Annotated in this window: 46 protein-coding genes, 1 tRNA gene and 1 pseudogene (1 of these 48 running past the window's edge); 29 read left to right on the top strand and 19 right to left on the bottom strand. The window is 59.7% G+C overall.

The genetic code is table 11. The features are described 5' to 3' along the window. Positions 1–34: 34 nt before the first annotated feature. A complete protein-coding gene (uvrB, locus tag NTD86_RS03565) occupies positions 35–2,050 on the bottom strand; it encodes an excinuclease ABC subunit UvrB (RefSeq protein ID WP_262200783.1) in 2,016 nt (671 codons plus the stop codon). Between the two features lie 335 nt (positions 2,051–2,385). Between uvrB and NTD86_RS03570 the strand changes: the two genes are divergently transcribed. Together NTD86_RS03570 and NTD86_RS03575 are read left to right on the top strand one after the other, a co-directional pair. Further along, positions 2,386–3,582: an amino acid aminotransferase gene (locus NTD86_RS03570; protein ID WP_262200784.1), complete on the top strand. Its 1,197-nt coding sequence runs from the start codon at positions 2,386–2,388 to the stop codon at positions 3,580–3,582. 66 nt (positions 3,583–3,648) lie between these two features. Beyond that, positions 3,649–3,724, top strand: a tRNA-Asn gene (locus NTD86_RS03575). A 214-nt stretch (positions 3,725–3,938) separates the two neighbouring features. Here the strand turns inward: NTD86_RS03575 and NTD86_RS03580 are convergent. The 4 genes from NTD86_RS03580 to NTD86_RS03595 form a co-directional block, all read right to left on the bottom strand. Further along, on the bottom strand, positions 3,939–6,350 hold the full coding sequence (locus tag NTD86_RS03580) for a TonB-dependent siderophore receptor (RefSeq protein WP_262200785.1): 2,412 nt from the start codon (positions 6,348–6,350) through the stop codon (positions 3,939–3,941). Positions 6,351–6,438: 88 nt separating this feature from the next. After that, positions 6,439–7,404, bottom strand: a complete 966-nt coding sequence (locus tag NTD86_RS03585) for a FecR domain-containing protein (RefSeq protein WP_262200786.1) — start codon at positions 7,402–7,404, stop codon at positions 6,439–6,441. Further along, positions 7,401–7,937, bottom strand: coding sequence for a sigma-70 family RNA polymerase sigma factor (locus tag NTD86_RS03590; RefSeq protein ID WP_262200787.1), 537 nt, complete (start codon positions 7,935–7,937; stop codon positions 7,401–7,403). Before NTD86_RS03590 ends, NTD86_RS03585 begins: the two co-directional genes overlap by 4 nt. 316 nt (positions 7,938–8,253) lie before the next feature. Next, positions 8,254–8,511: a hypothetical protein gene (locus NTD86_RS03595; protein ID WP_262200788.1), complete on the bottom strand. Its 258-nt coding sequence runs from the start codon at positions 8,509–8,511 to the stop codon at positions 8,254–8,256. Between the two features lie 145 nt (positions 8,512–8,656). On the opposite strand from NTD86_RS03595, the gene NTD86_RS03600 reads away from it, so the two are divergent. Together NTD86_RS03600 and NTD86_RS03605 are read left to right on the top strand one after the other, a co-directional pair. Continuing rightward, a complete protein-coding gene (locus NTD86_RS03600; protein WP_262200789.1) occupies positions 8,657–9,367 on the top strand; it encodes a response regulator in 711 nt (236 codons plus the stop codon). After that, positions 9,364–10,725, top strand: coding sequence for a sensor histidine kinase (locus tag NTD86_RS03605; protein WP_262200790.1), 1,362 nt, complete (start codon positions 9,364–9,366; stop codon positions 10,723–10,725). Before NTD86_RS03600 ends, NTD86_RS03605 begins: the two co-directional genes overlap by 4 nt. Here the strand turns inward: NTD86_RS03605 and NTD86_RS03610 are convergent. Next, positions 10,682–11,899, bottom strand: coding sequence for an MFS transporter (locus NTD86_RS03610; protein WP_262200791.1), 1,218 nt, complete (start codon positions 11,897–11,899; stop codon positions 10,682–10,684). The two genes, NTD86_RS03605 and NTD86_RS03610, sit on opposite strands and share 44 nt — an antisense overlap. A 103-nt stretch (positions 11,900–12,002) precedes the next feature. Here NTD86_RS03610 and NTD86_RS03615 point away from each other — a divergent pair, with 103 nt between their 5' ends. Further along, positions 12,003–12,878 (top strand): LysR substrate-binding domain-containing protein, encoded by an 876-nt coding sequence (locus tag NTD86_RS03615; protein ID WP_262200792.1) that lies wholly within the window; start codon positions 12,003–12,005, stop codon positions 12,876–12,878. Positions 12,879–12,893: 15 nt separating this feature from the next. On the opposite strand, the gene NTD86_RS03620 is transcribed toward NTD86_RS03615, so the two are convergent. The 4 genes from NTD86_RS03620 to NTD86_RS03635 all read right to left on the bottom strand — a co-directional run bounded on the left by NTD86_RS03620 (position 12,894) and on the right by NTD86_RS03635 (position 16,230). Continuing rightward, positions 12,894–13,025: a zinc-binding dehydrogenase gene (locus tag NTD86_RS03620; RefSeq protein WP_262200793.1), complete on the bottom strand. Its 132-nt coding sequence runs from the start codon at positions 13,023–13,025 to the stop codon at positions 12,894–12,896. 98 nt (positions 13,026–13,123) lie between these two features. Continuing rightward, entirely contained in the window at positions 13,124–13,960 is an 837-nt protein-coding gene (locus NTD86_RS03625; RefSeq protein ID WP_262200794.1) for a CmcJ/NvfI family oxidoreductase, read from the bottom strand. Between the two features lie 22 nt (positions 13,961–13,982). Beyond that, a complete protein-coding gene (locus NTD86_RS03630) occupies positions 13,983–14,717 on the bottom strand; it encodes an SDR family NAD(P)-dependent oxidoreductase (protein WP_262200795.1) in 735 nt (244 codons plus the stop codon). Positions 14,718–14,814: 97 nt separating this feature from the next. Beyond that, positions 14,815–16,230 carry an MFS transporter gene (locus tag NTD86_RS03635; RefSeq protein WP_262200796.1) on the bottom strand — a complete coding sequence of 472 codons (1,416 nt, stop codon included), beginning with the start codon at positions 16,228–16,230 and terminating at the stop codon, positions 14,815–14,817. Positions 16,231–16,350: 120 nt separating this feature from the next. Between NTD86_RS03635 and NTD86_RS03640 the strand changes: the two genes are divergently transcribed. The 9 genes from NTD86_RS03640 (at position 16,351) to NTD86_RS03680 (ending at position 26,826) form a co-directional block, all read left to right on the top strand. Then, complete coding sequence (locus tag NTD86_RS03640) at positions 16,351–17,265, top strand: LysR family transcriptional regulator (RefSeq protein WP_262200797.1); 915 nt, start codon at positions 16,351–16,353, stop codon at positions 17,263–17,265. A 211-nt stretch (positions 17,266–17,476) separates the two neighbouring features. Beyond that, positions 17,477–18,394 (top strand): ABC transporter substrate-binding protein, encoded by a 918-nt coding sequence (locus NTD86_RS03645; protein ID WP_262200798.1) that lies wholly within the window; start codon positions 17,477–17,479, stop codon positions 18,392–18,394. Next, the gene (locus NTD86_RS03650) at positions 18,394–19,560 is read left to right on the top strand and encodes a phosphotransferase enzyme family protein (RefSeq protein ID WP_262200799.1); all 1,167 of its coding nucleotides are present in this window, start codon (positions 18,394–18,396) and stop codon (positions 19,558–19,560) included. The genes NTD86_RS03645 and NTD86_RS03650 overlap by 1 nt, the downstream gene beginning before the upstream one ends. Beyond that, complete coding sequence (locus tag NTD86_RS03655) at positions 19,557–20,435, top strand: sulfurtransferase (RefSeq protein WP_262200800.1); 879 nt, start codon at positions 19,557–19,559, stop codon at positions 20,433–20,435. The genes NTD86_RS03650 and NTD86_RS03655 overlap by 4 nt, the downstream gene beginning before the upstream one ends. 110 nt (positions 20,436–20,545) lie before the next feature. Next, a complete protein-coding gene (locus NTD86_RS03660; RefSeq protein WP_262200801.1) occupies positions 20,546–22,768 on the top strand; it encodes a TonB-dependent siderophore receptor in 2,223 nt (740 codons plus the stop codon). A 48-nt stretch (positions 22,769–22,816) separates the two neighbouring features. Beyond that, complete coding sequence (gene pnuC, locus NTD86_RS03665; protein WP_262200802.1) at positions 22,817–23,416, top strand: nicotinamide riboside transporter PnuC; 600 nt, start codon at positions 22,817–22,819, stop codon at positions 23,414–23,416. Next, positions 23,406–24,134 (top strand): GntR family transcriptional regulator, encoded by a 729-nt coding sequence (locus NTD86_RS03670; RefSeq protein ID WP_262200803.1) that lies wholly within the window; start codon positions 23,406–23,408, stop codon positions 24,132–24,134. Before pnuC ends, NTD86_RS03670 begins: the two co-directional genes overlap by 11 nt. Positions 24,135–24,407: 273 nt before the next feature. Continuing rightward, a complete protein-coding gene (locus NTD86_RS03675; protein ID WP_262200804.1) occupies positions 24,408–25,238 on the top strand; it encodes a shikimate dehydrogenase family protein in 831 nt (276 codons plus the stop codon). After that, on the top strand, positions 25,225–26,826 hold the full coding sequence (locus tag NTD86_RS03680; RefSeq protein WP_262200805.1) for a GMC family oxidoreductase: 1,602 nt from the start codon (positions 25,225–25,227) through the stop codon (positions 26,824–26,826). The genes NTD86_RS03675 and NTD86_RS03680 overlap by 14 nt, the downstream gene beginning before the upstream one ends. Before the next feature lie 95 nt (positions 26,827–26,921). On the opposite strand, the gene NTD86_RS03685 is transcribed toward NTD86_RS03680, so the two are convergent. The 7 genes from NTD86_RS03685 to NTD86_RS03715 form a co-directional block, all read right to left on the bottom strand. Next, positions 26,922–27,473 carry a sarcosine oxidase subunit gamma gene (locus NTD86_RS03685; RefSeq protein ID WP_262200806.1) on the bottom strand — a complete coding sequence of 184 codons (552 nt, stop codon included), beginning with the start codon at positions 27,471–27,473 and terminating at the stop codon, positions 26,922–26,924. 3 nt (positions 27,474–27,476) lie between these two features. Further along, complete coding sequence (locus tag NTD86_RS03690) at positions 27,477–30,374, bottom strand: 2Fe-2S iron-sulfur cluster-binding protein (protein WP_262200807.1); 2,898 nt, start codon at positions 30,372–30,374, stop codon at positions 27,477–27,479. Next, a complete protein-coding gene (locus tag NTD86_RS03695; RefSeq protein WP_262200809.1) occupies positions 30,371–30,673 on the bottom strand; it encodes a sarcosine oxidase subunit delta in 303 nt (100 codons plus the stop codon). The genes NTD86_RS03690 and NTD86_RS03695 overlap by 4 nt, the downstream gene beginning before the upstream one ends. 13 nt (positions 30,674–30,686) lie before the next feature. Further along, a complete protein-coding gene (locus NTD86_RS03700; protein WP_262200810.1) occupies positions 30,687–31,928 on the bottom strand; it encodes an FAD-dependent oxidoreductase in 1,242 nt (413 codons plus the stop codon). Then, the gene (gene folD / locus NTD86_RS03705) at positions 31,910–32,815 is read right to left on the bottom strand and encodes a bifunctional methylenetetrahydrofolate dehydrogenase/methenyltetrahydrofolate cyclohydrolase FolD (RefSeq protein WP_262200811.1); all 906 of its coding nucleotides are present in this window, start codon (positions 32,813–32,815) and stop codon (positions 31,910–31,912) included. Before folD ends, NTD86_RS03700 begins: the two co-directional genes overlap by 19 nt. Beyond that, complete coding sequence (gene purU / locus NTD86_RS03710) at positions 32,812–33,678, bottom strand: formyltetrahydrofolate deformylase (RefSeq protein ID WP_262200812.1); 867 nt, start codon at positions 33,676–33,678, stop codon at positions 32,812–32,814. Before purU ends, folD begins: the two co-directional genes overlap by 4 nt. 1,796 nt (positions 33,679–35,474) lie before the next feature. Further along, positions 35,475–36,080 (bottom strand): helix-turn-helix domain-containing protein, encoded by a 606-nt coding sequence (locus NTD86_RS03715; protein WP_262200813.1) that lies wholly within the window; start codon positions 36,078–36,080, stop codon positions 35,475–35,477. A gap of 279 nt (positions 36,081–36,359) precedes the next feature. Here NTD86_RS03715 and glnT point away from each other — a divergent pair, with 279 nt between their 5' ends. From glnT to NTD86_RS03740, 5 genes are all read left to right on the top strand, one after another. Then, positions 36,360–37,694, top strand: a complete 1,335-nt coding sequence (glnT, locus tag NTD86_RS03720; protein WP_262200814.1) for a type III glutamate--ammonia ligase — start codon at positions 36,360–36,362, stop codon at positions 37,692–37,694. A 121-nt stretch (positions 37,695–37,815) separates the two neighbouring features. After that, positions 37,816–38,721 (top strand): class II glutamine amidotransferase, encoded by a 906-nt coding sequence (locus NTD86_RS03725; RefSeq protein WP_262200815.1) that lies wholly within the window; start codon positions 37,816–37,818, stop codon positions 38,719–38,721. A gap of 11 nt (positions 38,722–38,732) precedes the next feature. Next, positions 38,733–39,416, top strand: a complete 684-nt coding sequence (locus tag NTD86_RS03730) for a protein glxC (protein WP_262200816.1) — start codon at positions 38,733–38,735, stop codon at positions 39,414–39,416. A gap of 19 nt (positions 39,417–39,435) precedes the next feature. Next, positions 39,436–40,773 carry an FMN-binding glutamate synthase family protein gene (locus tag NTD86_RS03735; protein ID WP_262200817.1) on the top strand — a complete coding sequence of 446 codons (1,338 nt, stop codon included), beginning with the start codon at positions 39,436–39,438 and terminating at the stop codon, positions 40,771–40,773. Between the two features lie 112 nt (positions 40,774–40,885). After that, entirely contained in the window at positions 40,886–42,211 is a 1,326-nt protein-coding gene (locus NTD86_RS03740) for an ammonium transporter (RefSeq protein WP_262200818.1), read from the top strand. Positions 42,212–43,566: 1,355 nt separating this feature from the next. Here the strand turns inward: NTD86_RS03740 and NTD86_RS03745 are convergent. Continuing rightward, on the bottom strand, positions 43,567–45,279 hold the full coding sequence (locus NTD86_RS03745; protein ID WP_262200819.1) for an amidase: 1,713 nt from the start codon (positions 45,277–45,279) through the stop codon (positions 43,567–43,569). Between the two features lie 232 nt (positions 45,280–45,511). Here NTD86_RS03745 and NTD86_RS03750 point away from each other — a divergent pair, with 232 nt between their 5' ends. The 10 genes and pseudogenes from NTD86_RS03750 to NTD86_RS03795 all read left to right on the top strand — a co-directional run bounded on the left by NTD86_RS03750 (position 45,512) and on the right by NTD86_RS03795 (position 55,835). Further along, positions 45,512–45,853, top strand: coding sequence for a hypothetical protein (locus NTD86_RS03750; protein WP_262200820.1), 342 nt, complete (start codon positions 45,512–45,514; stop codon positions 45,851–45,853). A 98-nt stretch (positions 45,854–45,951) separates the two neighbouring features. Continuing rightward, positions 45,952–47,208 (top strand): TolC family protein, encoded by a 1,257-nt coding sequence (locus tag NTD86_RS03755; RefSeq protein ID WP_262200821.1) that lies wholly within the window; start codon positions 45,952–45,954, stop codon positions 47,206–47,208. Then, positions 47,205–48,422, top strand: a pseudogene (locus NTD86_RS03760) (efflux RND transporter periplasmic adaptor subunit); the annotation flags it as partial. The gene NTD86_RS03755 and the pseudogene NTD86_RS03760, both read left to right, overlap by 4 nt. Next, positions 48,422–51,580 (top strand): efflux RND transporter permease subunit, encoded by a 3,159-nt coding sequence (locus NTD86_RS03765; RefSeq protein WP_262200824.1) that lies wholly within the window; start codon positions 48,422–48,424, stop codon positions 51,578–51,580. The pseudogene NTD86_RS03760 and the gene NTD86_RS03765, both read left to right, overlap by 1 nt. Further along, complete coding sequence (locus tag NTD86_RS03770; protein ID WP_262200825.1) at positions 51,577–51,909, top strand: copper-binding protein; 333 nt, start codon at positions 51,577–51,579, stop codon at positions 51,907–51,909. Before NTD86_RS03765 ends, NTD86_RS03770 begins: the two co-directional genes overlap by 4 nt. A gap of 272 nt (positions 51,910–52,181) precedes the next feature. Beyond that, positions 52,182–52,394 (top strand): hypothetical protein, encoded by a 213-nt coding sequence (locus NTD86_RS03775; protein ID WP_262200826.1) that lies wholly within the window; start codon positions 52,182–52,184, stop codon positions 52,392–52,394. A 1-nt stretch (position 52,395) separates the two neighbouring features. Further along, positions 52,396–52,701, top strand: coding sequence for an NIPSNAP family protein (locus NTD86_RS03780; protein ID WP_262200827.1), 306 nt, complete (start codon positions 52,396–52,398; stop codon positions 52,699–52,701). Between the two features lie 129 nt (positions 52,702–52,830). Then, positions 52,831–53,562 (top strand): GntR family transcriptional regulator, encoded by a 732-nt coding sequence (locus NTD86_RS03785; protein WP_262200828.1) that lies wholly within the window; start codon positions 52,831–52,833, stop codon positions 53,560–53,562. A gap of 121 nt (positions 53,563–53,683) precedes the next feature. Beyond that, entirely contained in the window at positions 53,684–54,973 is a 1,290-nt protein-coding gene (locus NTD86_RS03790; protein WP_262200829.1) for an MFS transporter, read from the top strand. A 28-nt stretch (positions 54,974–55,001) separates the two neighbouring features. Further along, positions 55,002–55,835 (top strand): amidohydrolase family protein, encoded by an 834-nt coding sequence (locus tag NTD86_RS03795; RefSeq protein ID WP_262200830.1) that lies wholly within the window; start codon positions 55,002–55,004, stop codon positions 55,833–55,835. Positions 55,836–56,099: 264 nt separating this feature from the next. Here the strand turns inward: NTD86_RS03795 and NTD86_RS03800 are convergent, their stop codons facing one another. Then, a protein-coding gene (locus tag NTD86_RS03800; protein ID WP_262200831.1) for an aldehyde dehydrogenase (NADP(+)) crosses the window boundary here: on the bottom strand, positions 56,100–57,671 show its 3' portion. It continues 12 nt past the right edge of the window; 1,572 of the gene's 1,584 nt are visible here — the last part of the coding sequence; its start codon lies beyond the right edge, outside the window; its stop codon occupies positions 56,100–56,102.

The raw sequence follows: 57,671 nt of genomic DNA on the forward strand, positions 1-57,671 counted from the left end.
AGGCAAGCTCGCTCCTACAGTGTGAATTAGTTAATTAAACCTGCAACAAACGCTCTCGGAGTTTGCCGATTTCGTCGCGCATTTGTGCTGCGGCTTCGAACTCCAGATCGCGGGCCAGGGCGTACATCTTTTCTTCCAGTTGACGAATACGCTTGCTGATCTCGCTCGGTGAACGCAGTTCGTTTTCGTATTTGGCGTTTTCTTCGGCTGCCTTGGCCATGCCTTTGCGCTTCTTGCTGCGCGAGCCCGGTACCACGGCGCCTTCCATGATGTCGGCAACGTCCTTGAACACGCCTTTTGGAGTGATACCGTTGGCTTCGTTGAACGCGATCTGTTTTTCGCGACGACGTTCGGTCTCGCCAATTGCCCGTTCCATCGACCCGGTGATGCGGTCGGCGTACAAAATCGCCTGCCCGTTCAGGTTCCGAGCTGCCCGGCCAATGGTCTGGATCAAGGAGCGTTCGGAGCGCAGGAAGCCTTCTTTGTCCGCATCGAGAATGGCCACCAGCGATACTTCGGGCATGTCCAGGCCCTCACGCAGCAAGTTGATGCCTACCAGCACATCAAATACCCCGAGACGCAGATCGCGGATAATCTCGACCCGCTCCACGGTATCGATGTCCGAGTGCAGGTAGCGCACGCGCACCCCGTGATCGGCCAGGTAGTCGGTCAAGTCTTCGGACATGCGCTTGGTCAGTGTGGTCACCAGAACCCGCTCTTGCTTGGCCACGCGCTTGGTAATTTCAGAGAGCAGGTCGTCGACCTGAGTCAGCGCCGGGCGAATTTCGATTTGCGGATCGACCAGGCCAGTCGGCCGTACCACTTGCTCGATCACTCGGCCCGCGTGTTCGGCTTCGTAGTTGCCCGGGGTCGCCGAGACGAAAATCGTCTGCGGGCTGATGCGTTCCCACTCGTCAAAGCGCATGGGCCGGTTGTCCAGCGCCGAGGGCAAGCGGAAACCGTATTCCACCAAAGTCTCTTTACGCGAGCGGTCGCCTTTATACATAGCCCCGACTTGGGGCACGCTGACGTGGGACTCGTCGATCACCAGCAGTGCATCGGCGGGCAGGTAGTCAAACAGCGTCGGTGGCGGGGCACCCGATTCACGCCCCGAGAGGTAGCGCGAGTAGTTTTCGATGCCGTTGCAGTAGCCCAGCTCCATGATCATTTCCAGATCGAAGCGGGTACGCTGTTCAAGGCGCTGCGCCTCGACCAGTTTGTCGTGGGTACGCAGGTATTCAAGGCGTTCCTTGAGCTCTTCCTTGATCCCGTCCACCGCTTCAAGAAGGGTTTCGCGCGGGGTCACGTAGTGGCTTTTTGGGTAGAACGTGAAGCGCGGCATTTTCCGGATGACTTCACCGGTCAGCGGGTCAAAGGCGCTGATGCTCTCGACTTCGTCATCGAACAGTTCGATGCGGATCGCTTCAAGGTCAGATTCGGCCGGGTAGATATCAATCACATCGCCGCGCACCCGAAAGCTTGCGCGGGCAAAGTCGATGTCATTGCGGGTGTATTGCAGGTCTGCCAGGCGGCGCAACAGTTCGCGCTGGTCGAGTTTGTCTCCGCGGTCGACGTGCAGCACCATCTTCAAATAGGTTTCCGGGCTGCCCAAGCCATAAATGCACGACACCGTGGTCACAATGATGGCGTCTTTGCGCTCCAGCAGCGCTTTGGTGGCCGACAGCCTCATCTGTTCGATGTGGTCGTTGATCGAGGCGTCCTTCTCGATAAAGGTATCGGAGGAGGGCACGTAAGCTTCGGGCTGGTAGTAGTCGTAGTACGAGACAAAATATTCCACTGCGTTGTTGGGGAAGAACGTTTTGAACTCGCCATACAACTGCGCGGCCAGGGTTTTGTTGGGCGCCAGTACCAACGTTGGTCGGTTCACATGGGCGATCACGTTGGCAATGCTGAACGTTTTGCCCGAACCGGTTACCCCGAGCAAGGTCTGGTGCGACAGACCGGCCTCGATGCCTTCGATCATCTGGGCAATGGCCACGGGCTGATCGCCTGCGGGCTGAAAGCGGGTAACAAGCTGGAAATCGGACATAACGGACCTCTGGATGCGCTTCCTTATGCAGGAATGGACCCCGCCAAAGCGTGAAAGACTGCGTGCGACGCATGCCGCCGAGTAAGCAGGATACGTCTAAATATGGAGATCGTGACCGACTGTTTCAAGGTGCGATCACGGCAGGGCTGTTCAGGCGAATATTGCAATTAGACCAGTGGGCAGAAAATAAACCCAAATACTTGCGCAAAACCGGGTTTCGCCTGTTGCCCCAAACGTGATCAGCTTTATACTTGCTCCCCGTTTGTGCACCGCTCTAGTGCAATCGGCTGGAGCGTTGTTACCCCCTCCATCATCCATTCAGAGCCGCCGTAATAATGAGCCTGTTCTCCGCTGTCGAAATGGCACCACGCGATCCTATCCTGGGCCTCAACGAAGCATTCAACGCCGATACTCGTACCACCAAAGTGAATCTGGGGGTCGGTGTTTACTGCAACGAAGAGGGACGAATTCCACTCTTGCGTGCCGTTATCGAAGCCGAAACCATCCGGGCAGCCGAGCACGCTTCGCGCGGCTACTTGCCGATTGATGGCATTCAAGCCTATGACCAGGCAGTACAGAAACTGCTGTTCGGTGCGGATTCGCCACTGCTGGCGGCTGGCCGTGTGATCACCACCCAATCGGTAGGCGGTACAGGCGCGCTGAAAATTGGTGCTGACTTCCTCAAGCAACTGCAGCCAGACGCTGTGGTCGCGATCAGCGATCCAAGCTGGGAAAACCACCGCGCACTGTTTGAAGCTGCCGGTTTTCCGGTGCAGAACTACCGCTACTACGACGCTGCCAGCCATGACGTAAACCGCGCTGGCATGCTCGAGGACCTCAACGCCTTGCCTACCGGCTCGATCGTTGTGCTGCACGCATGCTGCCACAACCCGACCGGCGTCGACCTGACCCCGGCAGACTGGCAGAACGTGCTGGACGTGGTTAAGGCCAAAGGCCTGATTCCATTCCTGGACATGGCTTACCAGGGCTTTGGCGACGGTATCGCTGAAGACGCCGCTGCCGTGCGTCTGTTTGCTGACTCGGGCCTGAGCTTCTTCGTTTCCAGTTCGTTCTCCAAATCGTTCTCGATTTATGGCGAGCGTGTAGGTGCCCTGTCGATCATCACCCAGTCCAAAGACGAGAGCGCCCGCGTTCTGTCCCAGGTCAAGCGTGTGATTCGCACCAACTACTCCAACCCGCCGACGCACGGTGCAAGCATTGTCGCGGCCGTCCTCAACAGCCCGGACCTGCGCGCCAAGTGGGAAGCCGAGCTGGCTGAAATGCGTCAGCGTATCCGCGGCATGCGTCTGCAAATGGTTGAACTGCTGTCGAAAAAGGCACCGGGTCACGACTTCAGCTTTGTAGCGCGCCAGCGCGGCATGTTCTCGTACTCCGGCCTGACTGCTGAGCAAGTAGGGCGCCTGCGCTCCGAGTTTGGCATCTACGCCTTGGACACTGGCCGTATCTGTGTGGCGACCCTGAACCAGCGCAACATTGAAGCGGTCACAGACGCCATTGTGAAGGTCATCTGATTTTTTTTGAAAAGAAGTCAGCGCATGTGTTGACTTCTTTTTATATATCAGTAAGATAGCCCTCATTCCGCGATAGCTCAGTTGGTAGAGCAAATGACTGTTAATCATTGGGTCCCTGGTTCGAGTCCAGGTCGTGGAGCCAGATAAAGATTCAGAGGCAGCTCAAGCGCTTCTGAATCGCTCGAAAAACCCGCCTTATGGCGGGTTTTTTCGTTTTGGCTTTTCGGCGGGTACCGAAGTGATGCCGTACAGCCGATGCAATTGCTCGGTATCGACGTTGCCCCTTTATCTTCCAAGAAAAAAGCGCACCTGATGCAGGTGCGCTTTATGTATGACGTCGTTTCTTTCGATGGGAATCAGAAGTTGTACTTGAGCGACGTCATGAGGTTTCGCGGAGCGCCGTAAACCCCTGCGCTGGTTGTGGAGTAGTACTCCTTGTCGAACACGTTGTTCAGGTTGACCCACGCTGACAAGTTGTTGGTGATGTCGTAACGCGCCATCAGATTGGTGACGGCATAGCTTTTCTGCTCGTAGTAGCTGAGGTCAACGCCGGTTTTGCTCTGCCAGTTGATGCCAGCGCCGACGGTCAGTTTGTCCAGCGGACCGGTTAGTCGGTAAGTGGTGAAGGTCTTGAAGCTGTGGCGCGGGATCTGGGTAGCGATGCGATTGTCATCCTGATCGGTGGAGACGCTGTAGGTGTAACCGCCCGCTGCTTGCCAGCCTTCGCCCAGTTCGCCGTTGAATTCCCATTCCACGCCTTGGGTCGTGGTGCCCTTGCTGGCTTTGTAGGCTTGCCAGCCGGACTGGGTGCGGTTATCGCCATCGGGAATGCCCAAGTTGTCCTGTTCGACCTTGAACAAGGCCAAGCTGGTGTTAAATCGACCTTCGTTAAACGCCGCTTTGACGCCGGCTTCGTAGCCAGTGCCTTCCAGTGGGTCCAGATAGGAATCGGTGGTGGTCTGCAGCGATTGAGGATTGAAAATCTTGGTGTAGCTGGCGTACACGGACCATATCTCACTCAAATCGTAGACAAGGCCGACATAAGGGATGGTGACCCCAGTTTCCCTACGATTGGATTTCGTTACGTCGCCTGAGAAATAGCGCGTCTCGTCATCCTGTTTCCAATCGATCACGCGACCGCCCAGCATCAGCGTAGTGTCATCGTTGAGGTGCAAGCGCGTGGTCAGGTAGGCAGCGTACTGGTTCTCCTTAAAGTCCTGGCGGCCGGTATTGACGAAGTCTGGCTTGTCGACACTGCCGTTCCAGTCACCGATTGCGCCAATGTTGCCGTCATAGTCACCGCCGGGGCGAACCCAGCCGCCGTAATCCGGTGCATTTTCGTTACGGATCTGCGACAGGGTCACGCCAGTGATCAATTCGTGTTCACGGCCAAATAGCTGGAACGGGCCGGTCAGGTAAGCATCTACCGCGTTCTGTATCGGATTGCCCTTGAACTTGTTGGGCATGACGTAGGCGCCCTGACCGGTGGTTTTATCTATATCTCCCGCCAGATAGACGATTTCTGAGTCGTACTTGTTTTCGTTGCGGCTGTATTCGACTTTTCCACTCCAGCCATTGTCGAACTGGTTTTCGAGGGATGTGAAAAAGGTGCTCTGCTCGTGGTCGTAATAATTCCAGTCAGCACTGGTGTTGAACGAACGCTTGAAGTCGGTGAGGCTGCCATCGCTGTATTTGAGCGGGAAGCCACTGCGCGGTGGCTGGTTGGTGTGCTGGGTCTGGTAGCTGAAACCGACGGTCAGCAGCAGAGTGTCCGACAGGTCGAACTCAGTGATGCCGTAGATCAGATTGTTGTCCTGTTTATAACGGTCGATCCAGGCGCCCTGGTTCTTGTAGTCCACGACCAGCCGGCCGCGGATATTGCCAGTCTCAGTCAACGGGCCGGACACGTCGACGCTAGCGCCATAACGATCCCAGCTCCCGGCCTCAGCGCCAATGCTCATTTGGGCCGAGTCAGTGGGGCGCTTGCGGATCATGTTGATAGTGGCCGACGGATCGCCCATGCCGCTAATAATACCGGTTGATCCACGGACCACTTCGATGCGGTCATACATGGCAGTGTTCTGGGTGTAGTTGTCCAGGCGCGAGGAGGTGGGCACACCATCGATTTCATAGTTATTGATGGCGAACCCGCGTGAGTAATAGCTGTCGGTGTCTGCGCCCAGGCCTTCACGTACTACGGTGATGCCGGAAACGGCTTCCAAGGTATCAGTCAGGTTTGTCAGGTGTTGGTCTTGTATACGTTGTTGGGTGATCACTGTGATCGATTGTGGCGTTTCCTTGAGAGGAATATTCAGCCGGGTGGAACTGCTGGAGGAATCAGTGGTGTAAGAGCCCGTGCCTTCGGTCGTTGAGCCAGGCGCCTTGCCGGAAATCGATAGTGCGCCCAGCTCAAGCGCTCCGCCAGTGCCTGGCTGCAACTGATAGCGTCGCTCACCGGTCTGCACCACCGTCACCTCACTGCCTGCCAGCAAGGTGCGCAGTGCCTGTTCCACACTGTAGCTGCCGTGCAGCGCAGGGCCTGTCTTGCCGGCGGTCAGCGCGGCATTGCCCGCCAGGTAGATTCCGGATTGGGCGGCAAGCTGGTTGAGTTGGTCGACAAGGGGGCCGGCGGGCAGATCGAAACGCTGTACGCTTGTCTGTTCAGAGGCTGTCGCAAGTGATGCTACGCTCAGACTGGCTGCTATAGCCAAGGCCAGGCTGGCGGTCAGCGCCAAGGATGGTGGTGAGTTACGCAGGAATGAGGGCATAAATAGTTCCGGTCAAAGGAGGCATTAAGCCGTTGCCTTCTCTAATTCGAATGAAAATTCAAAACCGGAAGCACGGGCGCAAAAAATATCAGCGCGCAAGCACCGTAACCCACCAATCAAATCGTCGCTCGATGCGTATGGGCAGCACCTGCTCGAGCGTGGCCAGTACCTGATCGGTGTCCTCCAGCGGGAAGGTACCCATCACCCGTAAGTTGGCAACTTGCGGGTCTATCCCCAGATGTCCATGGCGATAGCTGGCCAATTCATCGATAAAATCTCCCAGGCGCATATCGTTAGCCATCAACACGCCTTTAATCCACGCTTCGCGCCCGGGCTGGGCACGTTGCATCGCGGACAGGCTTTGGCGGTCGAAGTTAACGCCCTGACCTGCTGGCACGATGAGAGTTTGATGGGTATCGCCACAGCTGGCTTGCACGCTGCCTTCGTACACGTTGAGTAACGTGCGGCCATCATGTTCTCGCACGCTAAAACGCGTGCCGATTGGGCGTAGACGACCCTGCGGTGTGTCCACCACGAACGGCCGTGGGTCGTTGCCTGTATTGATCAGGATTTCACCGCTATAAAGTTTTAACTCACGCTGATCGGCGCTGAAATTCACATCCAGTGCCGTACCGCTGTTAAGCCAAAGGCGTGTGCCATCGGTCAATTGCTGCACGCCCAGTGGGGTGGTAGTGGTGTAAAAATCGGTGGTCCAGTTGCCTGGTAGCCAACGCTGCTTCCAACTTCCCCAGCCCAGTGCTGCGCCGCCCACCAGAAGCGACAAGCCGCGCAATACCTGGCGGCGTGAGCGCCGGGAATGGCGCAAGGTTTCCAGTGTCTGGTTGGCCCCCGCGATATCCTCCTGCAGCGGTGCAAAACGTTGCGCAACGCGTGCGACATAGCTCCAGGCCAGGCGGTTGAGTTCACTATGGGCATGCCATTGGCGCCAGGCCTCATGCAACGGCAAAGCATCGGGTTCAGCGCTCAGGCGGGAATACCAGTCGGCGGCTTGTTGCAAGGTGGCATGGTCAAGCCCACCAGGGGTGGTGGTCATAACAGCGCTCCGTCCAGTTCGGCTTCCAGGACCATGCATTGGAACATGGCCTGTCCGATGTATTTGGTGACGGTGCGCTCGCTCACGCCAATGCGCAGCGCAATCTGGCGATAGCTCAAACCCTCGATCTGGGCCAGGCAAAACGCCTCTGACACCTTGGCCGGCAGGCGATCGAGCATTGCCTGCAAATGCACCAGAGCTTCTAGCACTAAGGCGCGGTGTTCTTCTGACGGCGCGCAGTCTTCAGGCCGACTCGCCAATACCTCCAGCCAAGCTCGTTCCACGTGCTTGCGCCGAAAGAAATCCACACACACGTTGTGCGAGAGCCTGCTTAGATAGGCGCGGGCATGCACTTCGTTGTCGAACTTACGCGGGTGGCCTAACAGACGCACAAACACGTCGTGGGCGAGTTCGGCGGCATCACTGACATTGCCGAGTTTTCTCGCCAGATAGCGCTGTATCCAGCCGTGATGGGCGACATATAAGCTGCCAACGCTATACGAAGGGGCAGAGGACTCGGGGAAATGAGGCATCGAAATGTCTTACGAATAGGAATTATTACCAATAGTAGTAGGGTATGGATGACACCACAATCGAAGAGTGAGTGGTGCTTCGGATCGAAATAGTGTATTCGCTCAAATGAGCAAGGTTCGCACGGCCCGCCGAAGGGCTAAGTGCGATCTAACGCCTGACGTGCAAAAGCTAGGGGTTTAACAGGGGCGGATGCTCTAGCATGCGGCCCGCATCAAGACACTACACGCGCTTGGCGACCAGGGCGTAAAGCCCATTTAGCGGGTCATGCAAAGCAGGGGCATGACGGTGTTGTCAAAGTGACGAACGGTCTTAGCCTCACCCATCGTGCCCGTGCTTGAGTGTCTGCGCTTCTCCCTGGGCAAGCATCCATTGCAGCAGCGCGCTCACCGGCACTCGATGCGTGCTTTCAACCCATTGCACGCCTTCGAGGCTGTATTGCTCGATGTAGCGGCTGAGCACGATTTCATCTCGATCATCGGACAAGCACAGGCTGGTTTCGCTGCACTGCAGGGTAGCGGCGTCAGTTTTTACCAGGCGTTGCTCCAAAAGTATGGGGGTATTTTCAGCAGGCATGGCACACATTCTCGATCGCGGGAAGCTGATGCTCGCATGGCTGTTTTGCCCGTGTGTGTCTGCTTTGTTGCCACGTTGAAATATATGACGGGGCGCGCCGAATAGTTTTAGATATGAATTCTTACAGAACTTAAGTGAAGTGCCGGTGAGCAGTCTGTTGATCGTAGACGACGACCTTGAGGTCCTTGCGCTACTGAAGAAATTTTTTGAGCAGCACGGCTATTCGGTGCAGGTGGCAACCGATGGCGCAGCGCTGTGGGCGGCGTTGGCGATCCAGTCGCCGGACCTGATCATTCTTGACCTGATGCTACCTGGCGAAAACGGCCTGGCGCTGTGTCAACGCTTGCGTCAGCAGCATTCAACGCCCGTCATCATGCTGACCGCCATGGGCGAATTGAGTGATCGGGTCGTCGGCCTGGAAATGGGCGCCGACGATTACCTGAGCAAGCCGTTCGACGCCCGAGAGCTGCTGGCCCGGGTGCGCTCAGTGCTGCGTCGTGCGGTGCAAAGCTCGCCCTCGAGCGGGGAGACGGCACGGCCAATCTTGATGTTTGCCAATTGGCAACTGGACCTGACGCGTCGCGAGTTGCGTTCGCCGGACCAAGTGATGATCCCGCTGTCGGCTGGGGAGTTCGATCTGTTGCTGGTTTTCCTTGAGCACCCCCAGCGCATTCTGACCCGGGAGGTGTTGCTGGATCTGGCGCGCGGCCCGACCCATGAAGCGTACGATCGCAGCATTGATGTGCAGGTCAGTCGTCTGCGCCGCAAGTTGGAGTTCGACAGTAACGGGGTGGAGATGATTCGCACAGTACGCAACGTCGGCTACCTGTTCACGTTAGACGTGGTCCGCAAGTGAAGGGCTGGGTTGCACGCTGGCGCCAGCACTCGCGCAATACCATCACCCGCTGGATTGCCCTGACGACGCTGGCGGCCATGCTCACGGCGCTGGGCTTCAACGCTCTGTTTACCCGGTTGGCGGGCGTCTGGGCCTATCCGTCCATCACCGAAATAGGCTTGCTGGACCGTACTGCGCTGGTCACCAGGATGATCGAGACATCTCCCCGGGAGCTGCGCGAACGTCTGGCGACGGCGGCCAGCACCAGTAACTCGAAGATCAGTTGGCATGCCACCCATCAGGAAATGAATTTGCCGGCGATCCATGAAGACACCCGTCGGATGGTCACGCCGCAGACGCAACACTTGTTAAACAAGCCGCTGGACCGACTGGAGCTCTACGAGCCCGGCGACTGGCCGCAAAAGAACGGCCATTACGCCCTTGTGGTTCACTTGAACGACGACTCCTGGTTGATGTTCAGCGTGGTGTCGCGCAGTTGGGGCCTGGGGGAATGGCAACGCACGCTGATCCTGATCGGGATGGTGCTGCTGTCCACGGTGCTGGTGGCGCTGATTGCCACCCGCCACCTGGCCAGACCGTTGCATCGATTTGCCGAGGGAGCAAGGCGCTTTGGGGTCGACTTCCGGGCGCCACCCATTGAACCGCTGGGCCCCAGGGAAATCCGTCAGGCCATCCTTGCCTTCAATGCCATGCAGGCGCAGTTGCAGCATTTCATCAAGGACCGCACGCAGATGCTCGCGGCCATCTCCCATGACCTGCGCACGCCCTTGACGCGCATGCGCCTGCGCGGTGAGTTCATTGAAGACCCGGAGCAACAACAACGGTTGTTTCGGGATGTCGATGAGATGCAGGCCATGATCAATTCCAGCCTGGAGTTCTTTCGCGACGATGCCCGACTCGAAGAGGCCACACCCTTTAACCTCGCCGAGTTGCTGCAGACACTGATCGACGATTACCGCGATCAATCCATCGAAATTGCCTATAGCGGCCCGCCGCATCTGGTGTATGTCGGCCGCCCGATGGGGCTCAAGCGCGTCATCAGCAACCTGTTGGAAAATGCAATCCGCTACGCCAGTGAGCCGGCCATCGAACTGAGCAACGATGATCGGCAGGTTATTGTCCGGGTTCTGGATCGAGGCCCGGGTATCGCGCCTGAAAGCCAGGAACAGGTTTTTTTGCCTTTCCATCGGCTGGAGGGATCGCGCAATAAAAACACTGGCGGCGTAGGCTTGGGCCTGTCGGCCGCCCGAGCGATCGTGCTGGAGCAGGGCGGAACGCTGACCCTCGAGAATCGCAAAGGGGGCGGGCTGGAAGTCACGGTGTTGCTGCCTGTGTTGAAGGCTGAACGTCGGGGGTAAACAGCGCCGCGGCCGCCATCGCGCACACGGCACATACCACCCAAAGTGCCCCCCAGCCCCAATGGCTCACGATCGTTGAAGCCGCAATAGGTGTGAGAAACAGCCCGAGAAAGGCTCCGCAGTTACCCATGGCAATGGCGGTGCCTGAGCGCCGGGCACCTGCGAGGGTGCCCAGTTCGGCGTATGCCACGCCGTGCCAGATCGAGACCAGCGTACCTGCCAGTATCAGCGCAAACGTCAGTGCAACGCTTGCCACTGTGGAAGGGATTGGCAGCACGCAGGTAGCGATACACAGCGCCCCAAACGCGGCGGCGCTGAACACGGCGCAGCCTTTGAGGTAAGCGCGTCGATTATTGCGCCGGTCGGTCCAGTGGCCGCTCCACAAACGGCCGACAATGGCTCCCGCCTGAATCAGCGCCAGAATCAGCGAAGCCGTGGTCACGCTAAGACCGACGCCATCGTGGAAGAACACCGTTGCATAGGTCAGCAGGGTAAATTGCGGTGCGCACAGCAGGCTGATGGCCAGTGCCGTGCGCCAGACGTTGAGGTCCCGCAACGGGCTTTCACGTTGTTGCGCAGGCTTCATGGCGGTGTTAGCTGGCTCATGAATCCAGCGCCACACCAGACCGCTGCACAACAGGCACAACGCGGCAGCGCTGGTAAAAACAACCCTGAAACCGAAATGCTGTGCGAGCCAGGGCAATAACACGGCGCCCAATGCATAACCCGTTGGCACGGCGGTTTGACGGATGCTCATGGCAAGCCCGCGTTCATGCGCCTCAAACCAAAGCATGATGGCTCTGCCGCTGGCTCCGTTCACGCTGCTGCCCAGAAAACCGGTAGCGAACAGTCCCAGGCACAGTCCGAGCGCGGTCGGGGCATCGCCAGACAATCCTGCCAGCAAGAGCAAGGCGAGCGCTGCGCTTAATAGACCGGTCAGCAGCACAGGGCGGTCACCCCAGCGATCTGTCAGCAACCCCCAGGGGATTTCACTCACGGCAATGCCCAGCCCGAGAATTCCCAGCGCCAGCCCCAGCTCACTGTTCGACAAGTGATAACTGCTGCGCAGATACACCGCCGTGGCCGGCACCCCACCCACCACACTAGAAAAGCTGACATTGGCGGCTACGCCTGCGGCCAGGACCTTCCAGCGATGTTGTTGATTGAACGGCATCGATTCTCTCCCGATGTATGGCTTGTGAGGGCTCAGCGTCCCATGCCATGATCGTGCGGAAAATCAATTAATTTTTAAAATAATCCCAAAAAACAGGATGGTTATGCGTCCGGTCAGTTTCGATATTGATGTGCTGCGCAGCTTCGTCTGTGGGGTCGAGTCAGGCAGCTTTGCCGCGGCGGCAGACAAGCTTGCGCGTTCGACGTCGGCCATCAGCGCGCAGATGAAAAAGCTTGAGGCGCAGGTCGGCGTGCCTTTGCTGCGCAAGGCAGGTCGAGGGCTGGAGCTGACCCATGCAGGCGAGCAACTGCATGACTATGCGCGGCGCTTGCTGAGCCTCAATGATGAGGCGCTGCTCGCCGTCTCTGAGGCGTCTCTGCAAGGTTGGGTACGATTCGGGCTGCAAGAAGACTTGAGCGGATTTTTACCTTCGGTGTTGGGCCAGTTCAGCCGTGCTCATCCGCAGGTCAACGTAGAAGCGCAGATCGCCCGCAATGCCGAGTTGCTCAGCCGGCTGGAGTCCGGCGCGCTGGACATGGCCGTGGTGTGGGGCGAGGGCGGTCGGCGCAGTGAAGTGATCGCCCGTTTGCCGATGCGCTGGATCGGTTCCCAGCAACAGCCGTTGGCCTGGCGAGCCAACGCCGCAGAACCCTTGCCGTTGATCATCTTTGACACACCTTGCCCGTTTCATAACGCAGGCACCGAGGCGTTGAACCGTGAAGGCCTGGATTGGCGTGTCGCTTTTACCAGCTCCAGCCTGCCCGGGTTGGTGGCGGCTACTCAGGCGGGGCTGGGCTACAGCATCAGAACCCGCTTGGGCTTGCAAACGGGGACCTGTGTACTTGACGAGCAGCAGCACGGGTTGCCGGAGCTGCCTTGCATCGCGTTGACCTTGCGCTATCAGCAGGCGGAGAGATCAGCGGCCATCGAGCGCTTGTCGCGTATCGTCTTGCAGGCGATCCGATTGCAGTTGGAATGAAGGGCCCGGCTGAGATTACTGCACTTCGATCACCACCTTGCCAAAGTGGCTGCCGCTCTTGAGATACGCATAGGCTTGGGCAGCCTGCTTGAAAGGGAAGACGCGGTCGATGACTGGCTGTCTGGCCGCAAACGCACTTGCTTCCAAGCAAGACTCGGGCGGCAATCGATGCATTGGTGGCCGAGATGCCAGGCAAGGTCGAGACGTTGTCAATCTAAGCCCAATCGAAACCTGTGCAGCCAGTCCTAATCGTCAAAAAACACCAGCGCCCGCAGTTCGATGCTGCGCCGTGGCGGTGCGTCAGGTGAGGTGTTTGGATCATCAAACGCGGTGTGCGCCCCGGCACGCGCCACTCCGTTGGTGCGCGAGTCGTAGATCTTCAGCAGCAGCGCCTCATCGGGTTGCAGTTGCGGGTAGTAGTACCAGCGATGTTCCGGATTGGCGCGCACCGAGAAGGTTTCGCCCACCTTGTCGCGGTACACCAGATCGCTGGGCAGGAAGTCGGCCGGGTCAATTGTGGTGGCGTCGCACAGCGCCAGCGGAGTGGAATACACCGGGCCGCCGATGGGCCGCCACACATTGATGATTGCAAAACGCTTGAGCAATCGCTGCTCGGCTTCCTCGGCGGGCAAATGGTCGCGCACCCGGCGTATTGCGGAGCGTTCTGTCTGATCGTTGTGCACATAACGGACCGGCTCGCGCAGCCCTACGGCCTCACGGCCAGGCTGATCGATGCGAATGGTGTGATCGAAAATCACCGTCTTCACCGCCCCCGTGTGTGCACGGATCAGTGCATCCGTTTCTGGGTAGTACCATTGGCGAACCAGTTCTTCATTTTCCAGATCCGGCACTTGGCTGGCATGGGCGATGCGTTCAAAACCTTGCACATCCAGCTTCGCGGCTACGGGCAGTTGACGGGCGTTCTCGATGCGCACGCGAGTGGGCTGCAAAATGCCGGTGCGCTGTGGCTGGCCGTCGGGTTGTGCATAGGTGTAATTGATTGGCCGGATACCGTTGTCCAGCAGGTAATTCAGTTCGCCGGTGACGGCCTCGAGGCTGATATTCGATTGCAGACTGCCCATGACGACATCCTCGCGTTGTGGGTTAGAAAGGTTCCTTGAAAGGGCGCAAGTCCAGCTCTTGGGTCCAGGCGCTCCGAGGTTGTGAATGCAGGTACCAGTAGGCTTCGGCGATGTCGTCGAGTTGCAACGTGCCTTCTTCGCCCAACTGTTGAAAATACTGCGGTGCATGCCCGCGCAAACGGTCACCGTCGATCCCGCCATCAATGATCACGTGAGCGACATGCACGTTTTGTGGGCCGAACTCCCGGGCGAAGGTCTGGCTCAATGAGCGCAGCCCGGCCTTGGCTGCTGCGAAAGCTGCGTAGGGTGGTTTGCCGCGCAACGACGCGGTAGCGCCGGTGAACAGCAGGGTTCCGCCGCCGTTGTCCAGCAGCAGGCGGGTCGATTCCCGGGCGAACAAAAAGCCGCCCAGTGTCGAGGATCGCCAAGTGGTTTCAAACAATTCGGCACTCAGCTCCAGGCTGGGGGCGGCAACCGAATTGCCAACATTGAAAATGGCAACGCGCAGCGGCCCCAGGGCCTTGACTTGCTGCACCGCGTCGAGCAGGTTCTTTTCGTTGCCGGTATCCAGCACAACCGCCACAGCCTGACCGCCCGAGGCATGAATATCCTCGACCACTGCGTCGAGCTTGTCTTGACTGCGACCACTCACCGCGACCCTAAACCCGCCCTGCGCAAAACGCCGTGCCAGCGCCGCTCCCAGGCCCTGTACGGCGCCCACGCCAGTGATCCAGGCAACTGCTGCAGAACTCGACATACCGGTATTCCTTGAACAGAGAAGAAAGCACTCTACCCAGAGATCCCCGGTGCCGACCAAGAACATCGCACGCTAACGATATACCCGTACCTGTCGATCAATCGACGGACTGCTCTGCCGCAGACATTACGGGTTGACGGCTCAACACCATGACCGCAATCGCGCCCAGCAGCGAAACCCCCACCAATAACAGCATCGACGCCCGGTAACCCGATAGAAATACCGTCTGCGTCAAGGCACCCGTTGACAAAGTCACCGAGCTATAAAGGGCCGTGGCAATCGTCAAGCCCAGCGCGCCGCCCAGGTTGTGCAACGTCCATGACGTGCCCATCGCCACGCCGCCCAGTGGCTCCGACACCGAAGACAGCGCAGCCATGGTGGAAGGGCCCAACATGCACCCCCAGCCGATGCCCATGCAGGCAAACGCCAGCACCACACCCGCCAGGCCACTGTTCAGGCTAAATGTGGATTGAATCAGTGCCGACAGCGCCAGGAATCCCAGGCCCGCAATCAACACCGGTGTGGTGCCGTGGCGATCCACCAGCCGCCCGGCGAGCGGCGATACGACCGACATCACCAGGGTGGTCGGCAGCAGCATCCAGCCAATGCCCGCGCTGTCTTGGCCGCGTACAAAGCCTAAGTACAACGGCATCAGGAAAAACGCCGCGCAGTAAAAGAACGCCAGGCAAAACGTCGCCACACTGGCCGCCATAAAGCGCGGGTTGCTGAAGATCCCAAGGTGCAACAGCGGTGCTTCGGCCCGGCGTTCAACACGCACAAACAGGGCCAACAGTAGCGCGGTCACCAAGGCCAGCAGCAAGGTTTGAGCAGACGCCCAGCCCCATTCGCCCCCCTGGCTGATCACCAGCAACAGGCCTGGAATGCTCAGCATGAGCAACAGCAGCCCCGGGACGTCCAGTTTTTGCATCGCAAGCGTGCTGCGTGAAGGTCGCAGTTGCCCCAGGCACAGCGCAAAAGCGAGCACAATCAATGGCACATTGAGCAAGAACACTGAGCGCCAACCCAGTGTCGCCACCAGTAACCCACCGGCCACCGGACCGGCGGCCAGGCCTAGACCGTTGGCTGCGAACAGCAGCCCCAGAGCCATGCCGCGTTGCTCCGGCGGAAAGGCATCGGCCACCAGATTGGCCGACGTGGTGTAGAGCACAGCGCACGCCAGCCCCTGCACAAAACGCCAGGCAATCAGCGCGCCGATCGAGGTCGAAAACCCGGCCCCCAGTGATGCGAGGGCAAACACCAGCATCCCTGCATACAGCGCGCCACGACGGCCATACAGGTCCGCCAGTCGCCCGGCGGCTACCATGAATGAACAGAGCGCCATGACAAACATCGTCACCACCCATTGGGTTTGCTCGATGCTCGCGTGCAACTCGGATTGAATCGCCGGTATGGCGGTGTTGACGATGGTGAAGTCGATACAACCCAGAAAACTGGCAATGGCAATACCGCCCAGGGCCAGCCAGCGGCTGTGCGTTGGAATAGCAGAAGGCATGACAGACAACGCTCATGAAGGAGAGAGGAGGGGGCAGTTTACTTGTGATATTTATTCCTCAGTTCAGCTATAAATACGCAAGTCCAATGACTGAAAGTCTTAAATAGAAAAGGTCGACTAATGGTTTCAGTAGAAGGATTGACCGGAATCCAGGCGTTCGTGGCGGCGGTGCAAACCGGCAGCTTCAGTGGCGCTGCCCGACAGTTGGGGCAAACGCCCTCCGGTATTGGCAAAGCCGTTTCGCGACTTGAGCAACGGCTGGACGCGCGGCTGCTGTATCGCACCACCCGCAGCTTGTCGTTGACCGATGAAGGGCTGGGGTTCTATGAAAGTTGCGTGCTGGCGCTGGAAGAGTTGCAGCGCGCGCAATCCTCCCTGAGCGAGCGCCGCAGGGTGCCTTCGGGGCGGTTGCGGGTGGCGGTGCCTGTTCTGCTGGGGCGGCACTGGATTGCGCCGTTACTGCTGCAGCTGGCCGCCGAGTATCCGGCGCTTGAGCTGGAAATGGTTTTTTCAAGCCGCGCCGTGGACTTCGCCGAAGAGGGCTACGACCTGGCGGTGCGCGTCGGCACCCTGGAAGACAGCACCACCCTGGCCGCGAGAAACATTGGTAGCCAGAGTCTGGTGGTGTGCGCGTCACCGAGCTATCTGCATCTACACGGTAAACCGCAGGAGCCCGCGGATCTGGTCAATCATGCGTGCATTGGCACGCTGCGCAACGGTCGGGTTGAGGGTTGGCATTTTTCCGGTTTGCCGGGCAAGGCGACGATGATGGACGTTGAGGCGCGCTTGCGACTGGGCGACATGGAAGCGGTCGCCGCAGCGGCGCTCAACGGGCATGGGCTGGCGCAATTACCTGGTTGGCTGGTTGCGCAACAGATCCAGCAGGGCGCGTTGGTGCCAGTGTTGCAAGCCTGGCGGGCCCCGAGTCTGCAGATCCATGCCGTGTGGCCCGCATCCCCGGCGATGACCGCCCGAGTGCGCATCGTTATAGACCTGCTCCGGGAGTCGCCGCTGCCGGGTCGAGAGCCCATATGAGTACCAGGCGCGCCTCACACCCCCGTAGGAGCGAGCTTGCCTCGCGATCTTTTGATCTCGATCCCGCGCTCATCCATTGAGGCTCAACACCCAAAACAGCTATATCCATAGCAATAAACGGTATTGGTATATACCAGATTTCGCCTTTATAAATCGCCTACTCAAAAAACAGCGCCCTCCACAGTGATGGTGGCAGGGCAGGAGCGCGGTAATGATTGGCGTACGAGTAATGCTCGAATATTTCCACCCCTGGCCGAATTCGGCAGGGCTTTATCTGGCCCGTGAACGAGGCTGGTACAGCGACGCCGGTCTGGATGTCGAGTTGGTGGTGCACGATCCCTGGCGGGGCGACACGCTTGATCATTTGCTCGGTAAAGCCGTGCAGTTTGGTCTGTTCCCCAGCAACCGCTTGTTGGTACGTCGCGCCCTGGGCCAGCCATTGCGTGGTATTGCGGCGATCAACCATTGCGGCCTTGAATCAATTCAAACCCTTACCGACTCCGGTATTACCCGGCCCCGCGATCTGGCCGGGCGTCGTCTGGCGATGAACCCGACACCGCGTGGGCTGGCCATGGTCCGGCACCTGGTGGCAGCCGATGGCGGCGATCCGGATGCGCTCATCATTGTCGACAGCGGTGTACGCGAACTGCGCCCTGAGGAATTGGCAGCCGGTGCCGCCGATGCCAGCTTTGGTGGCTACTGGGCCTGGGAAGCGTTGATAGCCAGTCCCATCGCCGACGAGCGTCGCGTGGTTTGGCCGGTGGATGACATCGGTGCCCCGGCCTACCACAGCTACCTGTTGGGTGCCCACGAAGACACGCTGGCGGCTGACCCGGAACGGGTCCGCACCTTCCTGGCCGTCACCGCACGCGGTTACTTGGCCGCCGCACACGATCCGCTAAGCGCCTTGCAGGCGTATGAGCACGCAACGCCGTACTTTCCAAGTGAGTTGCTCGCGCAGTCCTTGCAGCAGATCGCACCGACCTGGCTGCACCAAGGCCGTTGGGGCGAGCAGCGTGAAAGCCTGCTGCAACCCTATGCCCAGTGGCTGCATGAGCATCAGGTGCTGAACGACGCGGATGCCTGGCGTGGCGCGACCACCAATGCGTACTTGCCGGAGTCGGTCTGATGGCAGAAGCGCGCAGCAGTGCTCATGGTCTGGGACTGGAGCCGGTACAAGCCGACTGGCCAGCGATTTCCGACGCGGCGATTGAGCAATTGCTCAGTCATTACGGCGACGTTGGCAGCTTGCGTGAAGTCAACTGGCACAGCCCGCGTCCTTTCTCTGCGGCCTGCCTGATCACCACCAGCCAGCAGCCGCTGTTCGTCAAACGTCATCACCGCTCGGTGCGCGAGCCTGAGTGGCTGCGTGAAGAACACCGCTTTATGGCGCACTTGCGTGGCAACGGCGCGCCGGTGGCCGAGGTGCTGACCAGCATCGAGGGCGACACGGCGATTGCCCTCGGTGAGTGGACCTATGAGGTGCATCAGATCGCTGCCGGGCAAGACCTCTACCGTGAAGCGCTGTCGTGGACGCCGTTTCAGGCGTATCAACATGCCTGGGCCGCGGGGCAGAGCCTGGCTCGCTTGCACAATGCGGCCAGCGGTTTTACCGCGCCGCCACGTCAAGCGCCGGTGCTGTTGGCCAACATTCGCCTGTTCAGCCAGGCTGATCCCATTGCCGCCATTGAAGCAGCCTGCGCGAGCGATCCGGCGCTGGCGGCTTACCTGAGCCAGCGCGATTGGCGTCACGATCTGCAAACCCTGCATCTGCCTTATCACCGGCAGTTGTATCCGCTGCTCGCGGCGCAACAGCCGTTGTGGACCCACAACGACTGGCATGCGTCCAATTTGCTCTGGAACACCGCTCAGTCCGACAGTCAGGTCAGCAGCGTGCTGGACTTCGGTCTGGCCGATCAGACCTTTGCGCTCTTTGATCTAGCGACCGCCGTGGAGCGCAACAGCATTCCCTGGCTCGAACTGGACATCGGCGGCAGTGCTGCCGCCTCGCTTGAATCGGTGGACGCCATTATCCAGGGCTACCACAGCGTGCGACCGCTATCGGCACAGGACCTGTTGACCCTGGCCGCCTTGCTGCCGCTAGTGCACACCGATTTTGCGTTGTCAGAAGTCGCCTATTACCAGGGCATCGTCGGTTCCGAGGCTAATGCAACGGTGGCTTACGAGGCGTACCTGATCGGCCATACGCGCTGGTTTAACGGCGTAGAAGGTCAACGCCTGTTGGCTCATCTGCACGATTTGGCCGTTCGCGTCGAAGAGGGTAAGCAGCCATGAGCGATACCACGAGCAGCCCATTGATCAGCCCGCAGGCCTTGTACGCGGTGTTGAGCGATCTGAACCTGTTGATTATCGATGCCACCGTTGAGCTGCCCGCGCCACGATTTGACGGGGATTATCAGGTGCGTAGCGGCCGCGATGGCTGGCTGCAAGCGCACATACCCGGCGCGGTGCATGCCGACTTGTATGGCGCCCTGGCCGATCAGCAGGCGTCGTTCAGTTTTGCCTTGCCGGGTATTGAACAATTGGCCAGAGGTTTCGCTGAACTGGGCATCAGCCCGCAGCGGCGCGTGGTGATTTACGACCGCAATGACGGGTTCTGGGCCGCGCGTCTGTGGTGGATGCTGCGCAGCGTCGGGTTGCAGGCCGAAGTGCTGGATGGCGGTTTCAAGGCCTGGCAGCACGCAGGTTTGCCGCAGCAGGGTGGTGACGTTGCGCCACAGGCCAGTCACTGGCAGCCAGCCTATGAACAGGGATTCTGGATCGACCGTGCAGGTGTTGAGGCCATCCTCGCCGGGGAGCGCTCCGCGACCCTGGTCTGCGCCTTGTCTGCCGGTTTGTTCGAGGGCAGCGCCGTCACCCGCTATGCGCGCCGCGGGCATATCCCCGGTAGTTTGAATATCCCGGCCCGCGGTCTGTTTGACGAGCACGGCCGCTACCTGCAACCCCAGGCCTTGCGCACCGTACTGGAACCGCTGCTGCAAACCACCGCGCCTGTGGCTGTGTATTGCGGAGGCGGTATTTCTGCCGCCGCCCAGGCGCTGGCGCTTACATTAGTCGGTCGCGCCAACGTCTTGCTTTATGATGGCTCCCTTCAGGAATGGGCCGCTGATTCTCGCTTGCCATTGACCACCGGAGCAGCTCCGGCCTGACGCCTTCGGGCACTCAATCCAGTAGTACCGGGGCTTGCAGCCCAGGCGTGTTTGCGGCCCCGTGCCCGGCAAACAGCGTTGGCTGCGGTAGTGCCCGATAAGGAGCTTTCATGGTCATGTTGTATCGAACAGCCGAGTTGCCCGTCCCTCGGTTTTCCCCAAATCTGCTGAGAGTCGGCATGTTGATGGCGTGCGGCGTGGGTTCGACCTTGCTGCCAGCCGGCGCATGGGCAGACACCTCAACAGCTTCAACCGGTAGTGTGCAATTGGATGCGGTGACGGTGGTCGGCGAGCACGACACCGGCTACCAGGCCACCTCCGCTTCGGTCGGTGGCTTTGACTCGGCCCCACTGCTCGACACGCCGGCGGCAATCAGCGTGATCACCGATCAGCAAATCAAGGACCAGCAAGCACGCCTGCTCAGTGAAGTGCTGCGCAATGACGCCTCGGTGGGTGAAAGCTACGCGCCGATTGGTTATTACGAAAACTTTGAAGTGCGCGGCTTCTCCCTGAACTCGGCCAGCAGCTACAAGATCAACGGCCGTACCATCACCGGCGAACAGAACGTCGGCCTGGAAAACAAACAGCAGGTCGAGGTGCTCAAGGGGCTGGCCGGCTTGCAAAGCGGTGTGTCCGAGCCGGGCGGGCTGGTCAACTACGTGACCAAGCGCCCGGAGAATGTGCGCTCGGTGACGGCTTCGACCACCGACAATGGCGGCAACTACCTGGCCACCGACCTGGGTGGCTGGTTCGGCAGCGACCAGCAGGTGGGCATCCGCACCAACCTTGCCCATGAAGACATCCATTCCTATGTCGATCATGCCGACGGCAAGCGAGACTTCGCCTCGCTGGCGCTGGACTGGAACATCAACCCCAACAGCACCCTGCAACTGAACGCCGAGTACCAGCGCCGTCAACAGCGTTCGGTGCCGGGCTACCAGTTGCTGGGCGGCACTGAGCTGCCGCATCACGTGAACCCGCGTGACTTGCTGGCTTATCAAAGCTGGTCGAAACCGGTCACCATCAACTCGCTGAACATGGACGGTCTGTACGAATACCGTTTCAACGATGACTGGAAAGCCAGTTTCAGCGCCTCGCGCAGCCGGGTAGTGATTGATGACTACAGCACCTTTGCCTGGGGCTGCTATGGCTCGGCCAGTTGCGCCGGGGCCGCCGTGCCGAACACCTTCAGCCCGGAAGGCAATTACGACATTTATGACTACCGCAACCCCGATGACACGCGGCGCAATGATGAAGCGCAAATGGCCCTCAACGGCCTGTTTGACACCGGCCCGCTCAAGCATGAATTGACCATTGGCAGCAGCGCATTCCGTCGCGTGTTGGACAGTCGCCCGGAGTTCAACCAAATGATCGGTTCCGGCACCATCGGCACCACCCCGCAACCGCTGGATCCCTATGACGGCACGCCAGGTCATAGCTACCGTCACCTCGACAGTCGTCAATATGGGCTGTTTGCTACCGACCGAATCAGCTTCAACGAGCAGTGGCAAACCGTACTGGGCGGGCGGCAGATCCGTCTCGACGAAAAAACCTATGACAGCGACGGCAACACGACTCGCCACACCCAACGTTCTGAGTTCTTGCCGCAAGCGGCGTTGATCTACAAGCCACGTCTGGATACCTCGGTGTACCTCAGCTACAGCAAGGGCTTGTCATTGGGCGGCCAGGCGGCATGGTTCAGTACCAATGCCAGCGAAATCCTCGCGCCGACCACCTCGCGGCAAATCGAACTGGGGGTCAAGCATGACTGGCAAAACCTGAGCCTGACGGCCGCGCTGTTCCAGATTACTCAGGACTACCAGTACAACAAGCCCAACGGTGACGGCACTTTCACCTTCGTGCAGCAGGGCAAGCAGAAAAACACCGGCATTGAGTTATCGGCCACTGGCCACGTGAACACCCAGCTGCAAATCGCAGCCAGCGTTGCCGCCATCCGCGCCCGAGTCACTGACAGCGGTACACAAGCCTATGACGGACATCAAGCCATCAACGTCCCGAACCTGCGCGCCAGCTTGCACGCTGACTACAGCATTCCAGGGGTTCCGGGGCTTGCGTTGCTTGGCGGCGGGCAATACAGCGCCAGCAAATATGCCAATCAGCAGGGCAGTGTCAAAGCCGCCGGTTACTCGGTGTTCGATGTCGGTAGCCGCTACAGCACCACGATCGAAGGCTACGACACGGTATTTCGCCTGACCGTCGACAACTTGTTCGACAAACGCTACTGGCGTGACGTTGGCGCCTACATGGGGGACGACTACGTATTCCAGGGCGCGCCCCGAACCGCGCGATTGTCCGCCACTGTGAACTTCTGATTCGGGCAGCACCCCAACGTGCTGCACCACTTTATTGAGGGCGCAAGAATGTCAAATCTGGAAATCGTCGCCGTGCTGATCAATGTCCTCGGGGTCTGGCTGACCACCCAGCGCATCCGCTGGTGCTGGCCGGTGAGTGTCGTCGCCGTGTTGCTGTATGCGTGGATTTTTTACGACGCCAAGCTCTATTCCGACACGCTGCTGCAAATCATCTTTGCCTTTTTGCAAGGTTACGGCTGGTGGCGCTGGAGCAAGGGCGGGTTGGATAACGGCAAAGTGCACGTGGCGCGACTGCCATTGCGCGATGCCGCAGTGGGCGCGGTTGCCGGTGTCATTGGCACCGTGCTGCTGGGTGGCCTGATGTCCAGCTTCACCGATGCCGCAGTGCCTTGGCTGGACGCTTCATTGACTGCGTTCAGCCTGGTTGCCAGCGTCTGGGCCGCGCGCAAATACGTGGCCAGTTGGGCGCTGTGGATCGCGCTGGATGCCATCTACGTGGGCATGTACCTGAGCAAAGATCTGCAACTGACGGCAGCCTTGTACGCCGGGTTTGTGCTGCTGGCATTCTATGGTTACCGTAGCTGGAAGCGTGACCTGCTGAGCCAGGAAGCGCAAAGCGCAACCCATGGATGTGCCAATGCCATTTGATCCCGTGTCTCCTCATTACCTGCGCATTCGTGACGAAATTGCCGCTGACGTCGCCAGCGGGACGCCCCGGGCCGATCACAAGTTTCCATCTGAGCGTGAGATGGCCGAGCGTTTTGGCTGTACCCGCGTGACGTTGCGCCAAGCGCTGCAGCAACTCGAGGCCGAAGGGGTGGTGTACCGGGAGAACCGTCGGGGCTGGTTCGTCAGCCCCCAGCGTATCCGTTACGACCCGACCCGCATCACCGGCTTTATGGAATACGTTGCCGCCCAAGGGCGTACGCCATTAACTGAATGCCTGCACGCTGAACTGCGTCCGGCGGGCAGTTGGCTGGCACGGCGGATGGGCTTGGCATCGGCGGATGAGCCGGTGTTTTACTTGCAGCGCCGACGCTGGGTAGACCGGCGCCCGGTGTTGCTGGAGTTCAACGCGCTGCTCGCCAGTTGGTGTCCGGGCCTGCTGGACGTCGATCTGAACACCTCACTGACCAGCGTATTGAAGGAGCGTTTTGGCCGGGTCCAATCGCGTTGCGAACTGGCCATGCACACGGGCACTGTTGACGAACACCAGGCCGAACTTTTGCAACTCACCGTGGGCTCCAGCAGTTTGTACCTCGAGCGCCTGAATTTTGGTGAAGCCGGGCAGCCGGTAGAGTTCGATCAGGAGTTCTGGCGACCGGATGCGTTGTCGGTCGTCATGGAAACCCGTTATCCGGGCTAACACCCCGCTTACCGCTCGCTGTGCTGCAACGGCACAGCGGGTGTGAATCCTCGTCACAGCCAATTCATAGACGGTGCCTGGGCATAAGAGTATGTTTTTGCCATCACCTTCATACACAACGATTGACCGGACTCTCCTCGCGATTAACCGCTGAAGCCTGATGCATCCTTCACGGCCACGGCATGCGGCTGCGCATACGGGACGCGAGAGCAGGGCTGTGATGCCTGCACCTACCTACCGGCGTAGACACCGCCGACACCTTGGCCTGGAACTATGACTGACATTACTCAAATCAGCGGCACGACACGGGTGTACGCAATCATTGCCGACCCGATTCACCATGTGCAGACCCCGCAAGCGATGAACCGTCTGTTTTCATCGTTAGGGCTGAACCGGGTACTGGTGCCGTTTCATGTCGCCCCCGCGGACCTTGAGCGAGTAGTCACCGGCTTGCGCGGTATTCAGAGCCTGGATGGTTTCATCGTCACGGTGCCGCACAAGACCGCCATTGCAGAACTGTGCGACAGCATCTCCGAGACGGCGCGCCTGGTCGGTGCGGTAAATGTGGTGACCCGCTCCAGCGACGGTACGTTGCACGGTGAGATTCTGGATGGTGAAGGCTTCGTCACCGGGCTGCGCCACGCGGGTATTGAACTCAAGGGGCGGGCGGTGTACCTGGCCGGTGCCGGTGGCGCGGCCAATGCTATCGCGTTTGCCCTGGCGGCCTCCGGAATCGGCTGGTTGACCATCGCCAACCGCAGTCGCGACAAAGCCACGTCACTGGTTGAACGGCTCGCCAGGGCGTTCCCCGATCTTCAGGTGTCGATCGGCACGTCTGACCCTTCGGGCTACGACCTGGTGGTCAACGGCACCTCCCTTGGCCTCAGAGAAGGCGACCCGTTGCCCTGTGATGTCACGCGCCTGTCGGCCGATCAAGTGGTCGCCGAGATCATCATGCAACCGGCTATCACGCCGTTATTGGCCGCCGCACAGAAAGTCGGCTGCCGGATCCACGAAGGACTGCCCATGCTGCTCAGCCAGATTGAATTGATGGCGGCGGCGATGGCTTCTAATAAAAATGAGTCGAGTCATGAGCGCGTTTGATTACATTATTGTCGGCGGCGGCACCGCAGGTTGCATTCTCGCCAACCGTTTGACCGCTTCAGGCAAGTACCGGGTGTTAGTGCTGGAAGCGGGGGGCGAACCCAAGGGCTTCTGGATCCCGATCCCGGCAGGCTTCAGCAAGTTGCTGGTCAACAAGCGTTACAACTGGCGTTTCAAGACCCAGGCCGAAGACAACACCCGTGGCCGCGAAATCGCCGTGCCGCGTGGCAAGGGCCTCGGCGGCTCGACCCTGATCAACGGCATGATCTACGTGCGCGGTCAGCCCGGTGATTACGACGCCTGGGAGGCCGGCGGCGCCAAAGGCTGGAACTTCAACACCCTCAAACCGTATTTCAAGAAGATCGAAAACTATCCGTTGGGCGATCACCGTCGCGGACATGACGGGCCGATGCACCTTCACCAGGTGTCGGAGCGTTATCCCATTTCAACGGTGTTCTTGCGCGCGGCCAAGCAGGACGGGCAGCCGTCCAACAGCGACTACAACAACGATGAGCCGCAGACCGGTTTTGGCTACTACCAGGTTTTTCAACATCAGGGGCGGCGCTGGAGCGTGGTGGATGGTTACCTGAACCCCGCCCGTCGCCGGCCTAACCTGACCATTGAAACCCATGCGCAGGTCTTGCGCCTGGAACTCAAGGGTAACCGCTGCACGGGCATTACCTACCGCAAGCACGGCAAGGAAATCACCGTCAATGCGATCCAGGACGTGATCTTGTGTGCGGGCGCGATCCAGTCGCCCCAGATCCTCGAGTTATCCGGGATTGGCCGCCCGCAGGTGCTGGAAAAGGTCGGCATCGCCGTCAGGCATCGGCTGGACGGCGTCGGTGAAAACTACATCGACCATTTTGCGACCCGCATGAACTGGAAGCTCAAAAACGCCGTGACGCTCAACCAGTTGGCCCGTGGCTGGCGCCTGGGCAAGTCAGTGTTTGAATACTTCACCCAACGCACCGGGATCCTCACCCTGGGGACGGGCCTGGTGCATGGCTTCGTTAAAACCCGAGACGCTCTGCCGACTCCGGACGTGCAGTTTTTTGTGGTGCATGCCAGCTATGCCAATGCGGCCGAACGGATTCTCGACAAGCACCCAGGCATGACCATCGGTGTCAGCCAGTTGCGACCGACCTCCAAAGGCAGCATCCACATCCAGTCAGCGGACCCCGACGTGATGCCCTCCATTCGGCCCAACTTTTTAAGTGTCGAAGAAGACCGGGTCAGTCTGATTGAAGGCATGAAAATCGCGCGTCGGATCATGCAGCGGCCTGCCATGCAGGCTTATGTGGAGCATGAAACCGGCCCCGGGATCGACGTGCAAACGGATGAGCAGTGGCTTGAGTTTGCGCAAACCAATGGCCAGACCATCTATCACCCGATCGCCACCTGCCGCATGGGCGAAGACGCCGATGCTGTGGTTGACTCCTCACTGCGGGTACGCGGCTTGACGGGCTTGCGTGTGGTCGACGCCTCGGTGATTCCGTCGATGGTCTCCGGCAACATCCAGGGGGCGGTCATGGCCGTGGCAGAGCGCGGTGCAGACTTGATTCTGGAAGCGGCGTCGCTGCATTGAAAAAGCGTCATACAACGCTGGAGCGAGCTTGCGTCGCGATCTTTTGACGTTCTTGATCAAAAGATCGCAGCCTTTGGCAGCTCCTACAGACGCTTTTACCCCCCAGTAAACTCCTGCATCGCATCCACCAGCGCTTCGTGGAAATAGGCTTTAGACGCTCGGTCAAACAGGATGTGCAAAGCCGGCTGCTGCTCACTGCCCGAGTTTATGACGATGACGTTGATGCGTGCCGCCGAGGTTTGCGCCACAGCACCGAAGCCGAAGGCCTCGGCGCTGAAGTCGACGCCGCAGAGCTTGGCCATGATCGCACTCACGTGCTCGCCACTGAGCTGCAAGCAGTCATGGCTGTCCTGGCGCGGCAGCAGGTAGTTGGCTTGATGGTCCATCTCCCAGCGCGCTTCCTCGTCGGCGATGCGCTCGTCTTGAAGGTTGCCGGCGATCAGCAGGTATTCGGTCTGTGACAGTCGTGCCACCAGGCTGCCGTCAGGCTGGGTAACGGCGCGGTTGGGGCTGGCCGGCAGTTCGAAGCCGCGCCCGCGCAAGTAGTCGGCGCTGTCGGCACCACGAAAGCCGACCCGGGGCAGGTCGGTCAAGTCGCTCAGGGCACAGCCAATCGAGGGCGCTGGCTGTTGTCTCAGGCTGGTCATAGGTCAAAGCTCCTGGCGCTGGTTTTCAGGGTCAAAGAAGGGCAGAGCGACAACCTCGGCCTGAACGGTCACGCCATCTTCAACACGGATCGGGATGCATTGCCCCGGCGTGCTCTGGTCGATGCCCGCGTAGGCCAGGCCGATAATCTTGCCCAGGCTGGCGGAGTACTCGCATGAGGTGACGCTGCCGCTGATGTCCGGGCCGTTGAGTACCAGATGCCCTTCAAGGGGTTGCAGGCTGCCTTTGGGCAGGCAGAAACCGACTAATTTACGTTTCAGTGGCTGGGCTTCGAGGATGTCTACGGAGCGCCGCCCCACGAAGAAGGGTTTGTTGCGACTCACTGCCCAGCCCATGTCGATTTCTGCCGGGTGGGTCATGCCGTCGGTGTCCTGGCTGATGATCACGTGGCCTTTCTCAAGGCGCAGCAAACGCTGGGTTTCGACACCAAATGGGCGAATATCGAATGCTTTGCCGGCGCTGATCAAGGCATCCCAGAGCGCCAGCCCGTGACGGGCTGGAACGTGGATTTCATAGCCTAGCTCGCCCACAAAACCGACCCGCAGCAAGCGCGCCGCAATCCCGGCTACCGTACCCTGGCGCACGCCCAGATACGGGAAGGCGCTGGCACTTAAATCCAGGTCTGAACACACTGTCTCGAGAACCTTGCGAGAATCAGGCCCGGCCACGTTGACCGCGCAAATGGCAGCGGTAACGTTGGTGATGTCGACGTCCAGGCGCCATTGCGCGTTCCACTTCAGCATCTGCTGGTAGATGCGGTCTACGCCGCTGGTGGTGGCGGTCACGTAAAAGTGCTGCTCGGCAAAGCGCGCGCACACGCCATCATCGATCACCACCCCGTGTTCGTTGGTCATCAACGCATAGCGCGAACGGCCCACGGGCTGCTTGAGGAAGGCAAAGGTGTACAGGCGGTTCAAAAGCTCTGCCGCATCCGGGCCGCGCACATCGAGGCCGCCCAGGGTCGACACATCAATAATTCCGACCTTATTGCGCACGTGTAGGGCTTCGGCCTGCATGCAGGCTTCGCGGTCTTTGGCCGCGCCGTAGTAGGCCGGGCGTTGCCAGACCCCGGCCGGCATCATTTTCGCGCCAGCCTGCACATGGCGGATGTGCATGGGTGTTTGCCGGTAAGGATCGAAGGCGCGACCGGCCACATGGGCCAGTTTTTCTGCCACAAACGGTGGGCGTGCTGTGGTGACCCCGGTTTCGCTAATGTTGCGTTGCGTCGCCCACGCCACCAGGCGTGCGGTGGGCAGTGCTGAATGGCGGCCTTGGGACGGGCCCATGCCCACGGTCGAGTAGCGTTTGACCAGTTGCACGTCGCGGTAGCCGATGCGCGTGGCGTTGACGATGTCGGCCACTTGCAGGTCTTCGTCAAAGTCGACGAAGTCTTTACCCTTGGGGTGCGGGAAAATCGGCCAGCTGAAGTTGACCGTTTTCTCGGTGCGTAACGGTTTGGGTTCAACGTCTGCGACCAGCCCGAGTGCGTGTGCAGCCGCAGCACCGGCATTGGCGCCGTCAGTCAGTACGTTGTCCAGTTGATGCCGGCCGCTCACCGAACCCGCAATGAGTAGACTCTGCGGCAGCCCGCTGAGGGTGAACTCGGCGCGCTGGTCGTCATAGGCCAGTTTGCCGCCCGCCTGGCACAGCAGTTGATAGACCGGCATATAGCCTGCCGACATGCACAACAGATCGCAGTCCAGGCGTTTGCCGCTGTCGGCCACGCGGCCTTGGGCAAGGATGGTGCGCACCTCGACTCCGGTTACATGGCGCATGCCTTTTTCGTGCAGGGCTTCGTACACGGTGCTGTTGTTCAGGCACGGGATCTTGCGTTTCGACAAGGCTTCACCCAGGGCCAAATCACCCGGCGCAGACCGTAGATCGACCAGTGCAGCCACTTCAACGCCCTGATCATACAAGTCGAGTGCGGCCAGATAACCGTCGTCATTGCCGGTCAGCACCACGGCACGTTTACCGGGCCGGACCGCATACAGTTTCATCAGGCGCTGCGCGGCGCTGGTCAGCATCACACCGGGCAGGTCGTTATTGCGAAAAATCACCGGCTGATCGAAAGAACCGCTGCACACCAGGCATTGGCTGGCGCGCACTTTGTACAGGCGCTTGCCCTGAATCACCGGCAGGTAGTTGTCGGTGAACCAGGCATTGCAGGTCGCCTCGGTCAGCACTTTAATATTGGCGTGCTGCACCACTTGCGCCAGTAACGAATGGCGCACGGCATTGGCTTGAATGCCCTCGATGTCGAAGCGGGCATAGGTCAGCGAGCCACCGAGTACCGCTTGCTGCTCGATCAGCAGCACCTTGGCCCCGGCATTGGCGGCTGTCAGTGCCGCTTGCAAACCCGCTGGTCCGGCGCCGATCACCGCCACATCGGTAAACAGATACGCCTTGTCGTAGTACTCGGGTTTGAAGCTCAGGTCGAGGACACCCAACCCGGCTTTTTTACGAATCAGCGGCTCCCAGATTTTCCACATCCCTTTGGGCTTGTAGAACGAACGGTAATAAAAACCCACCGGCATGAACTTCGAGAACTTGCCCAAGTAAGCATCGCGGTCGTTGTCCAGTGTGCCGTTGACGTTTTGCGCGCTGACCTGCAAGCCCGAGGTCAACGGGTAGGCATCGGCCAGCACGTTAGGCTCTTTAGGCAGTTGCACCAGGCTGTTGGCGTCTTGCCCGGCCATGGTCAGCGGGCCACGCGGGCGATGGTATTTGAACGAACGGGAGAGCAGAAAACGGCCGTTGGCCAGCAGCGCACTGGCAATGCTGTCACCTTGCAGGCCCTGGTAACGCTCGCCCTCGAACGTAAAGTCCAGTGGCTGGTGACGGTCGATCAACAGGCCCATCGGGGCGGGGAGGCGGCTCATCCTGCAATCTCCTTGGCGGCGGCGCTGAACTCGACACGGCGGGTAAACAGCTCTTTGGGGTCGAAGGTGCGCAGCACCTCATCGCTGACGGTGTGGCGCTCGGCGATAAACCAGTAGCTGGACGGCGTGTGCATCCACCATTCACGCACCACCCCGGCGAGGTTTTCGCTGTTGAATACGTAGTCGGCCCATTCGGCATCGCTGCAGTTAGTTGGGTCCGGCATGACTTTGAACTCGCCGCCGTAGGTGAACTCACTGATATTGCGCGGCCCGTTGAGCGGGCACATCATGATTTTCATTGCGTGCTCCGGGTCAGTGGCTGGCCGCCGTGGCGCCCATTTCGTTGACTTGCTGGAAGGTCGAAAAACGCTCTAGGGCGAACGGCTTGATCAGTTCGGGCACCTTGCCGCCACTGGCAACCAGTTCGGCCATGGTCTTGCCGCAGATCGGCGTTGCCTTGAAGCCCCACGTGCCCCAACCGGCGTCGAGGTAGTAATTTTTCACCGGCGACAAGCCCATGATGGGGCTGTAATCGGGGGTCATGTCGGTGCTCCCGGCCCATTGGCGCATCAGTTTGGCGTTGGCCAAAAACGGAAACATCTCAATGGCGTGGGCCAGTAGGCTTTCTTTTAAATCCAGGGTCGAACGGGTGTTGAACAGCGGGTAGGGGTCGGAGCCGCCGCCAAATACCACTTCGCCACGGCTGGTTTGCTGCACGTAGCAGTGCAGTGCAGACGAACTCACCAGCGGATCGAGAAACGGCTTGAAAGGTTGCGTGACCATGGCTTGCAACGGGAAGGTCTGAATCGGCGAGCGAATCCCGGCCTTGGCCATCAGCAGCGAGCTGTGCCCGGCAATCGCCTGCACAGCACAACCGCATTGGATCGTCCCGCGATTGGTTTTGACGGCGGTGATCGCACCATTCTCAATCACCAGGTCTTGAACCTCGGTCAATTGGTGAATCTCCACCCCGCGCTTGGCCGCCTGCTTGGCATAACCCCAGGCCACGGCGTCGTGCCGGGCAGTGGCGCCGTCGATGTGCCAGAGCCCGGCAAGCACCGGCAAGTGGCCCGGGTCCAGGTTGAGCGTGGGCACCAGTTCGCGGATCTGCTGGCGGTCAATCATCTCGCTGCGTCCGCCAAAGTGCTTGTTGACCTCGGCCCGCTGGCGAAACGAACGCACGGTGGCATCAGTGTGAGCCAGGGTCAGTTGGCCACGCTCTGAATACATGATGTTGAAATCGAATTCGTTGGACAGCGACTGGAACATCCGCACCGACTCGGCGTAAAACTTCACACCTTCGCTGGTCAGGTAATTGGAGCGGATAACGGCGGTGTTACGCGCGGTATTGCCGCCCCCCAGATAGGACTTTTCCAACACGGCGATATTGCTGATGCCGTGGTACCTGGACAGGTAGTAAGCGGTTGCCAGACCGTGGCCGCCGCCGCCGATGATCACTACGTCATAGCGCGGCTTGAGTTCCTTGGGCGGTGGCAAGTCGACCTCCACCGGGTACTCCGAACTCAGCCCGTATTTCAAGAGATTGAAGGGCATACGGCCTCCGACAGGCTGCGTTGCGCCTGAGATTGGTTATGGGCGGCGGTTACGGTGTTTTTCATCAGAAACGCAATGGTCATCGGGCCTACACCGCCCGGAACAGGCGTGATGGCGGCGACGTGGGGCAGGGCGCTGTCGAAGTCAACATCACCGACCAGTCGGCTGCGGCCGTCGTCATCGATGCGGTTGATCCCCACATCAATCACGACGGCGCCGGGCTTGAGCCAGCGGGCATCGATCATTCGCGGGCGGCCTACGGCGGCGATCACTATATCGGCCTGGCGGCACAGCGCCTGTGGGTCCTTGCTACGCGAATGGAGGACAGTCACTGTGCAATCAGCTTGCAGCAACAGCGCGGCCATGGGTTTGCCGACGATGTTCGAGCGCCCGATGACCACCGCGTGCTTGCCACGCAAATCGCCGCAGGCCTGCTTGAGCAAATACAGGCAGCCGCTGGGTGTGCAGGGCGCCAGTACCGCACGGCCCTGGCTCAAGCCACCGACGTTTTCACTGTGAAAACCGTCGACATCCTTGTCCGGGCTGATGGCTTGCAGGGCGCGTAATTCGTCGATATGGGCCGGCAGCGGCAGTTGCAACAACACGCCATGGACGCTGTCATCGGCATTCAGGCTGGCGATCAACTGGAGCAACTGGTCGGTATCGGTGTCGCTTGGCAGTCGGTGTTCCAGCGAGCGAATGCCGACTTCTTCGGCCCGCAGGATCTTGTTGCGCACATACACCTGGCTGGCCGGGTCACTGCCCACCAAAATGACTGCCAGCGCGGGATGAATGCCCTGCTTGTAGAGGCTGGTGACGTCTTCACGTACTTGCTGCAGCACACTGCTGGCGGCGGCTTTGCCGTCAATCAAAAGGGGCGTGTTCACCGGAAAATCACCGTTCTGTCCTGATTGAGAAATACGCGGTGTTCCAGGTGGTACTTGACCGCCCTGGACAGGGCCACGGTTTCGGTATCGCGCCCAATTGCCACCAGATCATCGGGCAAGTGAGCGTGGTCGACGCGTTGTACTTCCTGCTCAATGATCGGGCCCTCGTCCAGATCGCTGGTCACGTAATGCGCAGTGGCACCGATCAGCTTTACCCCACGCTGCCAGGCTTGGTGGTACGGCTTGGCGCCTTTGAACCCGGGCAGGAACGAATGGTGGATATTGATCGCCCGACCGGACAGTTGGGTGCATAGATCGTCAGAGAGGATCTGCATGTAACGCGCCAACACCACCAGTTCGGTGCCGGTGTCGTCGACAATTTTCATCAACTCGGCTTCTTGCTGCGCCTTGGTGTCTTTGCTCACGGGCAGGTAGATGAAGCGAATGCCTTCGCGCTCCGCCATGGGGCGCAGGTCGAGGTGGTTGGACACAATGGCGGTGATGGTCATGTCGACCTCGCCCTTGTGATGGCGGTACAGCAAGTCGGCCAGGCAATGGTCATATTTGCTCACCATCAGCAACACACGCATCGGCTGGCGAGTGTCGTGCAGTTCCCAGGTCATGTCGAAAGCGTTGGCGACGTCACTGAAACCGTCTTTGATGTGCTGAATGTCGCCGGCCTGATCGTCGTTAAAACGAAACACGGCGCGCATGAAAAAGCGGCCGCTGAACTCGTCGTCGAATTGCGCCATCTCCCCGATGTAGCAACCGTTGTCCGCCAGAAAAGTGGTCACGGCAGCGACGATGCCAGACACCGCCGGACACGTGACCTTAATGATGAAGTGGTTTTTTTCGTGTTGCATGACACATCCTCGGGAAGGTTGCGGCAGCTCATCGCAGGGCGACAAAAGACATCGGTACAGGCGTTCTCGAGTTGGAACGTATTTTCTCTTCAGGAATAAAATATTCATGAATGGAGGCTTTATAGGGGAATGCCTGCGCTACGTCCAGAGGTTTGAGAAAGTTTTTTAACTGACAGGAATGTTGGTGAAGACGGATAGGGGACTGTAGGAGCTGGCTGCAGGCTGCGATCTTTTGATTTGGTTGTTGCTGTTGCTTTGGTTTTTGATCTGTACGCCCCTTCGGGAGGCCGAGTGGAGGTTCTGCGCAGTGGGTGTCCCGGCATGGATGCCGGGAGAGCCGCGATGGGCCATGGATGGCCCGTGGCGGCGTGCCCACGGAGCGGGACCGGAGCGAGGGAACCTGAGCGCAGCGAAGGCCGTACGCGTGGGCGAGGCCTTTTTGGGTACTTTTGTGGCTGTTTGACAAAAGTGCCTCGCCGTAAGGGCGAAACCCGTAGATCGCCGTTGCGCATTCAATGGATATGTACACCGACCCACTAAAAGCGCTTAGCACCAGATCGCAGCCTTCGGTAGTGGCTACAGGTTCGTAGTAAACAGAGACACCAAGTACATATCCGTCATAACCGTTCAACTGAGCGAATGGTTTCGCTTTTACAGCGAGTCCCTTTTGGCAAACAGCCCCAAAAGGAACCAAAAAGGCCTTGCCCCAACCCCTCGGTGCCTCGCTGTGGCTCGGCATGCCCTCGCCACAGACCTTGCTCCGTGGGCCCGCCGCGATCGGCCATCCATGGCCGTGTCGCGGCTAACCCGGCGTCCTGCCGGGTTACCCACTACGCAAAACCTGCGCTCGGCCAGCAGGGTTTAACGGGGCCTTTAACATCAAGATCACAAGCTAGATCAAAAACCACACGAGCTGCTACCAAGCTGCCGTAGGCTGCGATCTTTTGATTTGGTCGTTGCCGTTGTTGCTGTTGCTGTTGCTGTTGCTTTGGCTTTTGATCTATCCGCCCCTTCGGGAGGCCGAGTGGAGGTTCTGCGTAGTGGGTGTCCCGGCATGGATGCCGGGAGAGCCGCGATGGGCCATGGATGGCCCGTGGCGGCGTGCCCACGGAGCGGGACCGGAGCGAGGGAACCTGAGCGCAGCGAAGGCCGTACGCGTGGGCGAGGCCTTTTTGGGTACTTTTGTGGCTGTTTGACAAAAGTGCCTCGCCGTAAGGGCGAAACCCGTAGATCGGCGTTATACATCCAATGGATATGTACACCGACCCACTAAAAGCGCTTTGCACCAGATCGCAGCCTTCGGTAGTGGCTACAGGTTTGTAGTGAACAGAGACACCAAGTACATATCCGTCATAACCGTTCAACTGATCGAATGGTTTCGCTTTTACAGCGAGTCCCTTTTGGCAAACAGCCCCAAAAGGAACCAAAAAGGCCTTGCCCCAACCCCTCGGTGCCTCGCTTTGGCTCGGCATGCCCTCACCACAGGCCTTGCTCCGTGGGCCCGCCGCGATCGGCCATCCCTGGCCGTGTCGCGGCTAACCCGGCGTCCTGCCGGGTTACCCACTACGCAAAACCTGCGCTCGGCCAGCAGGGTTTAATGGGGCCTCTAACATCAAGATCACAAGCCAGATCACAAGCCGTTCAATCTGCTGTCGGAGCTGTCGGAGCTGTCGGAGCTGTCGGAGGCGGCGATCTTTTGATCTCTAAAAAGCTCGCAGCTTTCGTGCATCGCCAGTTCCTGCACGTGATGCGTAAGCCCTCCAGAGAGGCGTTGATATGGGTGAGCGAAAGCAGGCTTATTCTTTATCCGTACCGTAGTTCATGATCGACAGCAAACGAATCGGGACTTGCACCAGTTGTTCCGGACCGTGGGGGATGTCGCCTTCGAAGGTGAGGCTGTCTCCCGCCTGCATGCGATACAGCTGGTTGCCGTGGCGGTAAATCAATTCGCCTTCCAGCAAGTGCAGAAACTCGGTGCCTGGATGGGCGAAGGTCGGGAACTCTTCGCTGGCGTCGTCCATGCTCACCATATATGCCTCAAAACTCTTTTTGGGGCCGCGGGTGTGGTTGAGCAAGTGGTAGGTGTGGCCTTTCTCGGTACCCCGGCGCACCACTTCCATGCCCTGGTCGGCCTTGACCAGCAGCGCGCTACCGTCTTGCTGGTCGTATTCGCTAAACAGCTTGGACATCGGCAAACCGAGCACGTCGCACAGGCGGCTCAAGGTGTCGAGGCTGGTCGAGACCTGGGCATTTTCAATTTTGCTCAACATGCCTTGGCTGATGTCGGCAATTTTGGCCACGTCGGACAACTTCAAATCCTGAGCCTGACGTTGGCGCTTAATCTGCATGCCCAGGTACTGCTCAAGCTTGAGCCGCGGGGCGGGTTCGGTTGGCATCGTCATTTAATCCTGCACACTTTCCGTTCAGTAATATTAGTTTCGCACTGAGAAAGTGCAAAAAGACGGGCTACAGGCTAACGGATCATTGCCCGTATTCCCACTGGGAAAAGAATTTTCCCATATATACAGCACAAAAACGCAGTTGCGGGCGTTTTGACGCAGTGCTGACAACTCTGGCAAGGGCTTTGCATTCCTATTGGGAAACTTACTTTCTTTTTAGGAATAAAAAAGACGGTTAAGGCCAACCCACACTGTTTTGCCTTTCGCCAGGAGTGACGAGCAATGTTGCCAGCAGAAACCCAGCGCATCATCGATAAGCACGGGATCAAGTACGTGCTTGCGCAGTTTGTCGATATTCACGGTGCGGCAAAAACCAAGTCGGTGCCGATTTGTGGCCTCAAGACCGTCGCCGAGGAGGGCGCGGGTTTCGCAGGCTTTGCCATTTGCGGCATGGGCATGGAACCCCACGGGGCAGATTTTATGGCTCGTGGCGATTTGTCGACCCTGACCCCGGTGCCCTGGCAGCCAGGTTACGGGCGAGTGGTGTGCGTGGGGCATGTTGACGGCAAGCCGCACCCTTACGACAGCCGTTATGTGTTGCAGCAACAGGTGCAACGCCTGGCGCAGAAGGGTTGGACCCTCAATACCGGCCTAGAGCCGGAGTTCAACCTCATGCGTCGCGATGAGCACGGTGTGCTGCAACTGGTCGACCCCAGCGATAACCTCGACAAGCCGTGCTACGACTACAAAGGCCTGTCGCGCTCCCGGGTGTTTCTGGAGCGGCTGACTGAAGCGTTGCAAGCGGTGGACTTCGAGGTCTATCAAATCGACCACGAAGACGCCAATGGTCAGTTCGAGATCAATTACACCTACAGCGATGCGCTGACCTCGGCAGATCGTTTTACATTTTTCCGCATGGCGGCCGGTGAGATCGCCAATGACCTGGGCATGATCTGCTCATTCATGCCCAAGCCAGACCCGAAGCGGGCGGGCAACGGCATGCACTTTCACCTGTCGATCAGCAGCGCCGAAAATAAAAACCTGTTCCATGACGCCAGCGACCCCAGCGGCATGGGCTTGTCGAAAATGGCCTATCACTTTGCTGCCGGTTTGCTCGCCCATGGCCCGGCCTTGTGTGCCTTTGCCGCGCCAACCGTCAACTCTTACAAGCGCCTGGTGGTGGGGCAGTCATTGTCCGGCGCCACTTGGGCCCCGGCCTTTATCGCCTTCGGCGCCAACAACCGTTCGGCCATGGTCCGCGTGCCGTACGGGCGCCTGGAGTTCCGCCTGCCGGATGCCGGCTGCAATCCGTACCTGGTGAGTGCCGCCATCATCGCCGCCGGGTTGGACGGTATCGACCGCCAACTGGAAATCGACTACGTCTGCAACGAAAACCTCTACAACCTGGGCCTCGAAGAAATAGCCGCGCGGGGCATCAAGACTTTGCCGCAATCGCTCAAGGAAGCCTGTGACGCACTGCAAGCCGACCCGCTGTTCGCCGAGGTGCTCGGCCCGCAAATCGTTGGCGAGTTCATCAAGCTCAAGCGCATGGAATGGGTTGAGTACAGCCGCCACGTCTCCGACTGGGAAATCCAGCGCTACACAGAATTTTTCTGAGCTGCTCGTTGCAAGCTTCAAGCTGCAAGTCAGAGCAGTTTGAAGGTGTACCTATCTACGCGGCTGCTTTGAGCTTGCAGCTTGAAGCTTGCCGCGCCCGAACAAAGTGAGGACTGCTCTTATGTGTGGAATCGTAGGTCTGTATTTAAAAAAACCGCAGTTGGAAGCCCAGCTCGGCACGCTGTTTGAACCCATGTTGCAGGCCATGACTGATCGCGGCCCGGACAGTGCCGGCTTTGCCATCTATGGCGATGAAGTGGCGGCAGGCTGGGTCAAATTAACGTTGCAGGCAACCACCGAAAGTTTTAACTGGAACAGCCTGATGAACGCGCTGGAAGGCCGTTTGGGTTGCTCGTTGAACTGGTTTCAAAACGCCAGCGCCGCAGTGCTTAAGGTCAGCGCCGATGAGGCCTCGGTACGTGCGGCACTGGCTGAGCTGGCGCCGACCGTTCGCATCATGAGTGCCGGGCAGAGCATCGAAATTCTTAAAGGCATGGGCTTGCCCGAAGACATTTCACGGCGCTTCGGCCTGGCTGGCATGCAGGGCAGCCACATCATCGGCCACACGCGCATGGCCACTGAAAGTGCGGTGACCATGGAAGGTAGCCACCCGTTTTCCACCGGCGCCGACCTGTGCCTGGTGCACAACGGCTCGTTGTCCAACCACTTCCGTCTGCGCCAGGAACTCAAGCGCGAAGGCATTCATTTCGAAACTGAAAATGACACCGAAGTCGCGGCCGGTTACCTGACCTGGCGCCTGCAGCAGGGCGATTCGCTCAAAGAGGCACTGGACCACGCGCTGGAAGACCTGGACGGTTTCTACACCTTCGCCATCGGTACCCGTAACGGTTTTGCAGTGATCCGTGACCCGATTGCCTGCAAACCGGCAATTTTGGCCGAAACCGAAGATTACGTCGCCATGGCTTCCGAATATCAGGCTTTGTCGAGCCTGCCGGGCATTGAAAACGCCCGGATCTGGGAGCCGGCACCGGCCACCTTGTACGTCTGGGAACGCGAGTCAGCTTAAGGAGCGCACACATGAGAACTATCGATCTTTCTACCGCCAGCGTGCGCGAACTCAACCAGGCACTGCACGACCAGGCACACAATGCTAGCGACACCGAGTGGCGAGTGACTCACTCCAACGGCAAACACAACCTCGCGGTGGGGGTGAATCAGCCCGTTTCCATCGATATCGAAGGCCACGCCGGTTACTACTGCGCGGGCATGAACCAGCAGGCGACGATAACGGTGCATGGCAACGTGGGCGTGGGCTGCGCCGAAAACATGATGTCGGGCGTGGTGCGGGTCAAAGGCAGCGCCTCGCAGGCGGCCGGAGCCACTGCCCATGGCGGCCTGCTGGTGATTGAAGGCGATGCCGGCGCGCGGTGCGGGATCTCCATGAAAGGCATCGACATTGTGGTCGGCGGCAGCATTGGCCACATGAGCTGCTTCATGGGCCAGGCCGGGCGTCTGGTGGTGTGTGGCGATGCCGGTGATGCGCTGGGCGACTCGTTGTACGAAACCCATATCTATGTGCGCGGCAGCGTCGAATCGCTCGGTTCCGATTGCGTTGAAAAGGAAATGCGCGACGAGCACCTGCAAGAACTTCAGACATTGCTGGACCTCGCCGGTTTTGCGCACAACGCCGCTGAGTTCAAGCGTTATGGCTCGGCCCGTCAGTTGTACAACTTCAAAGTCGATAACGCGTCGGCGTACTGATCCGCGCGAGGAGAACCCCATGAGCGATTCCAATAACCCTACGCCAACCACGCCGGTACTGCGCGAATCGGCCACCTTCGACCGCCTGACAATTCAGGAAATCCAGCGCGCAGCCGAAACCGGTATCTACGACATTCGCGGCGGTGGCACCAAGCGCAAACTGCCGCATTTTGATGACTTGCTGCTGCTTGGCGCCAGCGTCTCGCGCTACCCGCTTGAAGGCTACCGCGAGAAGTGCGGCACTGATGTGATCCTCGGTAACCGCTTTGCGAAAAAGCCGATTCACTTGAAAATCCCGGTGACCATCGCCGGTATGAGCTTCGGTGCCTTGTCGGCCAATGCCAAGGAGGCCTTGGGCCGTGGCGCGACCATCGCCGGGACCAGCACCACCACCGGTGACGGCGGCATGACGCCCGAAGAGCGCGGTCAGTCGCAGCACCTGGTGTACCAGTACTTGCCGTCACGCTACGGCATGAACCCGGACGATTTGCGCAAGGCCGACGCGATTGAAATCGTCCTCGGGCAGGGCGCCAAACCGGGCGGTGGCGGCATGCTGCTGGGGATGAAAGTGACCGAGCGGGTGGCCGGCATGCGCACCTTGCCGATTGGCGTTGACCAGCGCAGTGCTTGCCGTCACCCGGACTGGACGGGCCCGGATGACCTGGCGATCAAAATTGCCGAACTGCGGGAAATCACCGATTGGGAAAAACCCATCTACGTGAAAATCGGTGCGAGCCGTCCGTACTACGACGTCAAACTGGCGGTCAAGGCCGGGGCTGACGTGATCGTGCTTGACGGTATGCAAGGCGGTACGGCGGCCACTCAGGAAGTGTTTATCGAGCACGTCGGCATCCCGATTTTGTCAGCCATCCCGCAAGCCGTTCAGGCGCTGCAAGAGATGGGCATGCACCGCAAAGTGCAGTTGATTGTTTCGGGCGGGATTCGTAACGGCGCCGACGTGGCCAAGGCCATGGCGCTGGGTGCAGATGCCGTGGCCATCGGCACGGCCGCCTTGATTGCGCTGGGTGACAACCATCCGCGGCTGGACGCAGAACTGAAAAAAATCGGTTCGGCAGCGGGTTATTACGACGATTGGCAGAACGGCCGCGACCCGGCCGGGATCACCACCCAGGACCCAGAGTTATCCCAGCGTCTGGACCCGGTTGAGGGCGGTCGTCGCTTGGCCAACTACCTGCGGGTGATGGTGCTGGAGGCGCAGACCATGGCCCGTGCGTGCGGCAAATCGCATTTGCACAACCTTGACCCTGAAGACCTGGTCGCCCTGACCGTTGAATCAGCCGCCATGGCCCGCGTGCCGCTGGCTGGCACTAGTTGGGTACCGGGCTCCGGCTACTGATAGACCCCAACCCGTAGGAGCGAGCTTGTCTCGCGTTTTTTTGATCTTTTAAAAGATCGCGAGACAAGCTCGCTCCTACAATTTCGAACGTTCTTTTGCAGGAGCTTTGAACATGGTCAATCGCCCTCTCGGCAAATCACTACTGATGGTGTGCACTGGCATGCTGTTGGCACCGCTGGCGCACGCCGCCGACGCGCCTGTCTTGAATACCGGCAGCACCGCCTGGATGGTCACGGCTGCAGTTCTGGTGTTGTTCATGTGCTTGCCCGGCCTGGCGCTGTTTTACGGCGGTCTGGTACGCGCCAAGAACATGCTTTCACTGTTCACCCAGTGTTTCGGGATCGCTGGGGTAGTGGGCGTTCTATGGGTGATTTATGGCTACAGCATGGTGGTGGACACCACGGGCATGGTGGAGGGACAGGTGACCTTCAACAGTTTTGTTGGCGGCCTTGGGCAAGCCTTTTTGAAAGGCATTAACGCTGACAGCCTGGTTGGCGACATTCCGGAAGGGGTGTACGTGACCTTCCAGATGACCTTCGCCATCATCACCCCGGCGTTGATCGCCGGTGCCTTTGCCGAGCGCATGAAGTTCTCGGCGGCATTGGTCTTCATGGCCGCGTGGTTCACCGTAGTGTATGCCCCGGTGGCGCATATGGTCTGGGGCGGGCCGGGTGCATTGATGCATAACTGGGGCGTGCTGGACTTTGCTGGTGGCACCGCCGTGCACATCAATGCTGGCGTTGCCGCCTTGGCCGCCTGCCTGATTCTGGGCAAGCGCAAGGGCTACCAGAACACCCCGATGCCAGCGCATAACCTGAGCCTAACCATGGCTGGCGCGGCGATGCTGTGGGTTGGCTGGTTTGGCTTCAATATCGGCTCGGGCGGCGAACTCAACGGTTTGTCCGGAATGGTCATGCTCAACACGCAATTGGGCGCCTGTGCGGGCATCCTTGGCTGGATGTTCACCGAATGGTTGAAGGTTGGCAAACCGAGTGCTCAAGGCCTGGCCTGTGGCGCGTTGGCCGGACTGGTAGGCATCACCCCGGCGTGTGCTTTTGTTGGCGTTGGTGGTGCGTTGGCCATTGGATTGTTGTGTGGCGTGTTCTGCTACCTGAGCGTCACCGTGCTCAAGCGTCGGATCGGCTATGACGACAGCCTGGACGTGTTCGGCCTGCATGGCATTGGCGGCATGATTGGTGCGGTACTGACCGGAGTGTTCTGTGTACCGTCGTTGGGCGGTCTGGTGGAAGACGTGAGCATGGGCCCGCAAGTCCTGGCGCAGATTAAGGGCGTGCTGCTGACCACGGTGTATTGCTTTGCGGTCAGTTGGGTGATTCTTAAAATCATCGATAGGGTGATGGGCTTACGTGCCGATGAAGCCGTGGAAGAACTGGGGCTGGACCTGGCTGAGCATAACGAGCGAGCTTATAACCAGTGAAGTTAATAACGCGCTGCTACAGAGGTTTGGTGAGAGCTGCGCGGTGATTCAGGTGATAAACAGCCCTCCAAGGAGGGCTGTTTTTTTGTGATGGATATCGGTGGTTTGTTTTCCAAGAACCTGTAGTTGCTGCTGAAGACTGTGATCTGGCGTGAGGCGTTTTTATTGGATCGGTGTATAAATCCAATAGATGCTCAACGCCGATCTACGGGGTTCGCCCTACGGCGTGGCACTTATGTCAAACAGCCACAAAAGTACCCATGGGTCTGCCCACAGCGCACGGTCTTCGCGGCTCTCCCGAAGGGGCGGACAGATCAAAAGCCAAAGCAACAGCAACAACCAAATCAAAAGATCGCAGCCTGCGGCAGCAGGCCGTGTGGCTTTTGATCTGGCTCTTGATCTGGTTTGTGATCTTGATGTTAGAGGCCCCATTAAACCCTGCTGGCCGAGCGCAGGTTTTGTGTAGTGGGTAACCCGGCAGGACGCCGGGTTAGCCGCGACACGGCCAGGGATGGCCGATCGCTGCGGGCCCACGCCGTAAGGGCGTAACCCTAAGTGGCCGTTACGCCTCGAATGGATATGTACTCAATCATTCTTTCATTGCCGCCGGCGTACATATCCATTTGATCTGTTATGCCGATCTACGGGTTTCGCCCTTACGGCGAGGCACTTTTGTCAAACAGCCACAAAAGTACCCAAAAAGGCCTCGCCCACGCGTACGGCCTTCGCTGCGCTCAGGTTCCCTCACTCCGGCCCCGCTCCGTGGGCACGCCGCCACGGGCCATCCATGGCCCATCGCGGCTCTCCCGGCATCCATGCCGGGACACCCACTGCGCAGAACCTCCACTCGGCCTCCCGAAGGGGCGGACAGATCAAAAGCCAAAGCAACAGCAACAGCAACAGCCAGATCAACAGATCAACAGATCAACACATCGCAGCCTACGGCAGCTTGGCAGCAGGCCGTGGGGCTTGTGATCTGGCTTGTGATTTTGATGTTAAAGGCCCCATTAAACCCTGCTGGCCGAGCGCAGGTTTTGCGTAGTGGGTAACCCGGCAGGACGCCGGGTTAGCCGCGACACGGCCATGGATGGCCGATCGCGGCGGGCCCACGGAGCAAGGCCTGTGGCGAGGGTATGCCGAGCCACAGCGAGGCACCGAGGGGTAGGGGCGAAAGCGTTTGACCACTTTGCGCTTTTCAAAGTGGCACGCCGTAAGGGCGTAACCCTAAGTGGCCATTACCCATCGAATGGATATGTACCCAAAATTCAGTCGTTATCCCGGTGTACATATCCAATGGATGCGCAACCGGCGATCTAAAGGTTCTAGCAACACAAAAGATCGCGAGCAGTTGACTCCTACAGGGAAGAATTCAGCGGCGGTGTCCGTGGCGGAATCTGGCGTTTGCTGCCCAACGATTCAAATGCCGAGGCAAAACTCAGCAACGCCGAATCGTCGTAAGCGCGCCCGGCAAAGGTCAGCCCCACCGGCATGCCGATGTCTGCCATCACGCCCATTGGCACGGTGACGGTCGGCACGCCCAAATGGCGTATCGCCAGGTTGCCGTTGGCCACCCATACCCCGTTGCTCCAGGCGATATCAGCCGAAACCGGGTTCACATCGGCATCCGCCGGGCCGACATCGGCAACCGTCGGGAACAGCACGGCATCCAGGCCCAGGCGATCCATCCACTCCTCAAGGTCGACGCGACGAGTCTCCTCCAGCCCGCGCAAGCCGTCCGGCAAGGTTGCAATCTGATCCCACGGGGTAATCCCGCGCTGCGCCATGCGCACATATTCATCCATGCCGGCCGCCAGTTCGTCTTCGCGGTTGGGCAGGGTGCCCGGGTCGTGCGGGAAGATCAGCGGGCCATCAACGTCGGCCAAGCGGTTGAGCTTTGGATCGCCGTTGGCCCGCAGGAAGTCATCAAATGCCCAGCCCGACAGTTCCCACAGTTCGTCGTGCATGAATTCCTTGGATACGAGCCCTCGGGTAAACACGGTTGGCGCGCCCGGGCGGTCGCCCTCGCAGTTGGACACCAGCGGGAAGTCGACCTCGATCACTTCGGCGCCCTTGGCCTCGAGGGCCTGGCGCGCGGCTTGCCACAGGTCGATGACCGAGGCGCGGGTGATGATGCGCTGCCCGGTCGGGCCGCCGATACCCGGTTTTTCTGCGGTGCCGGCCTCGGGGTCGGCGTTGATGAACATGCGCGGCACGCCAAAGCGCTTGCCAGCCAGGGATTCAGCGCTGGCGGCCAAATCCAGGTAGGACGCCGGGCGCACGGATTCAACACTCGGCAGCGCTACCCAAGGCTGCAGGCGCCACAGGTCGCCGCGGGTATCGGGGTCTTCGGCGACCACCACATCAAGCACTTGCAGCAGGTCGGCCATGGTTCTGGCGTAGGGTACAACCACGTCCATGGTTGGGGTCAGCGGCCAGTTGCCGCGCACCGAAATCACCCCGCGTGACGGTGTGTAGGCACACAAGCCGTTGTTTGACGCCGGACCACGCCCGCTGGACCAGGTTTCTTCCGCCAGGCCAAATGCCGAAAAACTCGCTGCCGTGGCGGTACCCGCACCGTTCGAAGAGCCAGACGCGAAGGGCGCGGTGAGATAGTCGGGGTTGTACGGGCTTTCGGCGCGGCCATAGACGCCGCGCTGCATGCCGCCGTTGGCCATGGGCGGCATATTGGTCTTGCCCAGGCAAATGGCCCCGGCACCGCGCAGGCGCTCAATCGTAAACGCATCGCGGTAAGCGATCAGGTCCTTGAAGGCCGGGCTGCCGGACGCGGCCGTGAGGCCCTTGACCAGGTAGCTGTCTTTGGCGGTGTAAGGAATACCGTCCAGCGGCCCGAGGGTTTCACCCTTGGCGCGACGGGCATCCGAGGCTTCGGCTTCCTTGAGGGCATCAGGGTTGCGCACCACCAGGGCGTTGAGCGCAGTCGGGGTTTGCGGGCCGTCATAGGCCTCGATGCGTGCAAGGTACGCCTTGACCAGCTCAACCGCCGTAGTCTGGCCCGACTCGAGCGCTTCACGCAGTTGGGCAATGGAAACTTCAGTAACTTCGATCATGCACTCACCGCCGAAGGTAAAGGGTGGATGTGGACTGTGCGCAGCTTAGCGAAACCAATATTGTTTATCGATATTTATCCGTAATTAGTGAGTTCAAAACCACGCCACGTGGATCACTTGCAAAAGAGCTGATTGGCCAGCGTGGTCATAATCTCCGCTTAATTTCAGCACGCTCTGATAGCACGGGTCGGCCAATTGTAACCGTCATTTATAACGATTAGACTCGCGCCCCATGAAACGCTACCTGCGGCTATGCCTCATTTTTGTCCTGAGCCTCGCGCTTCCCTTGAGCGGGATGGCGGGTGTCCAGGCGCCGGCAGAGCCGTGCCCGATGCAAGCCTTGGGCATGAAAGTGATGCAAGAGATGGGCATGGACTGTTGTGCCGATAGCAAGGCCCCGTCTGAACATGGTAAGTCGTGCAAACCCGGTCAGGAGTGCAAGGCCGGAACGATGTTGCAAGTCTCGGTCATCAAGCCCGCAATTTCCCTGCGTAATCCGGTAACGCCAGCGCTTTTCAGCGATGCCGTGCCTTCCACCACCCCGTCCGGGGTTTGGCGCCCGCCACGCGTTTGATTCCTGTCCCTCTTTGAGTCGTGTTCCGCATTAACGGGACGCAGAGTTGTGCGCTGATTTTTTGCAGCGTGCACGGGATTTTCCAAGGAATTTAAAACATGAAACCCATGTGCTTTTGCACAGGTCTGCGCGTTGGCGTCGGCCTGCTTGCAAGTGTGCTGGCGTGGCCGAGTTTCGCGGGTGGGTTGACCCTCGACGAAGCGCTGCGCCTGGCCGAAAACACCGCGCCTGCGTTGGCTGCGCAAAATGCCGGCGTGCAGGCGGCCAGCAATGCGGCAGTCCCTGCGGGCGAATTACCCGATCCGAAATTGCTGCTCGGCGTGCAGAACTTCCCGGTAGGTGGCCCGGATCGCGGCAGCCTTGACCGCGATTTCATGACCATGCAAATGGTCGGGATCCGCCAGGAAATGCCCAACAGTGAAAAGCGCAAGGCGCGCATCGAAGTGGCCGATGCCGCCGTGGATACCGCTATTGCCGAGCGCCGGGTAGCGCTTCTGAATGTGCGTCAGGCCACCGCGCTGGCGTGGATAGGCAGTTATTCGGTCGAGCAAAAAGACGCACTGTTTCAGGACTTCTATAAAGACAACCGTCTGTTTGCAGAGGCCGTGCGTGCAGCAATTGCAGGCGGTCGCGGGCAGCCGGCCGATGCCGTCAGCCCCAAGCAGGAAGCCGCGTTGTTGGCCGAACAGCAAGATGAGTTGACGCAGCAACGTGCCCAGGCACGGGCCGCACTCAAGCGCTGGATTGGCCCGGCAGGCAATGACACGCCCTTGGGGCGCATGCCCGAATGGCCCGTTGATAGCTCGATGGCCACCCATAACGTGCAACACCATCCACAACTGGCGGCGTACGTGCCCATGACTCGCGAGGCCCAGGCCAAGCTGCATGAGGCGCAGGCCGCGAAGCATCCGGACTGGAGTTGGGAGCTCGATTATCAACACCGTGACCCGCAATTTGGCGACATGGTCAGTGTGCAGTTCTCATGGGATTTACCGATATTTCCCGGCACTCGGCAAAATCCTGTGATTGCCGCTCGGCAAGCCGAGCTTGACCAACTGGATGCGGAGCGCGAGGACATGACCCGCGAGCATACCCGGCAGTTGGAAGATGACCTGGCTGATTACCAGCGCCTTAGCCGCGCCGTGCAGCGTAGCCAGGAGACTCTGGTGCCCTTGGCCCAGCAAAAGGTCGATCTGAGCTTGGCCAGCTACCGCGCCGGCAAAGGTGATTTGAACATGCTGGTGACGGCCCGCCGTGAATTGATCCAGGCCCGCCTCAAGCAGGTGGACGTTGAAGAACAGCGCGCAATGGTCAATGCGCGTCTGTATTTCGCCTACGGGGAGGGTGCGAAATGAGCGTTAATCTGATGAAAGCGTTTGTGCTGGTGGGAGCTTCTGTGGCCTTGGGGGCCGGAGCAGGCTGGTGGGCCGGGCAAGCACCGGACGGCCGCATGGCGCAGCCCCAGGCGGCAAGCGAGCCGAAGGCGCTGTACTGGTACGACCCGATGTACCCGCAGCAAAAGTTCGATAAGCCGGGCAAGTCGCCTTTTATGGACATGCAATTGGTACCCCAGTACGCCGAGGATCAAGCTGACGAGGCAGCGATCAAGGTTGATCCGGCGCAGACCCAGAATCTGGGTGTGCGGCTGGCGACGGTCAGCCGCGGCATGCTGGCGACCCGCGTTGATGCGTCCGGGGTACTGGGGTTCAACGAGCGCGATGTGGCGGTCATTCAGGCGCGAACCCCGGGTTTTGTCGAGCGTGTCTACGACCTGGCGCCGGGTGATGTGCTCAAGGCCAACGCCGCGGTGGCGGATGTGCTGGTGCCGGAGTGGGCGGCGGCTCAGGAGGAATTCCTGGCGCTCAAGCGTATTGGTGATGCAGGGCTGCTGGCAGCGGCGCGTCAGCGTTTGCGCCTCACGGGCATGCCACCTGCGCTGATCGCACAAGTTGAGCGCAGTGGCAAGGTGCAGGCCACGCTGACCATCACCAGCCCGGTGGGTGGGGTATTGCAAGAGTTGAACGTGCGCCAGGGCATGACACTCGCGCTGGGTGAAACCCTGGCGCGGGTCAATGGCCTGGACAGCGTGTGGCTGGCCGTGGCGGTGCCCGAGGCGCAAGCCGGTGCGGTGGTGGTCGGGCAAACCGTTGAAGCGCGTTTGCCAGCGTTTCCAGGTGAGGTGCTCAAGGGCGTGGTCAGCGCGATTCTGCCGCAAACCAGCGCGGACAGCCGCACCCTGCAGGTGCGTGTCGAGCTGGCCAATCCTGATGCGCGACTGCGCCCGGGCTTGACGGCACAGGTCAGTCTTGAGCGTGGTGTTCCCCACAGTGTGCTGTGGGTACCCAGCGAGGCGGTGATCCGCACCGGGCACCGGGCTTTGGTCATGCAGGCGGGTGAGGGTGGGCACTATCGAGCCGTTGAAGTGCGCACCGGGCCGGAAAACGACGGGCAGACCGCGATCCTGCAAGGGCTGGAAGAGGGCCAGCAGGTGGTGAGTTCAGGCCAGTTCCTGCTTGATTCCGAGGCCAGCCTCAAGGGTCTGGACGCCATACCGCTGGAGAGTCAGCCATGATCGCCGCGCTGATTCGCTGGTCTGTCGGCAACCGTTTTCTGGTATTGCTGGCCACGCTGTTTATCACCGCGTGGGGCATCTGGTCGGTGCAAAGCACGCCGATTGATGCGTTGCCGGATTTGTCCGATGTGCAGGTGATTATCCGCACGCCTTACCCAGGGCAGGCCCCGCAGATTGTTGAAAACCAGGTCACCTACCCATTGACCACCACCATGCTGTCAGTGCCCGGCGCCAAAGCCGTGCGCGGGTACTCGTTTTTCGGTGACAGCTATGTGTATGTATTGTTTGAAGATGGCACCGACCTGTACTGGGCGCGCTCGCGGGTGCTGGAGTACCTGAGCCAGATCCAGGGTCGCTTGCCGGCCAGCGCCAAACCGGCGCTGGGGCCGGATGCTACGGGCGTGGGCTGGGTTTATCAGTACTCACTGGTGGACCGCAGTGGCAAGCACGATCTCTCGCAATTGCGTGCCCTGCAGGACTGGTTTCTCAAGTTTGAGCTCAAAACCCTGCCCAACGTGGCAGAAGTGGCCACCATCGGCGGGATGGTCAAGCAGTACCAGGTGCAGCTTGACCCCGTGAAAATGGCCGCACTGGGCATCACCCAAAGCCAGGTCACTGACGCCATTGGCAAGGCCAATCAGGAAACTGGCGGCGCGGTGCTGGAAATGGCCGAGAGCGAGTTCATGGTGCGAGCCTCGGGCTACCTGAAGACGCTGGATGACTTTCGCGCCATCCCGCTCAAATTAGCTGCCGGGGCGGTGCCGGTCACTCTCGGCGAGGTGGCGAACATCCAGTTGGGGCCGGAGTTGCGTCGTGGCATTTCCGAGCTTGATGGTCAAGGCGAAGCCGTGGGCGGCGTGGTGATTTTGCGCAGCGGCAAGAACGCCCGCGAGACCATTGCGGCGGTCAAGCAAAAGCTCGATGAGTTGAAAGCCAGCCTGCCGGCGGGTGTCGAAATCGTCACCACCTACGACCGAAGCCAATTGATTGACCGGGCAGTCGACAACCTCAGCCATAAACTGTTGGAAGAGTTCATCGTTGTGGCGCTGGTCTGCGGGATCTTCCTGTGGCATTTGCGCTCATCGCTGGTGGCGATCATCTCGTTACCGGTGGGGGTGTTGATGGCCTTTATTGTGATGCGCTATCAGGGCATCAACGCCAACATCATGTCTTTGGGCGGCATTGCGATTGCCATCGGTGCCATGGTTGACGCCGCTGTGGTGATGATTGAAAACGCCCATAAAAAGATCGAGGCCTGGCACCACGCCCACCCTGGTGAAGCGCTCAAGGGTGCCCAGCATTGGCAAGTGATCACCCAGGCCGCCACGGAAGTCGGACCCGCGCTGTTCTTTTGTCTGTTGATCATCACCTTGTCGTTTATCCCGGTGTTCACCCTGGAAGCCCAAGAAGGGCGCCTGTTCGGTCCACTGGCGTTTACCAAAACCTGGTCGATGGCCGCCGCTGCCGGACTGTCGGTGACGCTGGTGCCAGTGTTGATGGGTTATTGGATTCGCGGGCCTATCCCCGATGAAAAACGAAACCCGCTCAACCGTGGGTTGATCAGGCTGTACCAACCGGCACTGGACGCGGTGTTGCGTCGCCCCAAAACCACACTTGCGGTGGCCCTGCTGGTCTTCGTCAGTGCCTTGTGGCCCATGTCACGGTTGGGCGGGGAGTTTCTGCCGCCGCTGGATGAAGGGGATTTGCTGTACATGCCTTCGGCATTGCCCGGGTTGTCGGCGCAAAAGGCCGCGCAACTGCTGCAACTCACCGACCGCCTGATCAAGAGCGTGCCGGAGGTTGCCCATGTGTCGGGTAAGGCCGGGCGTGCTGAAAGCGCTACCGACCCGGCCCCGCTTGAAATGTTTGAAACCACCATCGAGTTCAAGCCTCGCGATCAATGGCGCCCGGGCATGACTCCGAAAAAGCTGGTGGAGGAACTGGACCGCGTGGTGCGGGTGCCAGGGCTGACCAACCTGTGGGTGCCGCCGATTCGCAACCGCCTGGACATGCTGGCCACCGGGATCAAGAGCCCGATCGGGGTGAAGGTCAATGGCGGCGATCTGGCTGCAATCGACAACGTGGCCCAGGCTATTGAACGCGTGGCCAAGACCGTGCCCGGTGTCAGTTCTGCGCTGGCTGAGCGGCTCACGGGCGGACGTTACATCGACGTCGATATCGACCGCGCGGCAGCGGGCCGTTATGGGCTCAACATTGCCGATGTGCAGGCGATTGTGGCCGGCGCCATTGGCGGTGATAACGTCGGTGAAACCATTGAAGGGCGAGCGCGCTTTCCGATCAATGTGCGTTACCCGCGGGCCTGGCGGGACTCGCTGAGTGCCCTGCAACAGTTGCCGATCTACACCCCGCAAGGGAGTCAGATCACCCTCGGCACGGTAGCCACCGTGCGCATCAGCGAGGGACCGCCGATGCTCAAAAGTGAAAACGCGCGGCCGTCCGGCTGGGTGTATATCGACGTGCGTGACCGCGATTTGGCTTCAGTGGTGAGAGATTTACGCCAGGCCATCAGCGAGCAGGTGCACTTGCAGCCGGGCATGAGCGTGAGTTATTCGGGGCAGTTTGAATACCTCGAGCGGGCCAATGCGCGGCTCAAGTTGGTTGTGCCTGCCACCTTGCTGATCATCTTTGTGCTGTTGTTCTTGACGTTTAGCCGCTTCGATGAGGCCTTGCTGATCATGGCGACCCTGCCGTTTGCCCTGAGTGGCGGCGTCTGGTTCCTGTACCTCTTGGGTTTCAACTTGTCCGTAGCCACCGGCGTGGGTTTTATCGCCTTGGCCGGGGTCTCGGCCGAGTTTGGCGTGATCATGCTGCTGTACCTGAAAAACGCCTGGGCCGAGCGCCAGCAGGCGGGCGAGGGCAGTGAGCAAGGGCTGGTGGCGGCCATTCGCGAAGGCGCCGTGCAACGTGTGCGGCCCAAGGCGATGACCGTAGCGGTGATCATTGCCGGCTTGTTGCCGATCCTGCTCGGCGGCGGCACCGGCAGTGAAATCATGAGCCGCATTGCAGCCCCCATGGTCGGCGGCATGCTCACCGCACCATTGTTGTCCCTGTTTGTTATCCCGGCTGCGTATCGGGTGATGCGCCGTCGTCGTTTACCTGTTGAAAACCAACCTTCTCAAGGAAACCCCCAATGAAATTCCCTCTCGTAGTCGTAGCCAGCCTTGTTGCCGCGTTCAGTGTTGCGGCCCATGCAGAAGACATGTCGGGCATGTCAATGGACGGCATGCAGGCTCAGCAGCAAGCGCCGGTTGCCAGTGCCGAAGGCGTGATCAAGGCGATTGATTCGGCCAGGCACACCGTGACCCTGGCTCACGGCCCGGTCCCGGCTTTGCAATGGCCCTCCATGACCATGGGCTTTGCCGTGACCGACCAGCAGATGGCTGGGTTGTCGGTGGGTGACAAGGTTGCGTTCAGCTTCCGTATGGAAGGCAGCAAGGCGACGATTGTCTCGATCAAGAAATAACCGGATGCCTGTAGGGGCGAGCTCGTCTTGCGATCTTTCAAGATCAAAAGATCGCGAGACAAGCTCGCTCCTACAGGGCCATGAGTTACGAATCAAATTCGGGCGGAATGAGCAGTCATCCCGTTGAGCGAACTTCGCGTACTGGCTGAATAAAACACTCCACGTGTAGGAGCGAGCTTGTCTCGCGATCTTTCAAGATCAAGAGATCGCGAGGCAAGCTCGCTCCTACAGGGGGTATATTCTGCGGGCCGATTCACAAGGATGTTGTTTAGGTGCAATGGTTTAAGCGTTTCAATCAGGCGTGTGAACGCTTTGGAAAGCGGATCCCGACCTGGCTTTTTGGCCTGGTCGCCGCAGGCTTTTTTATCGCATGGCTGTTCATGCTGTTTACCCCGATACCCTTCAACCCCGTGCTGCTGATGACCCCCGCGGTGGTTATCACGATGGGCGTGCTGAATAGACTCTACCCTTCAAAGGAACGATGAAATGGTTACGTGTTATCTGCGCTATGTGATCGACCCTTACAAACTGGCGGAGTTTGAAGCCTACGGGCGCGTCTGGATCCCGCTGGTCGAGAAGTTCGGCGGCACCCATCACGGCTATTTCCTGCCCTCGGAAGGGGCCAACAACATTGCCTTGGCGATGTTTACCTTTCCAAGCCTGGCCGCCTACGAAGATTACCGTGAACGCTCCAAAACCGATGCCGAATGCATCGCCGCTTTCAAGCTGGCCGGAGATAACCGCTGCATCCTGAGCTACGAGCGAAGCTTCTTCCGACCCGTGTTCAAATAAGCGCTGGCTGATGCCGGTGGGTGCCGCGAGGCATCCGCCGCTATGCGGTGCTTGACAGCCATCGCGTGCAGGGAAATACTCGTCACCAATATTCATATATATGACTAGATAACAAGGTGAATAAGGTCGATGAATGCTCTATCCAGTGATGCTCGCCTGCCGCAGTACCAGCGCTTGCGCGATCATTTAGCAGAACAAATCGCCAAGAACCGTTGGCGCCCCGGGGAGGCGATCCCTACCGAGGCCGCGCTGTCTACGCTGTACAACCTGTCCACTGGCACCGTGCGCAAAGCTATTGATGCGCTGGTCAGCGAGGGCATTCTGGAGCGCCAGCAAGGTCGCGGTACGTTTATCCGTCGGCCTCAGTTCCAGTCGTCGCTGTTCCGTTTCTTCCGTTTCCAGACCGCTGCCGGTGAGCGCCAGGTACCAGAAAGCCGCATCTTGTCGGTAGAGCCGGTTACCGCGCCTTCGGCCGTGTCACAGGCTTTGGGCTTGCCTGCTGACGCGCAGGTCATTCGTATCATGCGTGTGCGTTTGCTGGATGAGCAGCCGGTGCTTGCCGAAGAAATCTGGTTGCCCCACGAACCTTTTGCACCATTGCTGCATATCGACCTGAGTGCGCAGGGGCCGTTGCTCTACCCGATCTACGAAGAGGTGTGTGCCCAGGTTGTCGCTTCTGCCGAAGAGACCCTGACCGCCGAATCGGTGAATGACGTGTACGCGCGTTTGCTGCAAGTGCCGGTCGCAAGCCCGGTAGTGGTGATCGAACGACTGGCCCGTGATTACGCCGGGAAGCCGCTGGAATGGCGTCGCTCACGCGGGCATGCCGAGCACTTCCGCTACAGCGTGGATATCCGGTGACCCCAACCCTCGGCTAGCTGCCTGCTGACCGGGGGTTCTTTGTTTTTAGCTTTTTGACTGGCCTCACGGCGGCACGGTCCGCATTCGGCCGCCTTGCGTTTGACTTATAAGGATAAAAATCATGTTCAGTTGGTATCGTCAGATCACTTCACGGGAACGCAAAACGTTCTGGGCCTGCTTCGGCGGATGGTCGCTCGACGCACTGGAAGTACAAATGTTCGGCCTTGCGATTCCGGCGCTGATTGCCGCCTTCGCATTGACCAAGGGCGATGCTGGCTTGATCAGCGGTGTGACCCTGGTAACGTCGGCGCTCGGTGGCTGGCTGGGCGGCACATTGTCCGACCGCTATGGCCGAGTGCGCACGCTGCAATGGATGATTCTGTGGTTCTCGTTCTTCACCTTTGTGTCGGCCTTTGTCACCGACTTCAACCAGTTGCTGATCGTCAAGGCACTGCAAGGTTTTGGCATCGGTGGCGAATGGGCGGCCGGTGCGGTTCTGATGGCCGAAACCATCAACCCCAACTATCGCGGCAAGGTCATGGGCACAGTGCAAAGCGCCTGGGCTGTGGGGTGGGGGCTGGCGGTCGGGGTGTTTACCCTGGTCTATACGTTGGTGCCGCAGGACATCGCCTGGCGGGTGATGTTTCTGGTCGGCCTGCTGCCATCGTTCCTGATCATCTGGGTGCGCCGTAATGTCGAGGAACCGGACAGCTTCCAGCGCCTGCAGAAGGAAAACGTCATCCCGCAAAGCTTCTTCAAGTCGCTGTCGGGGATCTTCCGCCCTGAACTGTTGCGCGTGACCTTGTTAGGCGGGCTGCTGGGTCTGGGGGCGCACGGGGGGTATCACGCAGTGATGACCTGGTTGCCGACCTTTCTCAAAACCGAGCGCAACCTGTCGATATTGAGCTCGGGCGGTTACCTGGCGGTGATTATTGTGGCCTTCTGGTGCGGGTGCGTGGTCAGTGGTTTTTTGATCGATCGCATCGGGCGTCGCAAAAATATCATCCTGTTTGCCCTGTGCTGCGTGGTCACCGTGCAGTGTTATGTATTCCTGCCGCTGACTAACACGCAAATGCTGTTCCTGGGCTTTGCGCTGGGCTTTTTTGCGGCGGGTATTCCAGCGAGCCTTGGCGCGCTGTTCAACGAGCTGTACCCCGCGGACGTGCGCGGTGCAGGGGTCGGCTTTTGCTATAACTTCGGCCGCGTGCTGTCGGCGGTATTCCCCTTTTTGGTGGGGCACATGAGTGAGTCCATGTCCTTGGGCTCGGCCATTGGTATCGACGCCGGGATCGCCTATGGCGTGGCAGTCATTGCCGCGCTGTGCCTGCCGGAAACCCGTGGCCGCAACCTGGAAGCGCCTATTGAGTCGCCCACGACCAATGCTGGCGGCAACGAGACCGCTCGAGCCTGATGCCCATATTTTTTGATAGATGAACGCCATGCCTGATACCCGTACTACGCCGATTAGCGGCATCGATAGCCATGCACACGTGTTCAGTCGCGAACTGAGCCTGACGGCCGCGCGGCGCTATACCCCGAACTACGACGCAACGCTGGCGCAGTACCAAAGCCAGTTGCAGGCCCATGGCTTGAGCCACGGCGTGTTGGTGCAGCCAAGCTTTCTGGGAACGGACAACCGCTACCTGCTGGACGCGCTCAAACAAGCGCCGCAACAACTGCGCGGGGTAGTGGTGCTTGATCCGGCCACTGATCTTGCGCACATGCGTGACCTGGCCGGGCAGGGCGTGGTGGGGGCTCGTCTGAATCTGATGGGCTGTGCCTTGCCAGACTTTGGCGAGCCCGTCTGGAAAGCCTTTTTGGACAATAGTGCGGCGCTGGGCTGGCACATTGAGCTTCATCGCCAAGTGGCAGACATTCCGGGGTTGCTCCAGCAACTGAAGCCGTTCGGGGTCAGCGTGGTGATCGATCACTTCGGTCGCCCGGATGCGCGGCTGGGGCTTGATCAACCCGGCTTCAGGCAAATGCTTGAGCTGGGGCAGGGCGGGCAGGTGTGGATGAAAGTCTCGGGTATCTATCGACTGGCCGGAACGGCCTCGCAAAACCTCGATTTTGCCAGGGAGGCGCTGCTCCTGTTGCAGCAAAGCCTTGGTCCAGAGCGGTTGGTATGGGGCAGTGACTGGCCCCACACGCAGTTTGAAGAGCGTGTCGGCTATGCCACGGTGATTCAGCAGCTGGACGCACTGGGCTGCTCGGCGGCGGTCCGGCAGGCCCTGTTGGTGCAGGCGCCGCGGGAATTGTTCAGATTTGTTTAGCACCTGTTGATTTGTGTCAGTACCGTCTTTAAAAAAATCGTACAAAGTATCTTGTTACCTGCAGTAACACTGGAGTATTATCGCCCTGCGTTCACCTACCACGGTTTATGCATTTTTAAGCCCCAAGTTTCCATCAGCTACTTGGGCTTTTTTTTGCCTGAAATTTGGTGTGTACCGCAAAACTTGCTGAAGCGAGCTTGCTTCGCAATCTCTTAAACATCAAAAGATCGCGAGGCAAGCTCGCTCCTCCCGAGTGACGATCTTTTAATCGATCGCCCGCGAACTCCACTCGCCGTTCACCAATCGCTGCAAGCCCAGCGGGTTACTGTTTTGCAACGCTGCGGGAAGCAGGGCGTCGGGGTAGTTCTGGTAGCACACCGGCCGCAAGAAACGGTCAATCGCCAGCGAGCCTACCGAGGTCCCGCGAGCATCCGAGGTGGCCGGGTAAGGGCCGCCGTGAACCATGGCATCGCACACCTCGACGCCGGTTGGGTAACCGTTCACCAGAATACGCCCGACCTTTTGTTCAAGTATCGGCACCAGCCACTGATAGTGTTGCAGGTCACCCGGCTCGCCAATCAGTGTGGCGGTCAGTTGCCCGCGCAAGGCCAGCAAGGCAGCTTTTAGTTGCGCGTCATCGGCTACTTCGATGATCAAGGTCGTAGGGCCGAACACTTCTTCTTGCAGCAGCGGGTCTTTGTTCAGCAGCAGGCTGACATCGGCCTTGAACAGTTGTGGCTGCGCTTGCGTGCCGCGCTGGTCATGACCCGCCAGATGGCTGATGCCTGTGTGTTTGAGCAGTTGCTCCACGCCCTTGGCGTAGTTGCGCAGGCCGCCGGCATTGAGCAAGGTGTGCGGCGCCTGTTCGCTCATGTGTTGCCTGAGCTGTTGAACAAACCCGGTGAACTCTGGCGAGCTTACGCCGATGACCAAGCCCGGATTGGTGCAGAACTGGCCACCTCCTAAGGTCACAGAGGCGGCCAGGTCTTTGGCGATGCCGTCAGCACGTGCCGCCAGGGCCTCAGGCAGGAGGATGACCGGGTTGATGCTCGACATCTCGGCAAATACCGGTATCGGCTGCTCGCGTTCGGCGGCCATGTTGCTCAGCGCATTGCCACCGTGCAGCGATCCGGTAAAGCCCACAGCCTGGATGGCCGGGTGCTTGACCAGCGGTTCGCCGACGCCTGCGCCATAAATCATGTTGAACACGCCCTTGGGCATGCCGGTTTTTTCGGCGGCGCGGATAATCGCGCACGCCACCTGGTCGGCGGTTGCCATGTGCCCGCTGTGGGCTTTGAACACCACCGGGCAGCCTGCGGCAAAGGCCGCTGCGGTATCGCCACCCGCCGTCGAAAACGCCAGCGGAAAATTACTCGCGCCAAACACCGCAATCGGCCCGACGCCTATTCGGTATTGGCGCAGGTCCACACGGGGCAGCGGCTTGCGATCCGGTAGTGGCAAATCAATGCGCGCGCCTAAAAAGTCGCCGCGACGCAGGACTTTGGCGAACAGGCGCATCTGCCCGCTGGTGCGCCCGCGTTCGCCCTGTATACGAGCGGCCGGCAGGGCGGTTTCGCGACACACCAGAGCGACGAAATCATCACCCAGTTGGTCGATTTCATCAGCGACGGCATCGAGAAACTCGGCGCGGCGCTCGGGGCTGAGTTGGCGAAAGCTTGCAAAGGCTTCATCGGCGGCGCGGGCTGCGCGGTCGACTTCTTCGTTCGTGGCCTGATGAAAGCGAAAAGGCAATGCTTGGCCCGTGGTAGCGTCGAGGCTTTCAAGCAGCGTAGTCCCTGCGGCGCTGCGGGCGCCGGCAATAAAGTTGTGGCCTGT

The sequence above is a fragment of the Pseudomonas sp. 7P_10.2_Bac1 genome (assembly GCF_025465935.1).
Lineage (GTDB): Bacteria > Pseudomonadota > Gammaproteobacteria > Pseudomonadales > Pseudomonadaceae > Aquipseudomonas.

Coding starts and splice junctions, on each gene's coding strand:
- uvrB (WP_262200783.1), bottom strand. CDS start 2,050: ATGTCCGATTTCCAGCTTGTTACCCGCTTTCAGCCCGCAGGCGATCAG.
- NTD86_RS03570 (WP_262200784.1), top strand. CDS start 2,386: ATGAGCCTGTTCTCCGCTGTCGAAATGGCACCACGCGATCCTATCCTG.
- NTD86_RS03580 (WP_262200785.1), bottom strand. CDS start 6,350: ATGCCCTCATTCCTGCGTAACTCACCACCATCCTTGGCGCTGACCGCC.
- NTD86_RS03585 (WP_262200786.1), bottom strand. CDS start 7,404: ATGACCACCACCCCTGGTGGGCTTGACCATGCCACCTTGCAACAAGCC.
- NTD86_RS03590 (WP_262200787.1), bottom strand. CDS start 7,937: ATGCCTCATTTCCCCGAGTCCTCTGCCCCTTCGTATAGCGTTGGCAGC.
- NTD86_RS03595 (WP_262200788.1), bottom strand. CDS start 8,511: ATGCCTGCTGAAAATACCCCCATACTTTTGGAGCAACGCCTGGTAAAA.
- NTD86_RS03610 (WP_262200791.1), bottom strand. CDS start 11,899: ATGCCGTTCAATCAACAACATCGCTGGAAGGTCCTGGCCGCAGGCGTA.
- NTD86_RS03615 (WP_262200792.1), top strand. CDS start 12,003: ATGCGTCCGGTCAGTTTCGATATTGATGTGCTGCGCAGCTTCGTCTGT.
- NTD86_RS03625 (WP_262200794.1), bottom strand. CDS start 13,960: ATGGGCAGTCTGCAATCGAATATCAGCCTCGAGGCCGTCACCGGCGAA.
- NTD86_RS03630 (WP_262200795.1), bottom strand. CDS start 14,717: ATGTCGAGTTCTGCAGCAGTTGCCTGGATCACTGGCGTGGGCGCCGTA.
- NTD86_RS03635 (WP_262200796.1), bottom strand. CDS start 16,230: ATGCCTTCTGCTATTCCAACGCACAGCCGCTGGCTGGCCCTGGGCGGT.
- NTD86_RS03640 (WP_262200797.1), top strand. CDS start 16,351: ATGGTTTCAGTAGAAGGATTGACCGGAATCCAGGCGTTCGTGGCGGCG.
- NTD86_RS03645 (WP_262200798.1), top strand. CDS start 17,477: ATGATTGGCGTACGAGTAATGCTCGAATATTTCCACCCCTGGCCGAAT.
- NTD86_RS03650 (WP_262200799.1), top strand. CDS start 18,394: ATGGCAGAAGCGCGCAGCAGTGCTCATGGTCTGGGACTGGAGCCGGTA.
- NTD86_RS03655 (WP_262200800.1), top strand. CDS start 19,557: ATGAGCGATACCACGAGCAGCCCATTGATCAGCCCGCAGGCCTTGTAC.
- NTD86_RS03660 (WP_262200801.1), top strand. CDS start 20,546: ATGGTCATGTTGTATCGAACAGCCGAGTTGCCCGTCCCTCGGTTTTCC.
- pnuC (WP_262200802.1), top strand. CDS start 22,817: ATGTCAAATCTGGAAATCGTCGCCGTGCTGATCAATGTCCTCGGGGTC.
- NTD86_RS03670 (WP_262200803.1), top strand. CDS start 23,406: ATGCCATTTGATCCCGTGTCTCCTCATTACCTGCGCATTCGTGACGAA.
- NTD86_RS03675 (WP_262200804.1), top strand. CDS start 24,408: ATGACTGACATTACTCAAATCAGCGGCACGACACGGGTGTACGCAATC.
- NTD86_RS03680 (WP_262200805.1), top strand. CDS start 25,225: ATGAGCGCGTTTGATTACATTATTGTCGGCGGCGGCACCGCAGGTTGC.
- NTD86_RS03685 (WP_262200806.1), bottom strand. CDS start 27,473: ATGACCAGCCTGAGACAACAGCCAGCGCCCTCGATTGGCTGTGCCCTG.
- NTD86_RS03690 (WP_262200807.1), bottom strand. CDS start 30,374: ATGAGCCGCCTCCCCGCCCCGATGGGCCTGTTGATCGACCGTCACCAG.
- NTD86_RS03695 (WP_262200809.1), bottom strand. CDS start 30,673: ATGAAAATCATGATGTGCCCGCTCAACGGGCCGCGCAATATCAGTGAG.
- NTD86_RS03700 (WP_262200810.1), bottom strand. CDS start 31,928: ATGCCCTTCAATCTCTTGAAATACGGGCTGAGTTCGGAGTACCCGGTG.
- purU (WP_262200812.1), bottom strand. CDS start 33,678: ATGCAACACGAAAAAAACCACTTCATCATTAAGGTCACGTGTCCGGCG.
- NTD86_RS03715 (WP_262200813.1), bottom strand. CDS start 36,080: ATGACGATGCCAACCGAACCCGCCCCGCGGCTCAAGCTTGAGCAGTAC.
- glnT (WP_262200814.1), top strand. CDS start 36,360: ATGTTGCCAGCAGAAACCCAGCGCATCATCGATAAGCACGGGATCAAG.
- NTD86_RS03725 (WP_262200815.1), top strand. CDS start 37,816: ATGTGTGGAATCGTAGGTCTGTATTTAAAAAAACCGCAGTTGGAAGCC.
- NTD86_RS03730 (WP_262200816.1), top strand. CDS start 38,733: ATGAGAACTATCGATCTTTCTACCGCCAGCGTGCGCGAACTCAACCAG.
- NTD86_RS03735 (WP_262200817.1), top strand. CDS start 39,436: ATGAGCGATTCCAATAACCCTACGCCAACCACGCCGGTACTGCGCGAA.
- NTD86_RS03740 (WP_262200818.1), top strand. CDS start 40,886: ATGGTCAATCGCCCTCTCGGCAAATCACTACTGATGGTGTGCACTGGC.
- NTD86_RS03745 (WP_262200819.1), bottom strand. CDS start 45,279: ATGATCGAAGTTACTGAAGTTTCCATTGCCCAACTGCGTGAAGCGCTC.
- NTD86_RS03750 (WP_262200820.1), top strand. CDS start 45,512: ATGAAACGCTACCTGCGGCTATGCCTCATTTTTGTCCTGAGCCTCGCG.
- NTD86_RS03755 (WP_262200821.1), top strand. CDS start 45,952: ATGAAACCCATGTGCTTTTGCACAGGTCTGCGCGTTGGCGTCGGCCTG.
- NTD86_RS03765 (WP_262200824.1), top strand. CDS start 48,422: ATGATCGCCGCGCTGATTCGCTGGTCTGTCGGCAACCGTTTTCTGGTA.
- NTD86_RS03770 (WP_262200825.1), top strand. CDS start 51,577: ATGAAATTCCCTCTCGTAGTCGTAGCCAGCCTTGTTGCCGCGTTCAGT.
- NTD86_RS03780 (WP_262200827.1), top strand. CDS start 52,396: ATGGTTACGTGTTATCTGCGCTATGTGATCGACCCTTACAAACTGGCG.
- NTD86_RS03785 (WP_262200828.1), top strand. CDS start 52,831: ATGAATGCTCTATCCAGTGATGCTCGCCTGCCGCAGTACCAGCGCTTG.
- NTD86_RS03790 (WP_262200829.1), top strand. CDS start 53,684: ATGTTCAGTTGGTATCGTCAGATCACTTCACGGGAACGCAAAACGTTC.
- NTD86_RS03795 (WP_262200830.1), top strand. CDS start 55,002: ATGCCTGATACCCGTACTACGCCGATTAGCGGCATCGATAGCCATGCA.